The sequence below is a fragment of the Mesorhizobium sp. LNJC391B00 genome, assembly GCF_000502535.1.
Lineage (GTDB): Bacteria > Pseudomonadota > Alphaproteobacteria > Rhizobiales > Rhizobiaceae > Mesorhizobium.
Genome location: NZ_AYWI01000003.1, coordinates 286674 through 343660, shown reverse-complemented (window position 1 = coordinate 343660; position 56987 = coordinate 286674). Strand labels below are relative to the sequence as shown.

The following is a 56987-nucleotide window of genomic DNA, read 5'->3' as shown; positions in this document are numbered from 1 at the left end:
CGCTCAACATTTCCATGCCGGCCGAGGCGTCCAAGGCGCCGAAGGCTTACAAGCTCCTGATCGACGGCAAGCATGTCGATGCCCGTGACGGCCGCACGATTGCGCGCAACAGCCCCGGCCATGGCTTCACCGTTTCGCGCTATGCGCAGGCCGGCGAGGCCGAGGTGGAGGCGGCCATGCAGGCCGCGCACAAGGCATTCGAGACCGGCCCGTGGCCGCGCACGAAGGCGGCCGAGCGCGCAGCCATCCTGCTCAAGACGGCCGACCTGATCGAGGCCCAGCTCGAAGACATCGCCCGCCTCGATGCGCTGGAGTCCGGCAAGCCGATCGCCCAGGCGCGTGGCGAGATCGGCGGCGCCGTCGACATCTGGCGTTATGCCGCCTCGCTCGCCCGCACGCTGCACGGCGAGAGCTACGCCAATCTCGGCGACGCCATGCTGGGCGTCGTCCTGCGCGAGCCGATCGGCGTCGTCTCGATCATCACCCCGTGGAATTTCCCGTTCCTGATCGTCAGCCAGAAACTGCCCTTCGCGCTCGCCGCCGGCTGCACCGCGGTGGTCAAGCCGAGCGAAATGACCTCGGCCTCGACCTTCGTGCTCGGCGACATCCTGATGCAGGCCGGCCTGCCCGCGGGCGTCGTCAACATCCTGGCCGGCCTCGGCGCCGATGTCGGGGGGCCGATGGTCAGCCATCCGCTGGTCGAGATGGTGTCGTTCACCGGCTCTACCCGCGTCGGCAAGATGACCATGGCTTCCGCCGCGCAGTCGCTGAAGAAAGTCTCGATGGAGCTCGGCGGCAAGAACGGCCAGATCGTCTTCCCCGATGCCGATCTCGAGGCGGCCGCTGACGCAGCAGTGTTCGGCGGCTTCTTCAACGCCGGCGAATGCTGCAATGCCGGCAGTCGGCTGATCGTGCATGAAGCCATCGCCGACGATTTCCTCGCCACTGTCAAGGCCCTGACCGCCAAGGTAACGGTCGGCGACCCACTCGACGACCGAACCAAGGTTGGCGCGATGATTTCCGCCGACCATCTGACCAAGGTCGCAGATTACGTTGCGGCAGCAGCAAAAGACGGCAGCAATGTCTATAGCGGTGGCGGCCAATTGGCGTCCAATGCCGGCCAGTACCTCGATCCGACCATCATCCGCGGCGTTACCGAAGACATGGCTATTGCGCGCGAGGAAGTGTTCGGCCCGGTGCTCTCCGTGCTGACTTTTGGATCGATTGAAAAGGCGTTGCACATCGCCAACAACACGCCCTATGGTCTGTCTGCAGGGGTGTGGAGCGCCAGCATCGACACTTGTATGTCGGTGGCGCGTGGTGTGCGTTCGGGGACCGTTTGGGTGAACACATTCATGGAAGGCTTTCCCGAGTTGCCATTCGGGGGCTACAAGCAGTCCGGCATCGGACGCGAACTCGGCAAACGCGCTGTCGAGGATTATACCGAGGAAAAGACAATCCAGTTTCATCGCGGCCAGCGCACCGGTTGGTGGGTCGGCTGAGTTTGGAAGAACCCGGTGGGCTTCCACCGGTCGTGTAATGCAACAAGGGAGGTAGAACATGTTGCGCAAACTGCTTATCGGAACGGCTCTGGCGACGGCCTTTGCTTTCTCGGCCCATGCCGAGGACGTCAAGGAAGTGCAGATGCTGCATTGGTGGACGTCGGGCGGCGAAGCGGCTGCTCTCAATGTCCTCAAGGGCGACCTTGCCAAGGAAGGCTATGCCTGGAAGGACGTGCCGGTGGCCGGTGGTGGCGGCGACGCCGCCATGACTGCGCTGAAGGCGATGGTCGCGGCCGGCAATTACCCGACCGCGTCGCAGATGCTCGGCTACACCGTGCTCGACTATGCGGCGGCCGGCGTGATGGGCGACCTGACAGAGACGGCGAAGAAGGAAGGCTGGGACAAGTCGGTTCCGGCAGCCCTGCAGAAGTTCTCCGTCTATGACGGCAAGTGGGTCGCTGCTCCAGTCAACGTCCACTCCGTCAACTGGCTGTGGATCAACAAGGCGGTGATGGACAAGATCGGCGGCACCGAGCCAAAGACCTTCGACGACTTCGTCGCCCTGCTCGACAAAGCCAAGGCGGCTGGCGTCATCCCGCTCGCCCTTGGCGGCCAGAACTGGCAGGAAGCCACCATGTTCGACTCGGTTGTGCTGTCGACCGGCGGACCTGAGTTCTACAAGAAGGCCTTCAACGACCTCGACGACGAGTCCCTCAAGTCGGACACGATGAAGAAGTCGTTCGATAACCTCGCCAAGCTCGTCACCTATGTCGACCCGAACTTCTCGGGCCGCGACTGGAACCTTGCCACCGCCATGGTCATCAAGGGCGATGCCCTGGTGCAGGTGATGGGTGACTGGGCCAAGGGCGAGTTCAACGCCGCCAAGAAAACGCCGGGCACCGACTTCCTGTGCTATCGCTTCCCGGGCACGGAAGGCTCGGTGGTCTACAACTCCGACATGTTCGGCATGTTCAACGTTCCGGACGACCGCAAGGCCGCCCAGGTCGCGTTGGCCACCGCCACCCTGTCGAAGAGCTTCCAGTCGGCCTTCAACGTCGTCAAGGGTTCGGTTCCCGCCCGTACCGACGTTCCCGACACCGACTTCGACGCGTGCGGCAAGAAGGGCATCGCCGACCTGAAGGCTGCCAACGAAGGCGGCACACTGTTCGGCTCGCTTGCCCAGGGCTATGGCGCGCCTCCGGCGGTCGCCAATGCCTACAAGGACGTCGTTTCGAAGTTCGTCCATGGTCAGATCAAGACCTCGGACGAAGCCGTGACCGAACTGGTAAAGGTGATCGACGACGCCAAGTAAGCGCTAGCCAGAAACACACCTTCCCCGCTTCGGCGGGGAAGGTTTCACCTAAGGATTGGCCAGCTGGCGCAATTCCAGGAAAAGTGTGAGCGGTTTTCCGGCCGGAATTGCGTAAAAGAAAGAGTTAGAGAGGTTCGCCGTTTCCGTGAAACGGTGAAAACGCTCTTGAACACCATGCCGACCAGAGACCCGTATGCACGGGGTCGCCTTGCCGCCTGACGGCAGAGCACGGACAACCCGAAACGGGAGGAGCCTCATGAGCAGTGTAGCGACAACCCAGATCAAGCTGACGCCGGAGCGGTCGCGCCCCTCGGTGCGCGCGCGACTGCAGGACGCGCTGCCGAAGATCGTGCTGGCGCCGAGCTTCGCCATCACCATCGTCTTCGTCTATGGCTTCATCCTGTGGACGGTCTATCTGTCCTTCACCAATTCCAAGACTTTTCCGTCCTATGTCATCACCGGACCGCGCGCCTACCTACGGCTATGGGGCTGGACGTTCGACTCCGACCCGCCATCGAGCTGGTACACGTCGATCATCAATATGGGCATTTTCGGCTTTCTCTACATCGCCATGTGCCTGGCGCTCGGCCTGTTCCTGGCCATCCTGCTCGACCAGAAGATCCGCGGCGAAGGCGTGTTGCGGCCGATCTATCTCTACCCGATGGCGCTGTCCTTCATCGTTACCGGCGTCGCCTGGAAATGGTTTCTCGATCCCGGCCTCGGCCTTGAGCAGACCCTGCATCAATGGGGCTGGACGAGCTTCCATTTTGACTGGATCAAGAACAAGGATTTCGTCATCTACACGGTGGTCATCGCCGGCGTCTGGCAAGCCTCCGGCTTCATCATGGCGATGTTCCTGGCCGGCCTGCGCGGCATCGACGGCGAGATCATGAAAGCGGCGCAGATCGATGGCGCCACTACTTTCCAGCTCTACCGCCGCATCGTCATTCCGCTGCTGCGGCCGATCTTCCTGTCGGCCTTCATCGTGCTCGCCCACCTCGCCATCAAGTCGTACGATCTCGTGGTGGCGCTGACCAGCGGCGGCCCCGGTGGCTCGGCCTGGCTGCCGTCCAACTTCATGTATGAGTACACCTTCAAGCGCAACGAAATGGCCGTCGGCTCGGCCAGTGCCGTGATCATGCTGATGACCATCGTTGCCATCATCGTGCCTTATCTCTATTCGGAACTCAGGGAGAAGCCGCGATGAGCGCTGTCGCCACCCCTGCCCGCCCCGCTGCTTCCCAAAAGGCCTCCGGCGGCATGAGCACCAAGACCCTCAACCGCATCGTCATCTACGGGCTTCTGGCGCTGTTTGCGCTGTTTTATCTGATGCCGCTGTTCGTCATGCTGGTGACCTCGTTCAAGACCATGGACGAGATCCAGAACGGCAACATGCTGGCGTTGCCCACGGCGCCGACCTTCGACCCGTGGCTGAAGGCCTGGGGCGAGACCTGCGTCGGCCTCACCTGCGCCGGCATCAAGGGCTATTTCTGGAACTCGATCAAGATGGTGGTTCCAGCCGTACTGATCTCGACCATGCTCGGCGCGCTCAACGGCTACGTCTTGACCAAATGGCGTTTTCGCGGCGCCACGCTGGTGTTCGGGCTGATGCTGTTTGCCTGCTTCATTCCGTTCCAGTCGGTGCTGCTGCCGATGGCGACCATCCTCGGCAGCCTGGGACGTTTCGGCGTGAAGCTGCAGAATGCGACGGGTACGAGTTTCGGTCTCGGCAATCCGACGGTCAACCTGGTCTTCGTCCATGTCGTCTACGGCATCGGCTTCACTACACTGTTTTTCCGCAACTATTACGAGGCATTCCCGAACGAGCTGATCAAGGCCGCACAGGTCGACGGCGCCTCCTTCTTCCAGATCTTCCGCCGCATCATGCTGCCGAACTCGATGCCGATCTTCGTCGTCACCGTCATCTACCAGTTCACCAACATCTGGAACGACTTCCTGTTCGCTTCGGCTTACGCCGGCACAGGCGACTCCATGCCGATGACGGTGGCGCTCAACAACGTCGTCAACACCTCGACCGGCGTCGTCGAATACAACGTCAACATGGCGGCCGCGATGATCGCGGCTCTGCCCACCCTGATCGTCTATGTCGTCGCCGGCCGCTATTTCGTGCGCGGGCTGATGGCTGGCGCGGTCAAGGGCTGATCAATTCGGAAGGAACGACCATGGCTTTTCTGGAAATTGATGGGCTGAAGAAGCGCTTCGGGAATGTCGAGATCCTGAAGGGCATCGATGTCGAGCTCGAAAAGGGCGGCTTCCTGGTGCTGGTCGGCCCGTCCGGCTGCGGCAAGTCCACCTTGCTCAACACGATTGCCGGCCTAGAGCAGATCACCGAGGGCGAAATCCGCGTCGACGGCCGCGCCATCAACGATCTGCACCCATCCAAGCGCGACATCGCCATGGTGTTCCAGAGCTATGCGCTCTATCCGAACATGACGGTGGCCGGAAACATCTCCTTCGGCATGGAGATGCGCGGCGTGCCGGCCGACGAACGCCAAAAGGCGATCGACAAGGTGGCCAAGGTCCTGCAGATCGGCCACCTCCTGCAGCGCAAGCCGAGCCAGCTTTCCGGCGGCCAGCGCCAGCGCGTCGCCATGGGCCGGGCGCTGGTGCGCGACCCTAAGCTGTTCCTGTTCGACGAGCCTTTGTCCAACCTCGACGCCAAATTGCGCGTTGACATGCGCATCGAGATCAAGCGCCTGCATGCCACCACCGGCACAACCATCGTCTACGTCACCCACGACCAGATCGAGGCGATGACGCTGGCGACCAAGATCGCCGTCATGCGCGACGGCGAGGTGCAGCAGTTCGGCACCCCGGCCGAGATCTACAACAACCCGACCAATTTGTTCGTCGCCGACTTCATGGGTTCGCCGGCGATGAACCTGATCCCGGCGACCATTGCCACGTCGGGCAATGCGCTGTCCGTCGTGTTGGAGCGCGAGGCGCGCGAGCCCATTACGCTGCCGATGGCCAATGCGCCGGCGGGCCTGTCGGCGTTCCAGGGCAAGCCGATCATCTTCGGCGTGCGCCCGGAAGCGCTGACCGATCCGGAAGGTGCGGAACGCAACGCCTCCAACATTGCCACTGCCGACCTGCACATCGAAGTGGTCGAGCCGGCAGGGTCCGACACTTTCGCGGTGACCAACCTCGGCGGCAAGGGCGTGGTGGCGCGGTTGCGGGCCGACGCCAACATCCAGCCGGGCACCAGCACGCCGCTCGCCTTCAACCTGACCAAGGCCGTGTTCTTCGATCCGGCGACCGAACACCGCATCCGCTGATCGAGATGGTCAGCCCCGATATCGTCATCATCGGCTCCGGCATCGGCGGCGCTACGATCGCTTCCGGCCTGGCCGGCAGCGGCGCCTCGGTCCTGATGCTGGAGCGCGGCGAGCCCTTGCCGGCAACGCCGCATGCCCGCGACACGCGCTCGATCTTCGTCGATGGCCACTACCGTCCGAAGGAGATGTGGCGCGAGGCCGGCGGCGGCGCCTTCAACCCCGGCAATTACTACTATGTCGGCGGCAATTCGAAATTCTACGGCGCGGTGCTGATCCGCTACCGCAAAGAGGATTTCGCCGCCATGGAGCACTTCGGTGGCGTCTCGCCGGCATGGCCGTTTTCCTACGATGAATTCGAGCCCTGGTATTCGAAAGCCGAGCAGCTGTTTCGCGTCCGCGGCTCACTCGGCGAGGACCCGACCGAACCGTTCCACTCGATCCCCTATGCTTTCAAGCCGGTGCCCGACGAAGCGCCGATTGCGCGCGCCCGCGCCGAGCTGAAGGGACTGGGCCTGCACCCCGCCTCGCTGCCGCTCGGCGTCGACATCGACACCTGGCTGAAAGAGGGCAAGACCGGCTGGGACGCATTCCCCAACACCGCCCAGGGCAAGGTTGATGCGCAGACCGGACCGCTGACGGCCGCACTTAAGGACAGCAATATCCGACTCGAAACCGGCTGCCATGTCGAATATCTCGAAGCGTCGTCCGACGGCAAAAGCATCGCTGCCGTTCACTACCGTCAGAATGGCGAGCTGAAGAAAGTCGCGCCGAAGCTGGTCATCCTGTCCGCCGGCGCGGTCAATTCCGCCGTCATCCTGCTGCGCTCGCCTTCACCAGATGGCAAAGGCCTCGCCAACCGCTCCGACCAGGTCGGCCGCAATTTCATGAACCATAATTCGAGCGCCATGCTGGCGATCGATCCGCGCCGCAGGAACGACAGCGTCTACCAGAAGACGCTGATGCTGAATGACTACTATCTCTCCGACGGCAAAGGCGGCAAGCCGCTCGGCAACGTCCAGCTGCTCGGCAAGATCGACGGCAACATGTTGAAGGCCAACGTCAAACGCGTGCCGAAATTCGCGCTCGATTACATGGCCGGTCACGCCGTTGACTGGTATCTGATGTGCGAGGATCTACCCGATCCGGAAAGCCGCATCATGGTCGACGGCAAGGACATCGTCATGCAATGGCGGCGCTCCAACATGCAGTCGCTGGACGGGCTGACCAGGGTGATGCGTGAGAACTTCCGCGCCTGCGGTTATCCCATCGTGCTGTCGCGTCCCTTCGACAAGCGCACGCCCTCTCACCAGTGCGGCACGGTGAAAATGGGCGACCATCCGGCGACGTCGCCGCTCGACCCTTTCTGCCGCGCCTTCGACCACCCGAACCTGTTCGTTGTCGACGCCAGTTTTTTGCCGAACTCGGCCGCCGTGAATCCGGCGCTGTCGATTGCGGCACAGGCGCTGCGCGTGGCCGAGCATATTCGCCGAACGGACCTCGCGGCATGACCCGCCCCGCAGCAATCGTCACCGGCGGTGCGCGCGGCATTGGGCTCGCCTGCGCCGAGGCGCTGGCCGGGGACGGCTTCGACATTTTGATCGCCGACCTTGCCGAACAAGCGCCGGACGAACTGGCCGCCAACATCACCGCACGGGGTGCGGAGTTCGCCTATGTCCGTTGTGATATCGCCAACCTCGAGGATCACACGGCCCTCGTCGACGCCGCCATACGTGCCTTCAGCCGCATCGACTGCCTCGTCAACAATGCCGGCATCGGCGCCGTGGTGCGCGGCGATCTGCTGGAGCTGAAGCCCGAGAATTTCGACCGTGCGCTGGACGTCAATCTGCGCGGCACCGTATTCCTTAGCCAGGCCGTCGCCAAGGCGATGCTGGCGGCTCCCAGCAATCATCCGCGCTCGATCATCACCATCACCTCGGTCAGCGCCGATATGGCCTCGCCGGAACGCGCCGACTACTGCATCTCGAAAGCCGGCCTTTCGATGTGGGTGAAGAACCTGGCGCTACGGCTTGCGCCGGAAAACATCGGCGTGTTCGAACTGCGGCCCGGCATCATTCGCACCGACATGACCGCGTGCGTATCAGCCAAATACGACGCGCTTATCGACAGCGGCCTGGTGCCGGCAAAACGCTGGGGCGAAGCATCGGACATCGGCGCCGTGGTGGCGACGCTTGCCGCCGGCAAGCTCGGCTTTTCCACAGGCTCGATTATCAATGTCGACGGCGCGCTCTCCGTGCCTCGACTGTAGGTGGATAGAGTTATGACCGACTACATCATCGTAGGTGCCGGCCCGGCCGGCTGCGTTCTGGCCAACCGGCTGAGCGAGGATCCAGCGAATTCCGTGCTGCTGCTCGAGGCCGGCGGCAAGGACTGGCACCCCTACATCCACATGCCGGCGGGCTTTGCCAAGATGACCAAGGGCATCGCTTCCTGGGGCTGGTCGACTGTGCCGCAGAGGCACATGCAAGACCGCGTCTTCTGGTATACGCAGGCGAAGGTGGTCGGCGGCGGCTCGTCCATCAATGCCCAGATATACACGCGCGGCAACGCTCGCGACTACGACGCATGGGAGAAGGAAGAGGGCCTCGCGGGCTGGGGCTATCGCGACGTGCTGCCCTATTTCAAGCGCGCCGAGAACAACCAGCGCTTCGCCAACGATTTTCACGGCGACCAGGGGCCGCTCGGCGTGTCGAACCCGATTTCGCCGCTGCCGATTTGCGAGGCCTATTTCCGCGCCGGCCAAGAGATGGGCATCCCCTTCAACCCGGATTTCAACGGCGCTAGCCAGGAAGGCGTCGGCTACTACCAGCTGACCCAGAAGGACGCCCGGCGCTCATCCGCTTCGGTCGCCTATTTGAAGCCCATCCGCGCCCGCAAGAACCTGACAGTCCGAACCGATGTGCTGGTCACCCGCATCGTCGTCGAGAAAGGCCGCGCCATCGGCGTCGAGATCGCCGACAAACCCGGCGGCGAGAAGACCATCATGCGCGCCGAGCGCGAAGTGATCGTCTCGTCCGGCGCCATCGGTTCGCCGAAGCTGTTGATGCAGTCGGGCATCGGCCCGGCTGATCACCTGAAATCGGTCGGCGTGACGCCGGTGCATGATCTGCCCGGTGTCGGCTCCAACATGCAGGACCATCTCGATTTGTTCGTTATCGCCGAATGCACCGGCGACCACACCTATGACAACTACGCCAAGCTGCACCGCACCGCGTGGGCCGGCTTGCAGTATCTGCTGCTGAAGAAGGGGCCGGTCGCCTCCAGCCTGTTCGAGACCGGCGGCTTCTGGTACGCCGATCCGACCGCCGCCTCGCCCGACATCCAGTTCCATCTGGGACTCGGCTCCGGCATCGAGGCCGGCGTCGAGAGGTTGAAGAACCCCGGCGTGACCTTGAACTCGGCCTTCCTGCGCCCGCGCTCGCGCGGCACGGTGCGGCTGAGCAGCGCCGACCCGGCCGACCACCCGCTGATCGATCCCAACTATTGGTCGGACCCTTACGACCGCGCCATGTCGATCAAGGGCCTCAGGCTTGCGCGCCAGATCATGCGGCAGAAGGCGCTTGCACCTTACGTGTTGCGCGAGGTGCTGCCTGGACCATCGCGCGCCAGCGATGACGAGCTGATCGACTATGCCTGCCGCACCGCCAAGACCGACCATCACCCCGTGGGTACCTGCCGCATGGGCCATGACGATATGGCGGTGGTCACACCGGACCTGCGCCTGCGCGGCATCGAGGGCCTGCGCGTCTGCGATGCCTCGGTGATGCCGCGCGTGCCTTCCTCCAACACCAATGCGCCGACCATCATGGTCGGCGAAAAAGGCGCCGACATCATCCTCGGCCGCGAGCCGCTTCCGCCGGCGGTGTTCTCCGGCAATCGGGCCGCATAGCCACTTAGGAGAACGAACCAATGATCAGACACTGCGTCTTCGTACGCTTCCGCAGCGATGTGCCCGCCACCAAGCGCACGGCAATCCACGCCGATCTCGAAGCACTGCGCTCCGTTGTCGACGGCATGGACACGGTCCATTTCAGCACCAATGTCAGCCCGGAGCCGTTCGCGCGCGGCTTCAGCCATGCCTTCACCATCGACTTCCGCGATGCCGCCGCCCGCGACGCCTATCTCGTGCATGAAGCGCATCAGCGCGCCGGCGCCCGATTGGTCGCAGCGCTCGAAGGCGGCACCGACGGGCTGATGGTGTTCGATCTCGACATTACGAAAAAGTGACCGCGCTTCTTTCGAAAGCCGGCTGACGCCTGTTCTCTTTTGCGCCCCAAGGAACATATCGTTCCCCGGGGGGCGTTTAGGAGGAACGTCGTGGCTCTCACCGCGCAGCAGAAGAAAACCGTCCTTGCCTCCTTCCTCGGCTGGACGCTCGACGCTTTTGATTTCTTCCTTCTGACGTTCCTGCTCACCGATATCGCAACCGAATTCAACACTGACGTCCCGCAGTCTCCAAAGCGTTGTTCCTGACGCTGGCGACACGCTTCATCGGCGCCTTCTTCTTCGGCAGGCTGGCCGACAAAATATGGCCGCAAGCCCATTCTGATGCTCAACATCGTCAGCTATTCGGTGGTCGGCGCGCTGGCTGCCTTCTCGCCCAATCTCGTGGCTACGCGCTGGCGCTGTTTGCCGGCGTGGTCGCCGTCTGCATCATCGTCGTCATCCGCTTCAGTCCGGAACGGCGCGGACAGGTGATGACGGTGCTCGGCTGAAGTATCAGGCTCTCAGCCCAGTCTGAGGGCCACGACACCGGCGACGATGCTGAGCGCGGCGGCGCCGCGCCAGCCTGTCATTTTCTCGCCGAGCGCGAAAACCGAGATCATCATGGCAAACAGGATCGACGTCTCCCGCAACGACGCCACCGAGGCGATCGGCGCCTTGGTCATCGCCCACATGACGATCCAGTAGGCCGCGCCGCTGAGCACGCCGGTGAACAGGCCTGCTTTCCAGTCACGCGCCAGCACGGGCAGCGCCTTGGGCCCGCGAAAGATGAGGCACAGCACCAGCGCCCACGTGGCATCGCAGATGAACAGCCATGCGGCATAGCTCGTTGCCGTTGCGGCCAGCCGCGCGCCGCTGCCGTCGGAGAGCGTATAGCTGGATATGAAGATCGAAGTGCCGAGCGCAAAGCCGACCGCCCGCACATTGATCCGCTCCAGATGCGCGCCGCCGCGAAACGACATCACCAGCGTGCCGGCCGACAGCAGCAGGATGCCGAGGATGGCGAACGGCGCCGGCATCTCCTGCACCACGACAACGCCGCCGAGCGCGGTCAAAAGCGGCGCCGTGCCGCGCGCCAGCGGATAGGTCTGGGCGAAATCGCCGGCCTTGTAGGCGCCGATGAGGAAGGTCCGGTAGCCCATGTGAAAGAGCACCGAGGCGATTATAAAGGGCCATACCGCGGCCTTTGGAAACTCGACGAAGGGCAGCACGAACAGTGCGGCAAAACCCATGCCCAGCGTCATCAGCGTGATCGACAGGAAGCGATCGAGATGCACCTTGACCAGCGCGTTCCAGATCGCGTGCATGGCGGCGGCGGCAAGCACCGCGAAAAAGACGAAAAGCGTCATTGAGGGCTCACCGATCTCCTGAGCTCAAAGGCGTTTCGAGATCGATATCGATCCGGACCGGAAAATGGTCTGAAGCGATCTCGCCTATATCGGCACTGACCGAGCGCACACGGTCCGCGAACATACCGCCGACGAAGCAATGGTCGAGCCGGCGTTTTGCCACTTTCCCGTCGATCGTTTTCACATGGGTGTGGAAATCGGCAGCCGGCTCGCTAGCGACGGCAACGGCATCAACAAAGCCGTCGAGATAAGCTGCCCCGCGATGATAGGGCGTGCTGCCGACGATGCGGCTGTATTCGGCGCTGCCCGGCTCCATGTTGAAATCGCCCATCCAGATCGCAGCCGTCGGGTTCTCCGGCTCGGCCTCGCCACTGGTCCAGTTGCGCGAAGGCTCATCGTCCGCGCCGCTCCACGGGCCTCCCTCGAACGGCGCGCGGCGATGCTCGGCCAAGAGATAGTCGATCTGCTCCAGACGCTCCTCCGCCGCGATATGGGCGAGATGCAGCGACAGGACCCTTACCGGTCCGGCCGGCGTGCGGATCATGCATTCGAGCGCGGCGTTGCGCGTGTTGAGCGGCTTGAGCGTGCGGCGCATGGGCAGCGCGTGCAGCCGCGACCAGGCGATCGGCAGCTTCGACAGCAGCATGGTGCCGAACTGGCGGCGGCGGTTGACGACCCGGCCGTCGCGCTGCTCACTGGCGTCCATGTCGAAGGCCGGGCCATAGACCCAGTAATAGCTAGGCAGCAGCTTGGACAGGACCTCCGGCTGGTCGTCCTCATTGGTGCGCTGCCAATGCCGCTCGACCTCCTGCAGCGCGATGATATCGGCGCCGTCGACCAGCTTGGTGCAGCGCGAAAGATCGTACCGGCCATCGCCGCCGAACCCGTACTGGATGTTGTAGCTGACCAGCTTCATTGCTTATCCGGCTGAATTTCGCTTTGGCAGTAGCGGTTCGGCAGACGGGTTGCAATGTACCGGCACGACGGCGGAACTGGGCCAGCGTCTATGATGTGGTCAGCGGCTGGAACCGGCCCGCCGGCGATGCCGCCAGTTCGGCCCAGTCGATCTCTTCCTCCAGCCGGTGGTAGGCTTCGTCGCCGATCGTGCCGTTGCTGCGCAACTCCTCGAGCGTGTCGCGCTGGCGGTTGATGGCATAGAGGCGCAGCCGGTCGTATTCGGTCGCGGCCTGAGCGTCCTCCGGGTTTTCCGCAATCAGGCGCTGCGCTTCATACTGTTCGCGCACGACGGCGGCGGCCGCAGATGTCTTGCGGCTCAGCACGTCCAGTGCTGCTTGCATGATGGCGACGCGCGCCTGCGCCACCTCATTGTCGACGGTTCTATCGGGGTCGAAGTTGATCCAGCGCAGCAGCGGCTTCAGCGTCATGCCTTGCAGCACCAGCGTGCCCAGCACCACCGCGAAGGCGGCAAGCACGATCGGGTCGCGGCCGGGAAAATCGGCCGGCAGCGCAATGGCCACCACCAGCGTCACCAACCCACGCATGCCGCACCAGCCGACAATGACGGCGCCGCCGAACGTCGGCAATTCCCGCCTTGCCTCTTGGCTGCCGAAGCGGGCAAGCCACCGGATGATCGCGACGTAACTCGCCACCCAGACAAGGCGCGCGACGATAACGACGACCAGCACCGTTGCGGCGAAAAGGAATGCTTCGCCTTGCCCGTCGCCGGCCAGCCTGCCAACGATCGTGCGTGCCTGCAGGCCCATCAGCACGAAAGCCAGCACGTTGAGCACGAACACCGCCGACTCCCAGACCGAATAGGTGCTGACGCGGCGTCTCGCCGACGACTGGCGCGGCGCCCTGCGCGCAATGGTCATGGCATAGACGACGATGGTGATGATGGCGGAAAGGCCGAGCCTGTCGGCGATGATCCACACGGCGAAGGTTCCGGCAAACTGCACCACCGTGCTGCTCGCCGCATCCTCGATGCGGCCGAGCGCCAGCAGCGAGACGCGGCCAAACAGATAGCCCGCGATCACACTGCCGATCGTTGCCAGCAGGATCACCGGAACGGCGTTGCTGAGCATGATCGTGCCAAGCGCGGCCGAAACCGCCAGCCGGTAGATCAGCAGCGCCGTGGCATCGTTGAGCAGGCTCTCGCCCTGCAGGATGGCGGTGAGGCGGTGCGGTACCTTGAACTGGCTGAGCACGGCGGATGCGGCCACCGCATCCGGTGGCGCGACGATGGCGCCAAGCGCGATTGCCGCCGCGATCGGCAGGCCGGCCATCTTCCAGCCGACCAAGGCAACCACCACGGTGGTGAAGACCACGGCGCCCAGCGCGAGCAACGCGAGCGACAGCCGGTAGCGCTTGAGGTCGCGCAGCGACGTGTCATAGGCGGCGTCGAGAAGCACCGGCGCGATGAACAGGGCAAGCGCCAACTCCGGATCGATCTCGATCGTCGGCGCACCGGGTACGAAGGCAATCGCGACGCCGGCCAGAGCCAGCAGGGACGGATAGGGAATTTCCAGCCGCCGCGAGAGCGCCGTCAGCGCGACGGCAGCCAGAAGCAGGATGAGGGTAAGTTCGAATAGCGCCATGGCCCATCGTAGCGGCGAAGCGGCATCATGGGCAGTGGCTGGATGGCAAGATGCTGTTGATTATCCAGCACTCGGGGTCCGGCAATGATACGGCCGTTCATCGCGCCAGCTCGAATCGACCGCCTCGGTCGCGCCAAAATGCTGCTTGCTAGTGCAGCACCAGCATATCGCTTGATGAGAACGATATGTCGGCCTTCTCGCCGACCGCGGGCGGTGGCGTTGCCGGGCTGTTGAAGGTGTCGAGCGACACTGTGTTGCCGCCGATGCCGACGCGAACGCGAATGACTGAGCCGAGGAAGTGCACTTCGGAGATTTCGCCCGACAGGCTTGAATCGCGCCCGGGTTGGCGTCCGAGCGAAATCGCCTCCGGTCGCAGCGCCAGCGACAGCGTGTCACCGGACTTCGAGCCGTTGAGCTTGCCCATTAGCGAGACTTCCTGCGTGTTGACGCGCACCTTGCCGGACGCGGCATCGGTGACAGTGCCTTCGAGCACGTTCAGCGTGCCGACGAAATTGGCGACGAACTTGGTCGCCGGCCGGTTGTAGATCTCGAACGGGGTGCCGACCTGCTCGGCCTTGCCGCCATCCATCACCGCGATGCGGTCCGAGATCGACAGCGCCTCTTCCTGGTCATGTGTGACGAAGATGGTAGTGATGCCGAGCTTCTTCTGGATCGAGCGGATTTCCTCGCGCAGCGAGACGCGCACCTTGGCGTCGAGCGCCGACAGCGGCTCGTCGAGCAAAAGCAGCTTCGGCTTCGGCGCGATGGCGCGGGCCAGCGCGATGCGCTGTTGCTGGCCGCCGGAGAGCTGGTAGGGATAGCGGGCGGCCATCTGCGGCAGCTTGATGATGTCGAGCATCTCGGCGACCCGGGAATCGATCTCTGCCCTTGCCATGCCGGCGACCTTCAGGCCGAAGCCGATATTTTGCGCCACGGTCAGGTTCGGGAACAGCGCGTAAGCCTGGAACACCATACCGACATTGCGCTGGTTGGGCTTCAGCCTCGTGATGTCCTTGCCTGCGACGACGATCTTGCCCGCCGACGGCTCTTCGAAACCGGCGACCATGCGCAGCACGGTGGTCTTGCCGCAACCCGATGGCCCAAGGAAGGAAACGAACTCGCCCGGCTCGACATCAAGATTGAAATCTTCGACCACGGTGGTGGCGCCGAAGGATTTTCGCACATGCTGGATGGAGAGGAATGGTTCGGCCATGGCTTTTTCTTTCGATCAGTACTTTGTCGATCAGTTCGGGCGGTTCGCCGATCTCGGCGCGAAACGGGACAGGATCTGGATCAGCGACATACAGCCCCAGGTGATGGCGAAGGCGATGATGGCAAGCGCCGCCGGCTCATAGGCGCGGTTGGCGCCAACGTTTTGCAGATAGGGGCCGAAGGCGGGCCGGTTGAGCAAGCTGGCCATGGTGAATTCGCCAATGACGATGGCGAAGGTAAGGAAGGCGCCCGACAGCACGGCGATCAGCACATTGGGCAGGATCACACGACCAATGATCGTGCCCCAACCGGCGCCAAGGATCTGCGCCGCTTCGGTCAGCGTCCTGACGTCGATGGTGCGCAGTCCGGTATCGACCGCGCGATACATGTAGGGCAGCGCCAGCATTGCATAGCCGATGACCAGCAAGGCATTTGTGCCCATGTCGGTCGCCAGGAACGGCAGCGGCGAATTCGAACCGTACATCCTGATATAGCCGAAGACGATGACGATGGCGGGAATGACCAGCGGCAGCAGCGTGATGAACTCTACGATCGGCCGCAGTTGCGGCAGGCGCAGTCGAATCCAGTAGGCGGCGGGCACCACGATCAACACGCCCAGAATGATGGTGAAGATGGCGGCAAGCACTGAGTAGCCAAAGGTCGCCTGAAAACGAGGGTCGCCAAGCACGATCTGATAGGCGTCGAAGGAATAAGCGCCGCGCCGCATGCGCAAGGAAAATTCCACCGTCGCGATCAGCGGAATGAAGAAATAGGCCGCGCCCAGCCCGAAGACGACCCAGGCCCAGAATTTTCCGGACTTCATTTCAGCCACCTCTCCGAGCGCGTCCGGAACCAAATGTAGAAGACATTGGCCAGCCCGGTGATGACGATCATGCCGAAGGCGATCGCATAGCCGAGATGGGCATTGTGCAGCACGTCACCGCGTATCTGCGCATAGAGCAGGATCGGCACGATGTTGAGTGAAGAGCCGGTCAGCGCATAGGCGGTGGCGATGGCGCCGAAGGCATTGGCGAAGAGCAGGATGACCGTGCCGAGGAAACTCGGCCAGATCACCGGGATGACCACCATGCGCCAGTATTGCGTCTGGGTGGCGCCAAGCGTCGCCGCAGCCTCGCCCCACTCCTTCTTCAAGCCGTCGATCGCCGGCGTGATGATGACCACCATTAGGGGAATCTGGAAATAGACATAGGTCAGCGTCAGGCCCCAGAACGATAGGATGTTGAAGCCGTGCGCATAAATGTTGAGGCCGAACACGGTGTTGAGCAGCACCGTGGCGAGACCGAGGCGTCCGAGCGTGGCGATGAAGGCGAAGGCCAGCGGTACGCCGGCGAAATTGGAAGCCACGCCGGAGAATGTCAGCGTCGCCGAACGTATCCACTCCGGCAGGCCGCCGCGCACGATGGCGATGGCGATGCCGAGACCTGCGAAGGCGCCGATCAGCGACGAGGAAAGGCTGACCTTGAGCGAGATCCAGTAGGCGGCGACAATCGATGGCTGCGCCAGTGCTGCTATGTTTTCGAACGTGAATTCGCCGGCATCGTTCTGGAATGCACCCAGCATCAGATAGAGCGTGGGTAGGATCAGGAACATGATGGCGAAGATGAAGAATGGCGCAACGCCGAGCCATTGCGTCGGCAGTCGCATTGCACGCGCCTCGCTGGGGGGCGCGGTCTTCCCGGCAACTGCGTGATCGGAAAGCGAGATATCTGTCATGCGCCGGCTACCGTCTCCGAGGAACACCGGGCGGCCGCGAGGCCGCCCGGTTGGTTTCAAGCCTTACTTGACGTTGGCGCCGACGACGGCATCCCAGTTCTTGGTGACGGCTTCCTTTGCCTTGCCCTGCTCGTCCAGCGTCGGGAACACCGCGGCAGCGTAAGCCTCGGCCGGCGGCAGCTTGGCCATCACGTCCGCCGGGAGCTTGCCGTTCTTGGCAAGATCGTTGAAGCGGATCGGGTGGCAATAGCCCTTCAGCCAGCCGATCTGGCCTTCGTCGGAGTAGAGATACTCCAGCCAGAGCTTGGCAGCGTTCGGATGCGGTGCGAAAGCACTGATCGCCTGCACATAGACGCCGGCAACGACACCGGTCTTCGGCACGACGACGTCGACGGGCGGATTGCCCTTCAGCGTGTCGCGACCGGCAAGTGCATTGTAATCCCAGGTCACCAGGATCGGCGTTTGGCCTTGTGCCAGGGTCGCCGGTTTGCCGATGACCGGCACGAAATTGCCGGCGGCGTTAAGCTTCTTGAAGAAGTCGAGACCAGCAGTGCCAGCAGCTTCGCCGGCAGCCGCACCACCGGAAATGCCGGCCGCGTAGACGGCCTGGATGGCCTGGTTCGAGGCGCGCGGGTCGCCGGCAAGCGCCACGGTGTTGGCGAATTCCGGCTTCAGCAGGTCAGCCCAGTCAGCAGGCGCTTCCTTGACGAGGTCCTTGTTCACCAGAAAGGATAGCACGCCATAGTAGTCGCCGGTCCAGTAACCATCGGCATCCTTGGCGCTGTCGGGGATCGAGTCCCAGGTCGACACTTTGTAGGGCTGGATCAGGCCGTCAGCCTTGGCGGTCGGGCCGAAGGACAGGCCAACGTCGATGACGTCGGGCGCCTGCGGGCCCTTGTTGTCCTTGTTGGCCTTGATCGCCTCGACCTCGTCGCCGGAGCCGGCATCGGGGTTGAGTTCGTTGATGGTGATCTCAGGATACTTTGCCTTGAAGCCGTCGATGACGGCGCCGTAGCCGCACCAGTCATGCGGCAGCGCGATGGTCGTGAGCTGGCCTTCCTTCTTCGCAGCGGCAACCAGTTCATCCATGGACTGGGCCGACGAGATAGCAGAGGTCGCCATGAGGGCGACGGCCGAAAGGGAAAGCACTTTCCCTGTGAACTTGAACATGTGTTCTCTCCGTTGAACTGGCGTCCTGGACGCCTGCGATGCGGTATCGGTTTCATATGACAGCCAGATGAAAGCTTTTTGAAACTGGCCCCCGGCGGTACCAAAAGTTAACTCTTTTTAACCGGCTGTAGCAATTAGCCTCGACTTAATTTCCCGGCTAATGGTTTATTGCCTTGCTTTTTGCCCCCTTGCCCTTCCTTTCCCTTCGTTTTTAGATCACGTCCGGCGCAGAAACCGCCTCAGACAGTGCCGGCGATAGTGTTCTCGAGCAGCGTCAGCGCTGCTTTCTTGGTCAGCTTGACCGGGTTGCCGCCGGCTGTCGGATCGACCACCGCCATGTCGGCGATCAGCCCCTTGCGCTTCTTGTCCATGTCGAGCCCCTTGATCAGGCCGGGCAGCGCATGCGGCACCTTCAATTCCTTGCGCAGCTTGATGATCGCTTTGGCAAAGCCGTCGAAGCCACCCTTGATGCCGCAATAGGCAGCGAGCCGGGCAATCCGCTCCTCGATGGAGTCGCGATTGAAGGCCAAGACATAGGGCATGAACACCGCATTCGTCATGCCGTGATGGGTGTCGTAGAGCGCGCCGATCGGATGCGACAGCGAGTGGATGGCGCCAAGACCCTTCTGGAAGGCGGCAGCACCCATGGCGGCCGCACTCATCATGTGGGCGCGCGCGACAAGGTCCTGGCCGTTGGCGTAGGCCTTGGGCAGGTTCTCGAACACCAGGCGCACACCTTCGACGGCAATGCCGTCGGCCATCGGATGGTAGCCCGGCGCGCAATAGGCTTCGAGGCAATGTGCCAGCGCATCCATGCCGGTGCCGGCGGTGATGAAGCCGGGCATGCCGACCGACAGTTCCGGATCGGCAATAACGATTGCCGGCAAAAGCTTCGGATGGAAGATGACCTTCTTGGTGTGCGTCGCCTCATTGGTGATGACGCCGGCACGCCCGACTTCCGAGCCTGTGCCGGCAGTGGTCGGCACGGCGATGATCGGCGCGATGGCATCCGAATTGGCGCGCGTCCACCAGTCGCCGACATCCTCAAAGTCCCAGATCGGTCGCGTCTGGCCGGCCTGGAACGCGATCAGCTTGCCGAGATCGAGCGCTGAACCGCCGCCGAAGGCGATGACGCCGTCATGCTTGCCCTTCTTGAACACGGCGATGCCGGCGGTGAGGTTGGAATCGACCGGGTTCGGCTTCACCTCGGAGAACACGCCATAGGATACCTTGGCGTCGTCGAGGATTTTCAGCGTCGAAGCGACGACCGGCAGTTTCGCCAACCCCGGATCGGTGACGAATAGCGGCCGCTTAATGCCGGTGGCAGCGAGCACCTCAGGCAGTTCCTTGATGCGCCCCGCGCCGAAGCGGACGGTGGTCGGGTAGTTCCATTTGGAGATCAGCTTGGACATGTCTTGTCTTTCAAAAAATCAGATGGCTTCGCGCAGATGGAAGGATTTCGGCCGGGTCAGATTGTCGTAGCCGAGCGCCGAAAGGGCGACGCCTTTGCCGGTGTCCTTGACGCCGGTCCAGACCAGCGCCGGATCGAGGTAGTCGCAGCGGTTCATGAACACGGTGCCGGTCTCGACGCGGTCGCCGATCGCCACCGCATGCTCGATATCGTCGGTCCAGATCGAAGCGGTCAGCCCGTAGGGGCTGTCGTTCATCAGCGCGATCGCCTCCTCGTCGTTGCGCACCTTCATGATGCCGACGATCGGGCCAAAACTTTCCTCGCGCATGACGCTCATCTGGTGGTCGACGCCGGTCAGCACTTCCGGCGCCAGATAGGGCGAGCCGGCCTTGTCGTTAGCCACCTTCATATTGATGTGTGCGATTGCACCCTTGCGCAGCGCCTCGGCCTTCTGCTCGCGGATCAGGTCGGCAAAGCGCGCCTGCGCCATCGGCCCCATTGTCGTCGCCTGTTCCAGCGGATTGCCGACGACATAATTCTTCGTCTCGGCGATGAAACCTTCGACGAACTGGTCGTAGACCTTCTCATGCACATAGACGCGCTCGATGCCGCAGCAGCACTGGCCGGAATTGTAGAAGGCGCCGTCGACCAGATTGGCCACCGCATGGTCGAGCTTGGCGTCGGGCAGCACATAGGCCGGATCCTTGCCGCCGAGTTCGAGCCCGAGCGTCATGAAGGTGCCGGCCGCCGCCTTCTCGATGGCGCGGCCGCCGCCGACCGAACCGGTGAAATTGACATGGTCGATCTTGCCCGAGCCGAGCAGCTTCTCGGTCTGGGCATGGTTCAGCACGACATTCTGGAACACGCCCTTGGGCAGCCCAACCTTGTCGAACGCCTGCTGGAAACGTTCGCCGACCAGCAGCGTCTGCGCCGCATGTTTGAGGATAACGGTATTACCGGCCATCAGCGCCGGCACGATGGTGTTGACGGCTGTGAGATAGGGATAGTTCCACGGCGCGATCACCATGACCACGCCGAGCGGATCCTTCTTCACATAGCGGCGGAAGCCATCCTTCGGGTTGGAGGCCGGCACCGATTTCAGCGCCTGTTCAGCGATCTCGACCATGTAGTTGGTGCGTTCCCTGACGCCGCCGAACTCGCCGCCATAGCGCACCGGTCGCCCTATCTGCCAGGCGATCTCCGGCACGATCTCGTCGGTCATCGCGACCAGCGATTCGAGCATCGCCAGCATAAATTTGCCGCGCTCGACGATCGGCGTCAGCGCCCACTTCTCCCGCGCCGCCTTGGCGCGCTCGACCGCCGCATTGATCGCCTGGTCGGTCGCGATCGGCCGCTCGGCGTAAATCGAACCATCGATGGGCGATTTGAGTTTTACGGTTTCCAAAGGATACTCCAGTTTAGCAGGCTAGGGTGCGCAGATGGCCATTGCGGCCATAGCGAAGGATGGGCTCGTCACGCGTCACCAGAACCATGTCCAACGCTCTCGCACTTGCCATCAGTATCCGATCCATCGGATCACCATGAGGCGGACCGGGCAGGTTGGATGACGCAATCAGAATGGCTGGTGAGATAGCGCTGAGCTTTGCCGACATTCGCTCGATGAATCGCTCCACGAAGTCGAGTGGCGCCAATGGCAGATTGAGCCGGCCCTTGGCTACGCCAATTCCGATCTCCCATGTCGACATCGGCGAAAGATACAGACGGCCGTCATAGGCCGCTTCCGAAATCTCCCGGCTTGCGTGCGGATCGATCAGACTATCGTTGGCGACAAAGATCATCGCACATGTATCCAGAAGCAGGTTTGGCCCTTCGCTCATTTACGCACCGCAAGTTTGCCGTCACGCGCGTCAGCCTCACCGCCCAGATAGCCCCGGTCCCATGGCTCGTCATCGAAAGGTTTGGTGATATCAAATCCGGCTTCGATTGTTATCAGGCCCTTCATGAAACCAAAACCGGGGTGGCGATCCGCGCGCGCCTCCTTTGGCGCGGCAGGCACGCTACCACTGGGCGGCGCCGAAATGGGCACTTTGCGAACGCGGCGAAATACCAGTTTCCCACTCCCTATATTGACGGATTCGGTCTCGAACCCAGCCTCAAGCCACTCCCTTGTCATGGGATTGTTGCTCGGATTGTTGCTCCACCATGCAGGGTATTGCTTCGATGCGGGCAGCGGCAGATTGAGCACTCTCTCGATTTCGGCGAATGACATCGGAACGCGATCGACATTTTGGGCAATGAGAAAGTCCTTGAGCGGCGCATATTTGGACATTGCAAACTCCTCAATGTAGCGCACTGCAGTTTACAGGTACCATATGGTACTAACCTTCACTACATTGTCAACATTAAAGCTGTATAAAGTTTTAATACCGCTCGAACCCCCTGTGCAGTTCCCAATCCGTAATCCGGCGGTCGTATTCGAACTGCTCCCACTTTGCGGTGTGGACATAGTGTTCGAGCACGTCATCGCCGAGCGCCTGCTTCAGCATCTTCGACTTGGCCAGCGTCTCGGTGGCGTCGCGCAGCGTCTTCGGGATCTCCGGCAGGCGCGAGGCCTGGTAGGCATCGCCGACGAACGGCTTCTGCAGTTCGAGCTTCTCGTCGATGCCGGCAAGGCCGGCGGCGATCAGCGCCGCGAAAGCGAGATAGGGGTTCAGGTCGGCGCCGCCGATGCGGCATTCCATGCGGATGCCCTTGGTGCCCTCACCGCACAGGCGGAAGCCGGCGGTGCGGTTGTCCTCGCTCCACATGATCTTGGTCGGTGCGAAGGTGCCGGCCTGGAAGCGCTTGTAGGAGTTGATGTAGGGCGCCAGGAACCAGGTAAACTCCCTGGCATATTTCAGTTGCCCAGCCGCCCATTGCTGGCCAAGCGTGGACAAAGTCCAGTCCGCCTTCTTGTCGAAGAACAATGGCGTCTTGCCGTCGGCGCTCCACAGCGAATTGTGGATGTGGCTGGAATTACCGGCGAGCCCGTAATTGTATTTCGACATGAAGGAAACCGACTTGCCTTCGGACTCGGCAATCTCCTTGGCGCCGTTCTTCAGGATGACGTGGCGGTCGGCCATGTCGAGCGCTTCGGCATAGCGCACATTGATCTCTTCCTGGCCCGGGCCCCATTCGCCCTTGGAATTCTCGATCGGAATGCCGGCCGCTTCCATCTCGTTGCGAAGCCGGCGCATGACGCCTTCTTCCTTGGTGGTGATGCCGATCTGGTAGTCGCCAATATAGGGCGAAGCGGTATCGAGGCCCTGCCAGTGCTTCTTGCGGGCGGAATCATAGGTCTCGTTGAACAGATAGAATTCGAGCTCCGAGGCGAAGTAGCCGATATAGCCGCGTTCGGTGAGCCGCTTGACCTGCTTTTTCAGCATCGCGCGCGGCGAATGCGGCAGGTCGTCATGGGTGTGGTGGTCGAGCACGTCGCAGATCACCAGCGCCGTCTTTTCCAGCCACGGAATGCGCCGCAGCGTCGCCAGGTCCGGCTTCATGACGAAGTCGCCATAGCCTTTCGACCAGCTTGCCGCCTTGTAGCCCGGCACCGGCTCCATATCGATGTCGGCGGCGAGCAGATAGTTGCAGCCATGCGTCTCGTCATGAGCAGAATCCACAAAGTACTGCGCCAGGAAACGCTTTCCAGCCAGCCGCCCCTGCATGTCGACGATGCAGGCCAGCACCGTGTCGATCTCGCCATTGGAGACCGCTTTCTTCAACTGATCGAACGAGAAATTTCCGGCCATTTCCTTTGGCACTCCAGTGCTTGGTCGTTGAGGACGAAACCATAGCCGGCTGCACGCCGGCCATGGCCATGATGGTGACGTCAGTGGCCGGTTTCGCCGACCGCCTGTTCGGCGGCCTTGATCGCTGCCTGACGTGCCGCGATGATGTCCCCCAGCGGCGGGCCCTGGAAGCGATTGCGCTCGAAGGCGAACCAGATAATCGCCGTCAGGATGAAGAAGCCGACGGTGATGTACAGCGCCCAGTCGTTCGGCGGCTGGATGCCGATGATGAAGATCAGGATCATCGACACGATCGAGAGAACGCCGAACAGCATGAAGATGCCACGGCCCAGGTTCCACGGTCCCATCTTGTCCCACTTCGGCGTTCCCCAGGCCACCATGCCGAGCACGATCGGCACGGTGAAGGACAGGAACAGGAAGATGACGGTGCAGGACACGACGATGGTGTAGGCCGAGGTACCGGCGACCGAAACCAGCGTCGAACCCCAGACGAACAGCACCGACAGGACCGACGCCGTCCAGATCGCCGCCACCGGCGTGCGATAGGTCGGGCTGACCTTGGCCAGTGCCGACGAGCCCGGCAGGCCGCCGTCACGCGAGAAGGCAAAGATCATGCGCGAAGCCGAGGTGACGGTTGCGAGGCCGCACAACAGCTGGGCGATGAACACGACGAGGTAGACGAACTCCTTGAGGCCGGGACTGACGCGCTGGTCGAAGGCCCAGAAGAACACGTTCCAACCCTGCTTGGCGGCGTCGTCCATGTTGGGGATCATCAGTACGAAGGCGGCTAGGAACAAATAGCCGAAGACCGCCGACCAGATAACCGACATCACCATCGCACGCGGCACCGATGAGGCCGCCTTGATGGTTTCCTCGGAAGTGTGTGCCGAAGCATCGTAGCCGGTGATGGTGTAGATCGGCAGCAGAAGGCCGAGAGCGAACACCCAGGCGTTCGAGACGGACGGCCAGACGCTGGCGCCGGCCTCACCCGAGTAGTTGTGGAAGGTGAAGAGCCGGCTGAAATCCCAGGTCTCGGCGGAGAACAGGCAGACGACAGCAATCAGGATCGAGCCGAAGAAGATCAGGTAGCCCGAAAAGTCGGTCAACTTCGCAGTCAGCTTGATGCCGAGATGGTTGATCAGCGCCTGGGCGCCAGTGATGATGACCAGGAAGATCATCTGATTGGTCAGCGTACCCTCGATGCCGAGCGTCGGCCCGAAGGCGCCGATGAAGAAGGTCCAGGTGCCGACATTGATGGCGCCGAGCACGGTGATCAGGCCGAGCAGGTTGAGCCAGGCCGTCACCCAGCCGGTGCCGCGATTGCCGAGGATCGAACCCCAGTGATAGAGGCCGCCGGCCGTCGGATAGGCCGAGCTGATCTGCGACATGGCGACCGCGAAGGTGAGCGAAACGAAGCAGCCGACCAGCCAGCCGATGCCGATACCGATACCGCCGGCGCCCGACGTTGCCTGCGCCAGCGAATTGATGCCGCCCGACAGGATGCAGATGATGGAGAAGGAAACGGCGAAGTTGGAGAAGCGGCTTAGCCGCCGCTCAAGTTCCTGGGCGTAGCCCATGGAATGGAGGTGCTTTACGTCTTCCGCCTTGTCTGTGTCTGAATAACCCGGTGCTGCCATTGTAGTCCCCTTTGCATTCTTAGCTGGCCGGCCCTGCCCCGGTCGGCTTGCGCCGGCCGGAGCATCTAGTCTTTGCTGTTAGCCTGCCGTCTGGCCGACGGCTGCTTCCGCGGCCGCGATCTCCGAAGCGCGGCGAGCAATGTCGGCGCCGATCGGCGGGCCCTTGAAGCGGCGCGATTCGATGCCGAACCACAGCACCACGAGCAGAACGATCAGGCCGATGGCATAGTTGATCAGGATGTCGAAGGGCGGCTGGATGCCGGCATACATCAGCACCAGAACGCCAAGCACCGTGATGACGGCGAACGGCTTGGACCAGATGCCGAGGCGGAACGGGCCGAATTCGGTCCAGCTCTTGCCCTCGGCAAGCAGGCCGGCGGCCACGGGCATGGCGTAGGACACGTAGAGGAACAATGCACAGCCGGCCGCCAGTGCGGCAAAAGCCGGTGAGTACAATGTCGCTGCGACCGCGAGCACCGCTCCGAGCCAGATTGCCGCCACCGGCGTGCGCCATGTCGGGCTGACGGTTTTCCACACCGACGAACCGGGCAGGCCGCCGTCACGCGCGAAGGCAAAGATCATGCGCGAGGTCGACGTCAGTCCGGCGAGAGCGCAGATGAAGTTCGCCAGCACGATTGCGATGGCAATGATGCTCTTCAGCAGGAATGGTGCCGGCAGGTTGTTGAAGAGATTGAACCAGGCATTGGCGCCATCCTTGGCCGTCGCTGCCAGATCGGGGCTGGCCAGTACGAACGAAACGGCCATGACGAAGCCGAACACCAGCGACCACAGGACCGAATGGATCATGCCGCGCGGCACCGCCACGCGGGCATTGTGGGTCTCTTCGGACGTGTGGGCCGAAGCGTCGAAGCCGGTGATGGTGTAGAGTGGGTAGAGCAGGCCGATCAGGAAGGCGACGAGTGCCGTCCGTGCGGTCGGAACGTAGCCTGCGCCTGGATCACCGGTGTTGTTGACGAAGGTGGTGAGCCGCGAGAAATCCCAGCTTGCGCCCCAGATCAGGAACATCGCGGTCAACACGACGGCGACGACCAGAATGAGGTAGCCCGAGAAATCCGTCAGCATGGTGGTGAGCCTGATACCGAAATGGTTGATCAGCGCCTGTGCGACCGTGATGATCACAACGCCGATCACCTGCTCCTGATAGCCCCACGCGGAGACGTCGTTGCCGAACACGCCGGACCAGACAAGGTCCTTGAACAGCGCGTAGACGCCGACATTGACCGAGGCGACGACGAAGACCAGGCCGAGCAAGTTGATCCAGGCCGTGGCCCAGCCCCAGCCGCGCCCGCCGAGAATTGACGACCAGTGGTAGAGACCGCCGGCCGTTGGGTAGGCCGAGCCGATCTGGCCAAGGGACGCGGCAACGACAAGTGCAAAGACGCCGCCGATGACCCAGCCGACAGTCGCCTCGAAGCCGCTGCCGGTCGCCATGGCCAGCGGGAAGGACGTGATGCCGCCCGCCAGAATACAAATGATCGAAAAGGAAATTGCGAAATTCGAGAAGCCGCTCATGCGGCGAGCCAACTCCTGGGCATAGCCCATGCTATGGAGGGTTTTTACATCCTCCGATCTTTCAGCGTCTGATTTGTCCGGTCCTGCCATTTTCGTCCCCTGTTTTTCTAGCTGGCCGATTGAACTGACTTTCCCATTGCGTGTCGCCGGGAACCCTTGGCCTCCTCGGGTTCCAGGTCAGAAAAAATGCCCGTGAGCAGATCCGCCCATTTCCGCTGCCCGGTCTCGCCGGAGATCTCGTCGTTGCGGATTTCGATCATTGCGCAGGCAAGGCCGCGCGAGCGTGCATGGCGCTCCAAAGTGAAATAGACGCGGTCGGCCGGCGAATAGGGCTCGTTGATGCCGACAGTGACGCCGGAGAGCCGCTGCAGCGCCGCTATCAGCGGCGACGCCAGCCGGCGGTCGTCATCATGGATGATGCCGATATGCCAGGGCCGGTTCTTGCCCTTGTAGACCGGGGTGAAGGAATGCACCGACACCAGCCGGGTCTCCTGCCCACGCGCCTGCCGGTCGTCGATGATCGATGCGATCGTGTCGTGGAACGGCCGCCACGACAAAGCGATGCGCTCGGCGCGCTCACTGTCCGACAGGCCGGCATTGCCCGGAATGGCCGTCGTCTCGCTGACCGGCGGCACCAGGTCCGGTGCGTCGAGCGGACGGTTGCAGTCGATGATCAGGCGCGAGATGCGGGTTTCGATGAGCGTCGCATCGAGGGCGGTCGCGATGCGGCGGGCCACCGGCAGCGCGCCGGGGTCCCAGGCGATGTGGCGGGAGAGATCTTCGGCCGGCAGGCCAAGCGTGCCGAATTCGGATGGCAGGAAGTTGGAAGCGTGGTCGCAGGTCAGCACGAAAGGGCTGGACCCGCCGGGGTTCGTCACCCCTACGGTATCAGACGATGCAAGGCTGGCGGGCCGTGCTCTCTCCATAGTCTGCCGTCCCCTGGGGAGCGCTGTATCTTATGTTACGTATTTTGCGTCATTGCGTCCCTGTGGATGATTTCATACAGTTTGTCCGGCTTTGTCAAACGCGATTTCGGGGAAGCGGTCTGGAGGGGCTCAGGGGTGGGGAAAACGATGATTTCCAGCATTGCCGAACTGATTTCGGACCGCATCGGCACGATGCCGGCCGGCGAGCGCCGCGCCGCGCAAACGCTGATTGCCAATTATCCGCTGATCGGGCTGAAGACGGTCGCCGAGTTCTCGACCGCCGCCGGCGTATCGTCGCCGACCATCCTGCGCTTTGTCTCCAGGCTGGGGTTCCAGAACTATCCCGAATTCCAGTCGGCGCTGCAGGACGAACTGGCGGCGCAATTGCAGTCGCCGGCATCGCGCACGCTCAATCCGGCCTCACCGGGCAGCAGTGCCGTGTCGCCAATGCTGGAGGCGACGCTGGACAATATGCGCGAGACCTTCAGGCATCTGTCCGACAGGCAGCTTGCCGACATCGCCGAAAGGCTCGCCGAACGGCGCGGCAAGACATTCCTGATCGGCGGCCGCTTCACCGATCCGTTGGCGCGCTACATGGCCGCCCACCTCGCCATCATCCAGCCCGACGTTTATCACCTCGCCGGTCAGGAGAGCATCTGGCGCGACCGGCTGATCGACATGGGCAAGCGCGACGTGCTGGTGATCTTCGACATCAGGCGCTACCAGGACAGTCTGGTACGCTTTGCCGAGACCGCGCATCAGCGCGGCGTGCAGATCGTGCTGTTCACCGACCAGTGGCTATCACCGATCGCCCGCTTCGCCCGCCATGTCATTGCAGGACGCACCGCCGTGCCTTCGGCGTGGGACTCTTCCGCCGCTCTGTTCGTTGTCGCCGAGACGCTGATCGGCGCTGTCACCAGGCAGCTCGAGGCCGACAGCGCCAAGCGCATCCGCGACCTGGAAAGCCTGCGCTGACACGCTCAATCCCGGCCGCAGGTGCGCAAAATTACGCAGATTTAATGTGCATGGAAGCGGCAGAATTGCCATAAAGCCATGATATTGCGGCGGCTTCGCACATACCGGGTGCGTCGCTGCGCGTTTTTTTGCTTGGTGAAACCGGTAGACGTTTTGCCAACCGGAGTGTCGATGGTCGCCTGGAAACAGATCGTTTTTGCGCTTGTGATCCTGGTCGCGGCTGTCCTCGCCTGGGCGCGATTCTTCCCGGGCGCGCCGGAGGTTCTGGCACGCTGGGGCATCGACTGGACCTATGCTTCGGCGCCCGCCACAACCGGTGCGGTCGACACGACAAAACAGGCAGGCGGTCGCAACGCTGCCGGCCGCCCGGCAAATGTCGTCGCCTTGCCTGCGGCCACCGCCACCATCAACGATCGCCTGCAGGCGATCGGCACCGGCCGCGCCAACGCCTCGGTGACGGTCAACCCGTACAGCTCCGGCCGGCTGGTTGAATTCCTCGTTCAGTCCGGCACCCGCGTCGACAAGGGGCAGATCATCGCTGTTCTCGATTCCGAGACCGAGGTGATCTCGCAGGATCGTGCCAAGCTCGCCTTGCAGGATGCCCAGGACAAGCTCGAGCGGGTGAAATCATTGAGGGCCTCCAACGCCGCGACCCCGGTCGCCGTCGCCGATGCCCAAGTGGTGCTGGCCGGCGCCAAACTGGCGCTGCAGGATGCCGAACTCGCCTTGCANGGTCGCCGTCGCCGATGCCCAAGTGGTGCTGGCCGGCGCCAAACTGGCGCTGCAGGATGCCGAACTCGCCTTGCAGCGTCGTTCGATCGTCGCCCCTATCGCCGGCACGGTCGGCATCCTGCCGATATCGGCCGGCAATTACGTCACCAGCCAGTCGGCGATCGCCACGCTTGACGACCGCTCCTCCATCCTGGTCGATTTCCTGGTGCCCGAGCGCTTTGCCGCCGCCGTCAAGGTCGGCGCGCAACTGTCGGCGACGCCGATCGCCAATCCGAGCAAGGCCTATACCGGCACCGTGTCGGCCATCGACAACCACATCGACGAAAAGAGCCGCACTCTGCTGGTCAAGGCTGCAATCGCCAATCCGGCGGATTCGCTGCGCGCCGGCATGTCGTTCGGCATCACCATGCGCTTCCCCGGCGACACCTACCCGGCCATCAGCCCCCTGGCGATCCTGTGGGGTTCCGACGGCGCCTATGTCTGGCAGGTCGAGGACGGCAAGGCCAGGCGCGTTCCCGTGCGCATCATCCAGCGCAACACCGAGACGGTGCTGATCGACGCTGAGATCGAGGATGGCGACATGGTGGTGACCGAAGGCACCCAGAGCGTCAGCGAAGGCGGCGCGGTCCGCATCGCCGGCCAGGATCAGCGCGCCGCGGACGCGGCCGAAGGCTCATGACCGCGCCTGTCAGCACCGCCAGCGAAACCGGCTTCACCGCTCTCTTCATCCGCAGGCCGGTCATGGCCTTCGTGCTGAACACGCTGATCGCAGTGGCCGGCCTTGCCGCTTTCTACGGCGTCGAAATCCGCGAACTGCCCGATGTCGACCGCGCCGTGGTCACCGTGTCGACGGCTTTCGAGGGTGCCGCCGCCGAAACCGTCGACCGTGAACTGACCGACACCATCGAGGGTGCGGTCGCGCGCGTATCCGGCGTCAAGTCGATCTCGTCGACCTCGTCCTTCGGCCAGAGCCGCGTCACCATCGAGTTCAACGACGGCGTCGATTTGAACGTCGCCGCTTCCGACGTGCGCGACGCGGTCGGCCGTGTCGCCAACATGATACCGGAGACCTCCGATCCGCCGCGCATCGTCAAGGCCGATGCCAATTCCGATGCCGTGATGCGACTGGCCGTCACCTCCGACACCATGTCGGTGCAGGACATGACGGTGATTGTCCAGGACCAGATCGAGGACGAACTGGCTGCCGTGCCTGGCGTCGCCGACGTTCAGGTCTATGGCGACCGCGACAAGATCTTCCGCATCGATGTCGACCAGAACAAGCTCGCCAGCCTCGGCTTCACTGTCGCCGATCTGAGGGCAGCGCTTGCCTCGGTCGCTTTCGATTCACCAGCCGGTTCGATCACCACCACCAACCAGGATCTCATCGTCCGCACCACGGCCGATGTGACGACGCCGGAAGAATTCGAAAACATCATCATCGGCGGCACGACGCGCATCCGCGACGTCGCCACCGTCACGCTCGGTCCCGACATCGGCCAGACCTCGTTGCGCTCCGACGGCAAGACCGGCATTGGCCTTGGCATCATCCGTCAGGCGGAATCGAACACGCTGGATATTTCCACCGGAGTGAAAGCAGCCGTCGCCAAGCTGCAGGAAAACCTGCCCAAGGGCATGTCGATCAAGATCACCAGCGACGACGCAGTCTTCGTCAACGGCGCCGTGCACGAGGTCGAGATCGCGCTCGGCCTGTCGATCTCCATGGTGCTGATCGTCATCTACATCTTCCTGCTCGACTGGCGCGCGACGCTGATCCCTGGTCTGTCAATGCCGGTCGCCATGATTGGCACCATCGCCGCCATCTATCTCGCCGGCTTCTCCATCAACATCCTGACGCTTCTGGCGCTGGTGCTGGCAACCGGCCTTGTCGTCGACGACGCCATCGTCGTCCTGGAAAACATCGTGCGACGGCGCAACGAAGGCATGGGGCCTCGTGCCGCCGCCGTGCTCGGCGCCCAAGAAGTGTTCTTCGCAGTCATCGCCACGACGCTGACGCTCGTTGCCGTTTTCGTGCCGATCTCCTTCCTGCCGGGACAGACCGGCGGCCTGTTTCGCGAATTCGGCTTCGTCCTCGCCATGTCGGTGCTGCTCTCCTGCGTGGTGGCGCTGACGCTGTGCCCGATGCTGGCCTCGCGCATGTTGACCGGCGCATCGCTCCCCCATGAAGGCGGTCACGGCATTGGCGCGCGCGTCGGTGGCGCGCTGAACGCGGCCTACAAGCGCGCCCTGCATGCCTGCCTCGGCGCGCCGTGGATCGTGCTGCTGGTTGCGGTGCTGTTTGCGGGCGTCGCCTTCAGCCTGTTCGGCACCATCCGCCAGGAACTGACGCCGAGCGAGGACCGCGCCGTCGTGCTGTTGCGCATCAACGCGCCGCAAGGCGTCAGCCTCGATTACACCACGCAGCAGATGCAGAAGATCGAGCGGCTGATCCAGCCGCTGCGCGATTCCGGCGAGATCGTCTCGACCTTCGAAAACGCCGGCCAGAACGGCGCCTACAATTCCGGCTTCATGGTGATGACGCTGGCGCCGTGGGACGAGCGCACGCGCAGCCAGCAGGAGATCATGGCGCAGATAAGCCAGCTGACCCGGCAGGTGCCATCCGTGCGCATCTTCCCGGTGCAGGCCAATAGCCTCGGCATTCGCGGCGCCGGCAACGGCCTGCAATTCGCGCTGGTCGGCAACGACCGCAAGGCGCTCGGCGACGCGGCGGTGAAGATCATCGCCCGGATGCAGGCCGATCCGCGCTTCCAGACGCCGCGGCTTTCCATCGACCCGACGCAGCCGCAGCTGGCGGTGGCCATCGACCGCGAGCGCGCCTCCGATCTCGGCATCGACATATCGGGTCTCGCCAACACCTTGCAGGCGATGCTCGACGGCAACGATGTCGTCGATGTCTACATCACCGACCGCAGCTATGGCGTGAAGCTGGTCTCGACCACCAACCCGATCAATGATCCGACCGATCTGGAAAACATCTTCCTGAAGACCGCCGACGGCCGCTTCGTGCCGATGTCGACCATCGCCACGCTGACCGAGCGCGCCGTGCCGCCGTCGCTGACCCGCGAACAGCAGCAGCCTTCGGTGGCGATCACCTCGAACCTGAACGGCAATTTCGCACTGGGTGACGCGCTCGGCGTTGCCGAGCAGATCGCCGCCCCGCTGCTGCCGCCGGGCAGCCGCGTCCTGCCGCTGGCCGAAGCCGCGACGCTCGGCGAGACCAACAGCGCCATGATCACCATTTTCGGCTTCGCGCTGGTCATCATCCTCCTGGTGCTCGCCGCCCAGTTCGAAAGCTTCGTCAGCGCCGTCATCATCATGGCGACGGTCCCCCTCGGCCTTGCCTGCGCAATCTTTGCGCTGCTTTTGTCAGGCACCAGCCTCAATGCCTACAGCCAGATTGGCCTCGTGCTTCTGGTCGGCGTCATGGCCAAGAACGGCATCCTCATCGTCGAATTCGCCAACCAACTGCGCGACCGCGGCCTCGGCGTGCGCCAGGCGATCGAGCAGGCCTCGATCATCCGCCTGCGGCCGGTGATGATGACGATGATCTGCACCATCCTCGGCGGGGTCCCGCTGGTGCTGGCCGCCGGCGCCGGTGCCGAAGCGCGCATCGCGCTCGGCTGGGTCATCGTCGGCGGGCTGGGTCTCGCCACCGTCTCGACGCTGTTCCTGACCCCGGTCGCCTACCTCCTGCTCGGCCGCTTCGTCACGCCGAAGGCGCATGAGGAAGCGAGGCTGAAGCGGGAGCTTGAGGAAGCGGCGTACGCCAATGTCGAGCCGGCGGAATAGCTCCGCTTACCCTCCCCCTTGTGGGGAGGGTCGGACCGCAGGTCCGGGGTGGGGTGCAGCGCCAACTAACGTCGGTGCAGCGCTCCCGCGAATAACAGAGGTAGGAGCCAAGACCCCCACCCCGACGAAAGAGCAAAATTGCTCTTTCGTCGACCCTCCCCACAAGGGGGAGGGTAGAAAGTCACGGCCTAATAAACACCTTCCCGTTCGGCTTGGCCAGCTCCGCCGGGGCCTTCGCCATCGCCTCATCCAGCGGTAGCACCGCCGTCACGTCGGTTGACCAGCGCCCATCCGAAAAGCGCTTCTGTGCTTCCATGATCGCCGGGCCGCGCTTGTCGCGGAACTGGCGCATCCATTCGACCAGCCAGAAGCCTTCAATGTGCTTGTGTTGGAAGATCATCTGGCCGGGCTCACGGATGACAGTGGTGTCCGGATCGAGCCGTCCATAGATGATCCAGCGCGAGCGCTTCGGCATGGCGTCGAAGATCGCTGAGGCCAGCGGCCCGGTCACGGCATCGAGGAAGATGCGCGGCTGCTCGGCCTTGACCACATCGCGTAGTGCTGCCTTGAAATCCGGCGCCTTCTCGTTGAGCACATGGGCAGCCCCGATCTCCTTCAACAGCGGAATCTGCTCGTCGCGGCGCACGGTGACGATCGGCCGGAACCCAGCCTCCTTGGCGAGACCCGCGATCAGCTTGCAAAGCTGGCTGGCGCCGGCGGTCATGATGAAGGCTTTTTCGCCCGTCTCCTTGACGATGTCGAACATGGCGAGCGCCGTGAGCGGGTTGACGATCATCGCCGCGCCATCCTCGTCGCGGACCGTGTCGAGCAGCGGAATGCAGCCGGCAGCTTCGGCAACTGCATAGTCCGCCCACGCGCCCCAATTGGTGACGCCGGTGGTGAAGGCGATGCGCTTGCCGATCAGGCTTTTCGCATAGGGCTCGTCGCCGCTTGCAACGACCGTGCCGACACCCTCGAAGCCGGCCGGCTGGCCCTTGGCGCGCGGCTGACCGTACTGGCCCTTGATGAACATGACGTCGGACGGGTTGATCGAGGCGAGGCTGACCTTGATCAGCACCTGGCTCGGTCCGGGCGTCGGCACGCCAATGCTGCCCAGCGTGAGATACGGCTCCATCGCCTCCAGCACGCTGCCGGAGGGCGTCCTGGTGTAGCCGTCGCCGATCAGCAGCAGTGCTTTCATGTCTGAGGGGATCGCCATGGCGGGGCTCCTTACAGGTTGAGGATGAGCTTGCCGGATGCGCCACGGCCAAGCACGCGCGTCACCACGGCGGCGGCATCGGCCAGCGGATAAGTGCCTTCGATGGCCGGCCGAACCTTGCCGGCCAGATGCCAGCCGACCAGTTCCTTCAGATTGTCGGCATGGACGAGCTGGCCGAGCGGCGCGAAATCGCGGGCGATAATGGCCTTCATCCGCTCAGACCTTTTCCTGCGTGTATTTCCTGAGCTCCGTACGCGCCACCTGCCGGCGGTGCACGGCGTCCGGCCCGTCGGCAAGGCGCAGGGTTCGCAAATGCGTCCACGAGCGCGCCAGCGGCGTGTCCTGGCTGATGCCTTGCGCCCCGAACATCTGCACCGCCTCGTCGGTGACCTTGAGCGCGACGCGCGGTGCGATGACCTTGATCTGGCTGATCCAGGGCGCGGCTGCGCGCGCATCGCCCTGGTCGATCATCCACGCCGCCTTGAGGCAGAGCAGCCGCGCCATCTCGATCTCCATGCGGCACTCGGCGATGATGTCGAAATTGGCGCCGAGCTTGGCCAATGGCTGGCCGAAGGCCTCGCGGCGCACCGAGCGCTGGCACAGCAGCTCCAGGGCCATTTCGGCTTGGCCGATGGCGCGCATGCAATGGTGGATGCGGCCGGGGCCGAGCCGCCCCTGCGCGATCTCGAACCCCCTGCCCTCGCCGAGGATCAGGTTTCCCGCCGGCACCCTGACATTGTCGAAGCGAAGATGCATGTGGCCGTGTGGCGCGTCGTCATCGCCATAGACCTGCATCGGTCGCAGCTTGGTCACGCCCTTGGTACCGGACGGCACCAGGATCATCGAATGGCGGCGGTGCTGCGTCTCGGCTTCGCCGGTGCGAACCATGACAATGTAGATGGCGCAGCGCGGGTCCCCGGCCCCCGACGCCCACCATTTCTCGCCGTTGAGTACATAGTCGCCGCCTTGCTTTTCGCAGCGCATGGCGATGTTGGTGGCGTCGGAGGAGGCGACATCCGGCTCCGTCATCAGATAGGCCGAGCGGATTTTCCCCTCGAGCAGCGGCGCCAGCCATGCCCGCTTGTGGTCCTCCGAGCCATAGCGCTCCAGCACCTCCATATTGCCGGTGTCGGGCGCCGAGCAATTGAAGGTCTCCGCGCCGAGATGCGCCTTGCCCATCTCCTCGGCCAGATAGGCATATTCGACGGTTGACAGCCCATAGCCGCGCTCGGAGCCGGTCAGCCAGAAATTCCACAGGCCGCGATCCTTGGCCGTTTTCTTCAACCCTTCGAGGATCTCGGTCTGCCGCGCGGTGTAGACCCAGCGGTCGCCGCCCTTGCCGACCTCGCTCAAAAACTCATGATCGAGCGGCATGATCTCGTCGCACACCATGGCGGCGACACGGGCGTGGATCGGCTTCAGCCGCTCGGTCATGCCGAGATTCATGTCCGCCATCGGTCTCCAACCCTTTCACGCATCCAGGCACTTTACCCGTGGCAAGGATGACCGTACTTCGGTTAGCCTTGTCAACGCGAGCCCTTTCGCCCCGGACCGTGAGCAGAAAGGCGCGGAGGAATTGCGATGAGCTATCTGGAAGAACTGTTCTCAGTCGCGGGTAAGACCGCGCTGGTAACGGGAGCCGCGACCGGCATCGGCCGCATGGTTGCGACCGCTTTGGTCCAGGCCGGCGCTACCGTGATGATCGCCTCGCGCAAGGGCGAGGATTGCATCAAGGTCGCCGCTGAGTTGAACGGGCTCGGCGGCTCCGGCAGTGCCGAAGGTTTCGCCGGTGACGTCTCGAGCGAAGCCGGCATTGCCGCGCTGGTCAGCGAGGTCAAGGCGCGCACCGAGAAGCTGCATATTCTGGTCAACAATGCCGGCATATCCTGGGGTGCCTCGCTGGAAGATTTTCCCTATAGCGGCTGGGCCAAGGTGTTCGCCGTCAACGTCACCGCCGTCTTCCACCTGACCCGCGAATTGCTGCCGCTGCTGGAAGCCGCCGCCAGCGATGCCGATCCGGCCCGCGTCCTCAATCTGGGCTCGGTGATGGGCACGCAGCCGCTGGCCGACGACGCCTATTCCTATACCGCGTCCAAGGGCGCCGTTCACCACCTGACGCGCACGCTGGCGATCGAGCTCGCGGCGCGGCGCATCACCGTCAACGCCTTCGCCCCCGGCCCCTTCCAGAGCCGGATGACCGCCTTTGCCACCGGCACCGAAGAAAAGGCCAGACATGTCGGCAGCCATGTCCCCATCGGCCGTATCGGCGTGGCGGATGACATCGGCGGCGCAACGCTCTATTTGTGCAGCCGTGCCGGTTCCTATGTCACCGGCGCCATCCTGCCGATCGACGGCGGGCAGTCGGTGCAGCATGGGCTGACATTGTTCAAGGAATGAGCCGCGGTCGGCGGCAAGGGGAGGACACCGCAGTGGAACCGATCAGTCTCGATGTGCTTCTGGCCAGCGTCGGCAAGGAAGTCGGCGTCTCGCCATGGCGCGAGGTCACACAGACCATGATCGACCAGTTCGCCGACGCCACCGACGACCACCAGTTCATCCATTGCGACCCCGAGCGGGCCAAAAACGAGACGCCGTTCGGCGGCACCATCGCGCATGGCTTCCTGTCGTTGTCGCTGCTCTCGGCGATGACCTTCGAGACCATGCCGCCGCTGGAAAAGGGCAAGATGGGCGTCAACCACGGTTTCGATTCGCTGCGCTTCCTGGCGCCGGTGAAGACCGGCGCGCGCATCCGCACCCGCTTCGTGCTGGCCGACGTCAAGGTCAGGCCGTCGGGCTGGGTGCAGACGGCGCATGACGTGACCATCGAGATCGAAGGCTCGAAGAAGCCGGCGCTGACGGCGCGCTGGCTGACGCTGACGCTGATCGAGCGTGAGCCGGAGACCGCATGAGCGGCGACGCCAACGCGCTGGACCGGACGGCACTAGCGCCCTATCTCGAGGCGCACATCCCGGGTTTTGCCGGGCTTCATTCCATCGAAAAATTCAAATCCGGCCAGTCGAACCCGACCTATCTGCTGACCGCGGCCAGCGGCCGCTATGTCCTGCGCGCCAAGCCGCCGGGCCAGTTGCTGAAATCGGCGCATCAGGTCGACCGCGAATTCACGGTCATGAAGGCGCTGGCCGGCACCGCCGTGCCGGTGCCGGCGATGCTGCATCTGTCGGCGGAGGCGACGCCGATCGGCCGCATGTTCTACGTCATGGATTTTCTCGACGGCCGCATCTTCTGGGATCCGGCAGTGCCGGAGGCCACTGGCAACGATGAGCGCGCCGCCCTCTACGATGCTATGAACGCCACGCTGGCGGCCCTGCACGATGTCGATGTCGAGGCGGTCGGGCTCGGCGATTTCGGCAAACCCGGCAATTACTTCGAACGCCAGCTGGCACGCTGGACCAGCCAGTACCGCGCCTCGGAGACCGGCACGGTCGCCGACATGGACCGGCTGATCGCCTGGCTGGAGACGCATACGCCGGCCGATGACGGCCGGATATCCCTCGTGCATGGCGACTACCGGCTGGACAACATGATCTTCGCAGCCAGTGAGCCGAAAGTGCTGGCGGTGCTCGACTGGGAACTGTCGACACTCGGCGATCCCTTCGCCGACATCGCCTATCAATGCATGCAATGGCGCCTGCCGCACGCCTCGGGCTTTCGCGGTCTTGGCGGCGTCGACCGCGCCGCCCTCGGCCTGCCCTTGGAGGAAGCCTATGTCGCGGCGTATTGCCGTCGGCGCGGGCTGGCCGGCATCGACAATTGGAGCTTCTTCCTCGCCTTCTCCTTCTTCCGTTTGGCTGCCATCTGCCAGGGCGTCTACAAGCGGGCGCTGGACGGCAACGCCTCCAACCCCGAAAAGGCCAAGACCTATGGTCAAGCGGTGAAGCTGCTGTCGCACCTTGCCGCCAAGCTGATCGACCGAACCTGAGTAGACAATGAGATAGTGTGGTCGGCGCGATTTGATGACAGATCGGATCAGTTCCGTTCCCCGACCGGGGAGCAAGCCCACACGGAGGCGGTGGCAACCGGCCTGGAAACAGGACGCAAACCGATCACCGTCTGTAGAAAGAGCATGATGCCGAAAGTGTGAAGCGGTTTTCGGACGACATCATGCTCTATCAATTTGATTAGACCCGGATTCAGATTTCAGGTCAATTCGACCTGAAATCATCCTGCTCTAGCGCGCATCGCTGGAAATGAACTTCATGTGCCGGCTGACTTGCAGGGCGATGTAGACGACCAGCGAGCATCCGATCGGAAACACGATCTCAATGAGGCCGGTGGCGACAGCCTGCGGCAATGCCAGCGCAATGTCCTTGGCTGCGGCAGTCTCGATCGTTAGCGCCGTGATCCCGCCGCCGAACACCGCGCCGGCCAAGGCACCCGCCAGCATGAAATGCAGCGAGCGAGGTTCTTCCTTGGATGCGAGCGAAGCCAGCATCCAGCCCAGCAAACCATACTCGATCGCCCGCAACATACCGAGCGTGGTGAGCGACAGGATCACGGGCTTTGCCGATACATCAAGCGCGCTCACCATCACCTTTTGCGTACCTTTGGCGATGCCCATGGCCAGCGGCCCCGAGATCATGGCGATCAGGCCGCCAAGCGAGGCTCGCACCTTGGTGATCGCCGTGCCGAGGCTGACGCCGGCGCAGACGAAGAATGACCAGGTCACGCCTTGCGCCAAGTCGATCAGAACCTGGGTCGGGGCCGGGTGCGAACCTGCCGCAAATCCGGCAGTCAGAATAAGCGCTTCCATGGCGAAGCCGATTGCGATCGCCAGCCATGCGACTATCACGACTCGCCTGAGCGCCAGCCTGGCGCCATGAGAAAGTGGATGTGCGCCCGGCAGCCCGGACGAAAGCTCTATCGCAGCCATAGAGGCCCCCCAAAACCGAAATTTCTTGCAGAGCCGCCAGATAGGCTTTGTTTGTAACGGTCCGATGTTGCCTGCGAGCGCCCATGTTACACATGCTGTGACATAGATGCTGGCGAAATAGACCAGAACGGACACGACTATTCGAGAGAAAGCTTGAGGTCGCTTATTGATGTCCCTGACAGCGCCCTTGCCCGTTTCCGTACAGCGTATATATTTAGTCATGCACAACCAACCAAAGGCACCGGATCTTGCCACTGAGCGTCCAGAAACGCCGCGAGAAACAAAAGGCCGAACTGCGTTCCGAACTGCTCGACGCAGCCCACAAGCTCGTCAAGGAAGAGGGCTATGAAGGCCTGACCATCCGCAAGTTGGCCAAGCGGGTCGGCTATGCTCCGATGTCGGTCTATTCCTACTTCGCCGACAAGCAAGACATCCTGTTTGCGCTGGCCGAGGATGCCTTCGAAACACTTGCCCGCCGCATCGAGGAGCATCCTTCCGACGATCCGATCGAGGCCTTGCGTGCGGTGATGACCGAATATGCTGCCTTCGGGCTCGGCAATCCCAACGAATACCGCACCGTGTTCATGACCGAAAAGACCAAGCTGCCGGAAGGCAGAAGCTATGAGGACATGGAAGAGGCCAACCCGGCGATGAAAGCGCTGATATCCAGGGTCGAGGCCTGCGTTGCTGCAGGCAAGCTGCAGGGCGATCCGCGCGCCATCGCCACCATGCTTTGGGCAGTCGGCCACGGCACCATCTCGCTTTTGATCACGTTCCCGTTCTACCCCTTCGGCGATCCACAGGCTTTCGTGACGCGGATGTGCGATTTCACACTCGCCACGCTCAGCACCCAGAATGTGCCGCCGCTGACCGAGACCCCGGTCGACTGCTGAGCATCCCCGCCCCTCCAATTCAACGCCGGCCTGACAGCTTCGGCTGTGTCAGTGCGCCGCAATTTTCGGCATTCAAAAAAATTTGTCGTACGCGTACGTTTTTCGACTTGAAAACCCATCTCGGTGGACGTATGTGTACGTTGTATCGTACATGTACGAAAAAAGTTTAACCGATGGAGACTGACATGAACAAGACCCTTCTCGCCCTCGCCACCGTGCTGGCTCTCTCCGGCTCGGCTTTCGCCGCCAACAACACACACTCGACCAAGCAGGCCCCCGCCGCCACCTGCGTCGACACCACGACCAATGCCAAGCTCGATTGCGCCGTGACCGGCTCGGTCGAAAAGTCCGACGTCAAGGCCAAGAGCCCGCGTCTCGGCATCGAGATCAACCCATGGATCGTGCCGAGCACGTTCTAATTTGATCGGGCTCGACCACAGCACAACGACTAATTTAAGGGCGGCAGGATAATCCCGGCCGCCCGTTTTTTCCTCAGCGCAAGCCGGCTTTTCCTGAGTTCAAACCTGGCGTAGCCGAACGGGTTATTTCTTGCGCGGTTTGCGACCCGGCACCGTCTTGGCCTTGCCGGGTCTTGCCGGCGCGCCTGGGATGGCGGTCGAGGTGATCGACACCGGATCGCTGGCCGGAAACGTGTCCTCGAGGCCTTCCTCGAGTTCCTCTTCGGCAGTCACCTCGTGATGCTGCTCATGTTCGAGTGAGCGCACGGCGGACGTCTTGCCAGCTGACTTCGGCGGCGCTTTCGACGGCATCGTATGTTCTCCCTGATGGGGGAAGCAGAACGGCTTGACCCGTCAAACGTTCCTACGCCGCCGCGTCGCTGGCTGCTTCCGACAGGAAAGTAAAGACATAGTCCGAGAAGGAACGCCAGCACTCGACCCGGAAAGCGTCGGCTGCCGTGCGCAACAGCAGGATTTCGCACTTGCCGAGAATGGTGCGCGACGCCGCGCCCACCGGAAAAGCCTCGAGCGACAAATCCTGCGGGCAGCCTGCATTGATCGCGGCGGCAGCCGCCGGGCCGGTGACGGCGAAGGCGACGTTGCGGTGCGAGATGCCGACCGCCGAATGCAATGCGGCAACCCCAGCACGATCGGCCAGCGGATCCTTGCCAGCCTCGTCGATGACCAGCCACTCGTCAGGGCCGAGCCACAGCGCCGTGCGCCCTGTCTTCGACGCCGAAGTTTTCGGCTGCTTCGGCAAGGTCAGGCCGAGCGCCTTCGACAGCGCCGCGACGGAAGCCTCCGGCGCGCGCAGCGACATGCGCTCCGCCGGCGGCAGCACCTCGACCTTGACATCCGTTGCGGAAACGACGCGTCCAGCCAGGGCCGGGCGGCGCTCGACCGACGCCGCTGCAGCTGGGGCCGTCTTCTTTGCAGCAGCCTTAGCCATTGAGGCGCCCTCCCGTCTCGTCGAAGAACACCATGCCGGTAACCTCCACTTCGATCACCCCGTTCGGCATCGGCACATAGAGCGTGTCGCCCATCCGGTCGCGGCCGCCGGCAACCAGCGCCAGCGCGATCGAGCGACCGCAATTTTCCGACCAGTAGCTGGATGTGACGTGACCGATCATCTTCATCGGGATCGCCTGCTTCGGGTCGGCGACGATCTGCGCGCCTTCCTCAAGCACCACTTTCGGGTCCTTGGTCTTCAAGCCGACCAGCTGCTTGCGGCCCTTGGCGACCAGATCGGGCCGCGTCAGGCCGCGGATGCCGACGAAGTCGGTCTTCTTCTTGCCGACCGCCCAGTCGAGCCCGGCATCGTTCGGCGTCACCGTGCCGTCCGTGTCCTGGCCGACGATGATGTAGCCCTTTTCGGCGCGCAGCACGTGCATCGCCTCGGTGCCGTAAGCGGCGGCGCCATGCTTTTGGCCTTCGGCCCACAGCGCTTCCCAGACCGCCTGGCCGTGATCAGCCGGCACGTTGACTTCAAAACCGCGCTCGCCGGTGAACGACATGCGAAACAGCCTGGTCGGCACGCCGCAGATCTTGCCTTCGCGCACCGACATATGCGGCAGCGCCTCGTCCGACATGTCGATGCCTTCGACCAGCGGTGCAATGATGTCTCGCGACTTCGGCCCCTGCACGGCGATGACCGCCCATTGCTCGGTGATTGACGTCAGCCAGACATTCAGATGCGGGAACTCGGTCTGGAGATAGTCCTCCATATGGTTCATGACGCGCGGCGCGCCGCCGGTTGTCGTCGTCACATGAAAACGGTCCGGCGCCAGCCTGCCGACGACGCCGTCATCATAGATGAAGCCGTCCTCGCGCAGCATGATGCCATAGCGGCAGCGGCCGGGCTCAAGCTTCTCCCATGGATTGGTATAGAGCAGTTCCATGAACCTGGCCGCATCCGGCCCGACCACTTCGATCTTGCCCAGCGTCGAGGCGTCGAACAGACCGGCATTGCTGCGGACCGCGACGCATTCGCGGTCGACCGCCTTGTGCATGTCTTCGCCCGCCTGGGGGAAATACCAGGCGCGCTTCCACTGGCCGACATCTTCGAACACGGCGCCTTGCGCTTCCGCCCAGGGATGGATCGCGGTCTTGCGTGTCGGGTCGAACAGCGGACCGCGCGAATGGCTGACGATCGCGCCGAAAGTAACAGGCGTATAGGGTGCGCGGAACGTGGTCAGCCCGACCTCGGGGATCGGCTTGCCAAGCGTCTCGGCGGCAATCGCCAGGCCGTGCATGTTGGAGGTCTTGCCCTGGTCGGTCGCCATGCCGTTGGTGGTGAAGCGCTTGACGTGCTCGATCGAGCGCATGCCTTCATGCACCGCCTGGCGGATGTCCTTGGCGGTGACGTCATTCTGGAAATCGACGAAGGCCTTGACCGTCTTGTCCGGCCCGGCGCCGGGCGCCGCGCCCAGCATGCCGCGCGACCAGCTTTCCGACGCGTCGACCTTCGGCTTTACGCCCTTGGCCACTTTGCCGCCCGCATCCTTCGCCGCCTTTGCGCCGGCCGCATAGGCCTCATCGATCGACGCCGAGAGCCCATCCGTACCGTTGCAGGCGCCGACCGAAACGCAGTCCTGCGCATAGATGCCCGGCACGAAGCGCTTGGTCTCGTCATTGAAGGCGACCTTGCCGCGCGACTGTGAGAACAGATGCACCGACGGCGTCCAGCCGGCCGACATCAGGATGGCGTCGACCGGAATGGTGCGCTCGCCGCCCCCATTCTTCGGCTGCACCGTCATCGAGGTCACGCGCAACTTGCCGCCGGCGCGGATCACCGCGCGGCCGAAATTGACCTCGATCCCGAGCGCCCTCGCCTCGTCGATCACGGGTCCGGTCGGATGGTCGCGCAGGTCGACGATCGCCGCCACGTTGACGCCGGCCTTCTTCAGGTCGATCGCGGCGGAGTAGGCCGAGTCATTTGCGGTGTAGACGCCGACATTTTTGCCGACCGCGACACCGTACTGGTTGAGATAAGTCCGCGCCGCCGAGGCCAGCATGATGCCGGGCCGGTCATTGTCGGCAAACACCATATGGCGTTCGATGGCGCCGGTCGCCAGCACCACGCGCTTGGCGCGTACCTGCCATAGGCGCTCGCGCGGCAAATCGTGGCCGGGGTTTTGCAGATGGTCGCTGACCCGCTCGACCAGGCCGACGAAGTTCTGCGCGTAGTAGCCGAACGCCGTCGTCCGCGACAAAACGCGGACATTGTCCAGGGCGGTGAGCTTGGCCACCGCGCCTTGCGCCCAGGCATAACCGTCCTGGCCGTCGATCTTCGCCCCGCTCTCGAAGCGCAGGCTGCCGCCGAAGCTGGCCTGTTCATCGGCGAGGATGACACGCGCGCCGGTTTCGGCAGCGGCAAGCGCTGCCGCAATGCCGGCCGCACCGCCGCCTAGCACCAGTACGTCGCAATGCGCATAGCGCGACGAATAATGGTCGGGATCTGGCTTGTCAGGCGAAACGCCGAGGCCGGCCGCGGCGCGGATCTTCGGCTCGTAGAGGCTCTTCCAGGCTGCCTTCGGCCACATGAAGGTCTTGTAGTAAAAGCCGGCCGAAAACAGCGGCGATGCAATGTCGTTGACCGCGCCGACATCGAAGGCCAGCGAAGGCCAGCGGTTCTGCGACTGCGCGACCAGCCCGTCATAGAGCTCCTGCACCGTGGCGCGGATGTTGGGCGCCTTGCGTGCCGCGTCGCGCTTGACCTCGACTAGCGCGTTGGGCTCTTCCGCTCCGGCCGACAGGAAGCCGCGCGGACGGTGATACTTGAACGAACGTCCCACCAGATGCACGCCATTGGCAAGCAGCGCCGAGGCCAGCGTGTCGCCTTCGATGCCGGTGTAAGACTGGCCGTCGAAAGAGAACCGCGCGGTCTTGGCCTGGCTGAGACGGCCGGCGCTTTGAATGCGGAACGCGCCGCTCATTTGGATGCCACTTCGTTGGAGTTTTTGGGCAGCTTGGACGGCTTCGGCTCGCCGGCTTTGTAAGTCATGACGAACTTGTCGGTGACGGTGTCGCGCACCGCGTTGAAGAAGCGTGCGCAGCCATGGATGTGGCGCCAGCGCTCATAGATGATGCCCTTGGGGTTCGAGCGGATGAAGAAGAACTTTTCAAAATCGTCGTCGCTCTCGCCCGCCATGTTGGCCGAGCGCGCAATATGCGCCTCGCCGGCGTTACGGAACTCGAGCTCCGGGCGCTCTTCCTCGCAATAGGGGCAGCGGATGAGAAGCATTATCGTTTGTTCCTACAATTCGCCGTGGCCGACATGCGCGCCGGCCGGTTGGTTGCAAAGCCTCTGGCCCATCGCCGCAAAAGGCGCGACGAGCCGAATGCGCTCCTCCACGCTTGCGGCGGGGCGAAACAGCTCGCGATACGCCATGTTGCCGATCGTGAGCTGAAACGGATCGGTCGTCACGATGACGCTGCGCGGCTCGAATGTGTCGTCCTCGCCGAGATCGGAGGGCCTGTTCTCCATGAAGATGACCACCTTCTGGCCACCGCTCCACACGCATGCCAGAATGCCGGCGTCGATCGAAAACGGCCAATTGGCTTCGTTGCCGGCGCGGCTGATCGGCTGCGTCCGCACCTCGTCCGGTGACGGAAAATGGAACAGGTCCTGCTCCCCCGCCAGCACCAGCGGCACCGCTACAGCCAACTCCACCATCATCAGTGCGCCACCGCCGCCGCCGCTGCCTCGTCGATGAGGCGGCCGGTACGGAAGCGCTCGATGGTGAAGGGCGCGTTGATAGGATGCGGATCGTCCTTGGCAATCGTGTGGGCAAAGACATGGCCTGAGCCGGGCGTTGCCTTGAAGCCGCCCGTGCCCCAGCCGCAATTGACGTAGAGGCCGGGCACCGGCGTCTTGGCCAGGATCGGCGAACGGTCGGGCGTCACGTCGACGATGCCGCCCCACGAGCGCAGCATCTTCATGCGGGTGAAGATCGGGAACATCTCGCAGATGGCGTCGAGCGTGTGCTGCAGGATATGCAGGCCGCCGGTCTGCGAATAGGAGACATACTGGTCGGTGCCGGCGCCGATCACCAGCTCGCCCTTGTCGGACTGCGAGATATAAGCGTGCACCGTGTTCGACATAACCACGCACGGCACCACCGGCTTGACCGGCTCCGACACCAGCGCCTGCAGCGGATAGCTTTCCAGCGGCATGCGCACGCCGGCCATGTTCATGATCACCGAGGAGTGGCCTGCAGCCACCACGCCGACCTTCTTGGCGCCGATGAAGCCGCGCGTCGTGTCGACGCCCATGACCGCGCCATTGGCCGCCCGCTTGACGCCGGTGACCTCGCAATTCTGGATGATGTGCACGCCGCGCGCCGAAGCGCCGCGCGCATAGCCCCAGGCCACCGCATCGTGACGCGCCGTGCCGCCTCGCCGCTGCAAGGCGGCGCCGACGACGGGATAGCGCGCCTGCCTGGAAATGTTGAGCGGCGGGCAGAATTCCTTCGCCTGCTCAGGCGTCAGCCATTCATTGTCGATGCCGTTGAGACGGTTGGCATGGACATGGCGCTTCAGCACCTGGATGTCGTGCACATTGTGCGCCAGCATCATGACGCCGCGCGCCGAATACATGACGTTGTAGTTGAGTTCCTGGGAGAGCCCATCCCACAGCTTCAGCGCATGGTCGTAAATGCCGGCGCTCTCGTCGTAAAGGTAGTTGGAGCGGATGATGGTGGTGTTGCGCCCGGTGTTGCCGCCGCCCAGCCAGCCCTTTTCCAGCACCGCGACATTGGTGATGCCGTGAACGGTGGCGAGATAGTAGGCGGTGGCCAGGCCATGACCGCCGGCGCCGACGATGATGACGTCATATTCCTTCTTCGGTTCCGGCGAGGACCATTGTTCCTCCCAGCCCTTGTGGCCGCGCATGGCCTCGCGGGCGATGGCGAATACCGAATATTTTTTCAACGTTCCAGCCTCGCAAATGGCGGTGGGGTATTTTACGCAGCCCCGGCGCGCGAGGTGTATCACTAGCGAAACGGCGCTTCCACCCTTGCGCTGTTTGCGACGGCGCTTGCCGTTTTGCGCCGCGGTGGAAAAGACCTGCCCGGGCTGGCAGGCATGGCTGCGTTCGGACACACTGGCGATCGCGAGACTCTGGAGGACGAATATGGGCAACGCCTGGTGGAATCTGACGTTGCGTTTCCTGCTGGAACTTGCCGCCTTGCTTAGCCTCGGCTTTGCCGGCTGGAGCCTCTCCGGCGGATGGTGGCGCTGGCTCTTCGCCTTGGCCTTGCCGTTCATTGCAGCTGCGCTGTGGGGAACCTTCGCGGTGCGCGGCGATCCGAGCCGGTCCGGACGCGCGCCGGTTCCTGTACCAGGCGCAGTCAGGCTGGTGCTTGAACTGGCCATCCTGTTTGGCGGTGCAGCCGGATTCTATGCCGCCGGTCACACGACCACGGGCGTTGTCATCACGCTGCTCATCGCCATCAGCTACGCATTTTCGCTCGACCGCCTCGGCTGGCTGCTGAAGCAATAGTCCGGCGCGCGGCGCTTGTGCCGCTGCGAAGCCATTCAGCAAGTCGAGCACGTATCGGGTGGCTAGCACCGTCCCGAACTGCGATCAACATCCCGGTTGCCGGCACAGCCGGCGCGATGAAAGGATGTAAAAAATGTTCGCACTCACCAATAAAATAGCGATCGTCACCGGCGCCAGTTCCGGCATCGGCCGCGCCACCGCAAAACTCTTCGCCGAAGAAGGCGCCAGGGTCGTCATCGCCGCCCGCCGCCAGGCCGAACTCGATGCGCTGGTCGTCGAAATCGAGGACGCCGACGGCACGGCAGTCGCGCTTGCCGGCGATGTCCGCGACGAAGCCTATGCAAAAGCCCTCGTCGATCTCGCCGTCGAAAAATTCGGCGGGCTCGATATCGCCTTCAACAATGTCGGCTCCGTCGGAACGATGGGTCCGATTTCGGAACTGTCGCTGGACGGATGGCGCGAGACGCTCGACGCCAATCTGACCAGCGCCTTTCTCGGCGCGAAATACCAGGTGCCGGCGATGGTCGAACGCGGCGGCGGATCGCTGATCTTCACCTCGACCTTCGTCGGTCACACAGTCGGCATGCCGGGCATGACCAGCTATGCCGCGAGCAAGGCCGGACTGATCGGCCTGACGCAGGTGCTGGCCGCCGAATACGGCCCCAGGGGCGTGCGGGTCAACGCGCTGATGCCGGGTGGCACCGACACGCCGTCGGCAACATTCAAGACGCCGGAATCACGCGCTTTCGTGGAAAACCTGCATGCCTTGAAACGTGTCGCTGTGCCTGAAGAGATCGCCCGCGCTGCGCTCTTCCTGGCATCGGATGCGTCGAGCTTCACCACAGGATCGGCGCTGTTTGCCGATGGCGGCGTCTCGATCACCCGGACGTGAAGCATTTCGCGGGTCATCGCCCGCGCCGATCAGCCATAGAACCCGAAACCGGACTTGCTTTTTCCACGCGATTTGGCGATTCGCTTTCGGGTGAGGAGGACGGACATGCTGCTGATCAGGACCTATGTCGCCCAGAGCGCAATCGAAGGCGTCGGCGTGTTCGCCGCCGAGCCGATCAGGAAGGGCGCCTCGATCTGGCGGCTCGATCCGGATTTCGACCGGCTGATCCCGATGGACAAATACGAGGCGGCGCCGCCGCACCTCAAGGAATTGCTCGACCGCTATGCCTATCCGAGCCCCGACCGTCCCGGCTTCATGGTCTATGAAGTCGATAATGGCCGCTTCATGAACCACGCCGAGCGGCCGAACACGGATTTTTCGCAATATGGCGGCGCCACCGCCACTCGAGATATATCAGCCGGCGAGGAAATTACCTGCGATTACGGCGAATTCTTCGAGGATTTCGCACGGCTCCATCTGGCCAGCGCCTAGTTGGCGCCCTATCTCGGGGCTGCCGTGGCAAATTGGCGGTTGTCCTTCATTTCCAGTGTGGACAGCGCGGCCTGATTCTGCTATCAGCCGCCACAATTCGTGGTGTAAAGCGCCGCGGAGGCATGTGGCTATGGTCACTTGCCTGTTGATATCAAACCCGAAAGACAGGATTGCCCGTGCAGGTACTCGTCCGCGACAATAACGTTGATCAGGCGCTTCGCGCTCTCAAGAAGAAGATGCAGCGCGAAGGCATTTTCCGCGAAATGAAGATGCGCGGCCATTACGAGAAGCCTTCCGAGAAGCGCGCCCGTGAAAAGGCCGAAGCCGTTCGCCGCGCCCGCAAGCTGGCCCGCAAGCGCGCCCAGCGCGAAGGCCTGCTGCCGATGACGCCGCGCCCGGTTGCTGCCGGCGCCGCCGGTGGTCCTGGTGGTGCTCCGCGTCCGCCGCGGTTCTGACGCCAATTTTTCGTCCTTTTCGAAGGATACTCTGAGGTGGCGCGATGCGGAATCGCCGCCACCTTTTTGTTTGGAGCGCCGCCATTCTGTTGGAGGCCGTTCCCTTGAACGCGCAAACGGCGTTCTAGATTTTGTTACGAGAATCTGTGACCCGGCCCGGAGGGGGACCTGGACGGCGAGGCTGAAGTGAGGACAGGGCAGACATGAACGCAATCGGCGTAGAGCGCAGAACCACAATGCGCGGTTTGGCCCTGGCGGCAGCCCTGATGTCCGGCCTGGTGCTTGCCAGTTGCCAGAGCGTTCCGACCGGCGAATTCAACAACATTGACAAGGCGCAAGGCTCGAGCGAGAACATCTCCTCGCTGTCGGCGGTGATCCAGCGCAATCCGCAGGATCCGGAAGGCTACAATGTGCGCGGCTCGGCCTATGGCCGTGGCGGCCAGTATCAGGCGGCGCTGAAGGATTTCGACACCGCCATCCAGCTCAACCCGAATTTCTACCAGGCCTATTCGAACCGGGCGCTGATCCAGCGCTTCCTCGGCAACCAGGCGGCCGCCCTTGCCGACTACAACCGCTCAATCCAGATCAATGCAAATTATGACGCCGCCTATATCGGCCGCGGCAACCTTTATCGCAAGGCAGGCCAGACCCAGCAGGCCTTCAACGATTTCCAGAAGGCGATCCAGCTTGATACGACGGATGCGCGCGCGTACCACAATCGCGGCCTGATCTATCAGAGCCAGGGCCAGCACAAGTTTGCCATCGAGGATTTCTCGACCGCCATCTCGCTGGCGCCGGACGCCGCCGAACCCTACAACGGCCGCGGCCTCTCCTATCTCGCCATGAATGACGAGGACAACGCCTTCTCCGACTTCAACATGGCCATCAAACTCGACGGCAAGAACGCCGAAGCCTGGTCCAACCAGGCGCTGATCTACGAGCGCCGCGGCGACAAGGTCAAGGCCTCGAAAGCCTACCGCGAAGCCGTCCATCTCGACCCGGCCTACCAGCCGGCCAAGGACGGCCTGTCGCGCACATCGGGCGCCACCGCCGGCTGAGATGCGGCCGGCGCGCCGCCATCGGCGGCCTTTTATAACAACGTTCCATTCCTGATGCAGTGCGCCGCGTGAGCGGTTTCTCCCCGGGAAAGCGCAGAGCCCGTCCCCTAGGGATTGCGTATCCAGAAAACCCCACTATCACCCAATCTTAACCACCGGGGGCAAAGCGTTAACCCCTGCCTTGATCGCGCCAAGTTTTCAGCGGAACGCTCCGGGCCATTCAACCGTTGTTGAAGGCATTTTTCGAAAGGACTGACCCATGATCAAGAAAATCATCTGTGCCGCGGCACTTGCCACGACGCTGCTTGCCGTTCCCGCCAGCGCCGGCAAGCTTCAGCTCGGCACGCTCGATTGCACCATCGACGGCGGCGTCGGTTACGTCATCACGTCGAACAAGGGCGTCGACTGCACGTTCCGTCCTTATCACCATGGGCCGTCCGAGAAATACACGGGGATGATCTCCAAGCTCGGCGTCGATCTCGGCCAGACGCATCAGGGCCAGCTGGTGTGGGCGGTTCTGGCCGCCACCCGCGGCCATGACGAGGGCGACCTTGCCGGCCATTATTACGGCGTCAACGCCGAGGCGAGCGTGGTAACCGGCGGCGGCGCCAATCTGCTGGTCGGCGGGCTCGACGGCGCCTTTGTGCTGGAGCCGCTCAGCGTCCAGGCGCAGACCGGCGTCAATGTAGCGGTCGCCGTGACCTCCCTGGAGCTGATCCACTCGTTCAAGTAAGCATCGGCAAATAAGGATCGACTGATCCCTCTACGCGCGGCGCGGAACAGGTTACTGTTTCGCGCCGTATGCTTTTTGGGGGATCCGCCGTGCTGAAACCAGCCATCGCCGCCGCTATCACCATCATCTGTACCGCCCAGGCCCAAGCGCAAGACCAGGGCATCGAACTCGGCGTGCTCGATTGCGCCATCGGCGGCGGCACCGGCTTCATCTTCGGCTCCAGCAAGGATCTGAGCTGCACCTTCACGCCGGCCGACAAGAGCTTTTCGCCGGAAGCCTATTTCGGCGCCGTCAACAAATACGGGCTCGACATCGGCACCACCAAGCAGACCGTCATGCAATGGCTGGTGCTGACGCCGCTGAGGAACATCTATGCGCCCGGCGCGTTGGCCGGCGACTATATCGGGGCCAGCGCCGAAGTGACGGCGGCGGTCGGCGCCGGCGCCAATCTCCTGGTCGGCGGCTCCTCGCAGGCCTTCACCCTGCAGCCGCTCAGCCTGCAGACGCAGACCGGTATCAACATTGCCATCGGCGTCAGCCAGTTTCAGCTGCGCAGCATTGAGAACTGACCGGCGCATCAAGCGGAGAGGTTTCCGGCCAATCTTGACCGTCTGCACTTCGATAAAAAGCCACTTGAGCTCAACTGCGCTTGAGGTTTTACAACTCGCCTGACTGAAACAGCGCGCATGGCCCCGCCGGAAAGCCCGACTGGCTTCTGGCGCCCTGCGCCGGCATCGAGATATGCAAAGGCAGGGTAAAAGAATGACTGAAATCACCAGCAACAAGGTCGACTGGCGGGCATTGTGGGCAAGCGGCGACCTCGCGCGCTTCTGCTTCATCAGCCTCGGCATCCTGCTGCACGCCACCAACGAGACGATGGTGGCGACGGTCATGCCGGCCATGGTCGGGGACCTCGCCGGTGTGCAGTTCGTCGGCTGGTCGCTGGCCGTCTACGAGCTCGGCGCCATTGTCGCCGGCGCTGCGGCCGGGCGGCTGGTCAGCTATGTCGCTCTACGCTCCAACGTCACGGTCGCCGCCCTGCTCTATGCCGTAGGCGCCCTGATCTGCGCCACCGCGCCGTCCATGCCGGTGTTTCTTGGCGGCCGTCTGGTCGAGGGGCTCGGCGGCGGTGCGCTGGTGTCGCTGGCCTTCGTCTCGGTCGAGCGGCTGTTTAACCGCAACATCTGGCCACAGCTGTTCGGCATAATGTCGGCGATCTGGGGCGTCGCCGCCTTCAGCGGCCCGATGCTCGGCGCGATCATGGTCGAGCTCCTGTCCTGGCGCTGGGCCTTCGGCGTCTTCGTGCTGGGTGGCATTGCCATGGCATCGGCAAGCTTCATCGTCCTGAACACGCCGGAAGCGGCGAAGCCGCAGGCCGCCGCCGGCACATCGCCGCCCTTCCCCTATGCAGCACTTGGCTGCCTCGCCATCGCCGTCGTGCTGATCGCCACCGCAGGCGTCGACGTCGCCTTGCTTCGATCGTCGCTGCTGCTGGTCCTCGGCCTCGCCGGCCTGGCGCTGTTCGTTTTCGTCGACGCCATGAAGCCGCAATCGCGACTGTTCCCGTCGGGCCTGTTCTCATGGCGCTCGCCGGTCGGCAGCGGCATGAGCATGGTTGCCGCCTTCTCGGTGGCGACAGTCTCTTTTTCCATCTACGGGCCGCTTCTGCTTACCACGCTGCACGGCATCCCGATCCTGACCACAGGCTACATCATCGCCGCCGAATCGATCGCTTGGTCGATCCTGTCGATCGCCGTCGCCAATGCGTCGCTGCAGCGCGAACGGCAGATCCTCGTCATCGGCGCGCTGATGATTGCAGCCGGCCTCGCCGGTTTCGCCTATGCCATCCCCGCCGGCTCGATCCCGCTGATCCTGCTCTGCGCTTTGTTGCAAGGCGGTGGCTTCGGCGTGTCATGGCCCTTCCTGACCCGCATCATCGTCGCCTCGGCCCGCGACGGCGAGCAGACGATCGCCTCGGCCGCCGTGCCGACCATGCAGCGCATAGGCTACGCCGTGGGCGCCGCCATGGCCGGCATCATCGCCAATGCCAGCGGCTTTTCGGACGGGCTGAACCGCGAGGCAGCAGCGCACGTCGCCGGCTGGCTGTACCTGGCCTTCGTGCCACTCGGCATTGTCGGTTGCCTGGCGGCGTTGAAGATGGCTTTGGAGGCACGCCGGCCGCAATTGGCGACAGGCTGAGGGCACGGCGGATGGAGAATTTGGCGACAGCATTCCGCCGGCGCTGTCGGCGTCAAATGCCCTCGACCACAAGGCTGCTTGCAAGACCATGGCCCGTGCCTGATTGCGGAACCGGCGGCCGCTCAGGCTTGCAAACGCTCGGCGATGAGCGCGGCGAGCCGCGCCGCCACCTCGTCCTTGCCCATCTCAGGCCATTCCTCGACACCGTCCTTCGAGACGATGCGCACCTTGTTGCGGTCGCCGCCCATGACGCCGGTGGGGCCGACGCCGCTTTCATGCGAGACATCGTTGGCGACAATGAAATCGGCGCCCTTCTTCTTCAGCTTGGCCTCGGCGTTGGCAATCAGGTCCTGCGTCTCGGCGGCGAAGCCGACAACCAGCCCCGGCCGTTGCCCGTGATGACCAACACTGGCGAGAATGTCGGGGTTTTCGACCATTTGCAGCGCCGGTGGGCCCTGGCCCGCCACCTTCTTGATCTTCTCGCCGGCCGTGCCAGCGGTGCGCCAGTCGGCGACGGCAGCTACGAAGACCGCGGCGTCCGCCGGCAACAACTGTTCGACGGCCGCTTTCATCTCGGCCGCGGTCTCCACATGCGTCGTCACAACGCCGGCCGGATCGGCAATGCCGACCGGACCGGAGACCAGGCGTACATCCGCGCCCAGTCTCGCCAGCTCTGCCGCAATCGCATGGCCCTGCTTGCCCGAAGAGCGGTTGGCGATGTAGCGCACCGGGTCGATCGGCTCATGCGTCGGCCCCGAGGTGACGATGATCCTGCGGCCGGCCAGCGGCTCCGGCCTGCTGTCGAGCAGTGCCTCGATCACTGCCACGATCTCCAGCGGCTCGGCCATGCGGCCCTCGCCCGCCTCGTTGCTTTCCGCCATCTCGCCCCTGGCCGGGCCGACGAAGGCGATGCCATCCTTGGCGAGCGTCGCCCGGTTGCGGCTCGTCGCGGCATGCGACCACATTTTCGGGTTCATCGCCGGCGCCATCAGCACCTTCTTGTCGGCGGCGAGCAGCACGGTCGAGGCCAGATCGTTGGCCTGGCCGTTGGCGAGCTTGGCCATCAGATCGGCAGTGGCCGGCGCCACCACCAGAAGGTCGGCCTCGCGCGACAGCCTGATATGGCCGACATCGTGCTCGTCACTGCGGTCGAACAGTTCGGTGAAGACATGGTCGGCCGAAAGCGCGCCGACCGAAAGCGTGGTGACGAACTCCTGCGCCGCCGATGTCATCACGACGCGCACCGCCGCACCGCGCTCGCGCAGCCGGCGGATCAGGTCCAGCGCCTTGTAGGCGGCGATGCCGCCGCCGATGATCAGCAGGATGCGCTTGCCGTCGAGGGTGCTGTGCGTTTTTGTGGATTGACCTCGCTGGGACAGATCGTTGTCAAAACCTCCATGAGGCTCAACCAGGCGGCGGATTGTTGCATGGAGGGTTTCGCTCTCGGGCATGCCGGCTTCCGCCGACAGCACGCTTTTGGCAAGCGCATCACGCGCCTCTTCCTCCATCGACACCCCGCGCGCCGCAGCGCGCTCACGCAATTTCTGCTTCACGTCGTCAGCTAGATTGCGGACAGTAATGGTGCCCATGACTTGCTCCGCGACATCAATAGCGCGACTGCAACGCTAGCACCACAGTTGCTAGCGTTGCAAGCGATCAGAGCAGCTTCCACGCGATATACACCAGCGTCAGCGCGATGACCCACAGCGCCATGCGGCCGGAGCGGGTGTAGCGCGCTTCGGCCTTACCGATGGCGCGCGATGTCGCTTCGTCGAAGCGCAGGCCGTGTTCGGCCATAAAATCGATCTCGCGCGACAGCCGTTCGGTGCGGGCGGCAAGATCGGGCGCTTGGCGGGCCAGCGCCAGCAGCGCCTTGGCGCCGTCGCGCGCGTCCATCAGCAGGCCGCTCGGGCCGAGATTGCCGGCGATCCACTGGCCGACCACCGGCTCGGCCGTCTTCCACATGTTGAAGGCCGGGTCGAGCGTGCGCGCGACGCCTTCGACCACCACCATGGTCTTCTGCAACAGGATCAGTTCCGACCGCGTGGCCATATCGAACAGTTCGGTGACCTCGAAGAGCAGCGTCAGAAGCTTCGCCATCGAGATGGTTTCAGCCGGCTGGCCATGGATCGGCTCGCCGATCGCGCGAATGGCCTGCGCGAAAGCCGCGACATTGTGCTGACGCGGCACGTAGCCGGCCTCGAAATGCACCTCGGCGACGCGCAGATAGTCGCGCGTGATGAAGCCGTAGAGGATTTCGGCGAGGAACCGGCGCTCCTTCTTGCCGAGCCGTCCGGCAATGCCGAGATCGACGGCGACGATATTGCCATTGGCCTCGACGAACAGATTGCCTGGATGCATGTCGGCATGGAAGAAGCCGTCGCGCAGCGTGTGACGCAGGAACGACTGGATCAGGTTGGTGGCGATCGCCTTCAGATCGTGCCCCGCCGCCGCGAGGCCGGCGATGTCGTTCATCTTGACGCCGTCGACCCATTCCATGGTCAGCACATCGCGCCCGGTGCGCTCCCAGTCGACCGACGGCACGCGGAAGCCCGGATCGTCCTTGGTGTTTTCGCCCAGTTCCGAAAGTGCGGCCGCCTCGAGGCGAAGATCCATCTCGATCTTGGTGGTCTGCGCCAGCGTCTCGGTCACCTCGACCGGCCGCAGCCGGCGCGACGACGGGATGTATTTCTCCTGCAGCCGAGCGGCGAGGAAATAGCTTTCGAGATCCTGGAAGAAGCGGCGGCGCACGCCAGGCCGGATCACCTTCACCGCCACCTTGGTATCGACACCGTCATGCATGGCTTGCGCGGGATGAACCTGGGCGATGGAGGCCGCCGCGACCGGCCCGCCGAACTGCGTATAGAGTTCGCCGATCTTGCGCCCGAGCGAGCCCTCGATCGCCGCCACCGCTTCCGCCTGCGAAAAAGTGTGCATCTTGTCCTGCAGCATGGCGAGGTCGAGCGCCATGTCGTTGCCGACGACATCAGGCCGCGTCGCCAGGAACTGGCCGAGCTTGACGTAGGAGGGTCCGAGCCGGACCACCGCCTTGGCCAGCCGGTCGCTGCGCTCATAAGCGAGCGCGCGGCGGCGGGTGAAGAGCCGGGCCATGCGCCAGCCGAATTTCGGCAGGCCGCCGAGTTCGTCGCCAGGCAATGCTGCGATCACGCCTTCGCGAACCAGCACCCAGCCGGCCCGTGCGAGCCGAAAGGCGGCGCCGACGCTGCTCATCGCCTACCCTGCTGCTGCAAACTGTGGTGCCTCAAAGCTTCCAGCCCGAATGCAGGGCGGCAATGCCGCCGGAATAGTTGCGGAACGACACGCGCTCGAAGCCCGCGCGGGTGATCATGGCAGCAAAGTTCTGCTGATTGGGAAATTTGCGGATCGATTCGACCAGGTAGGAATAGGGTTCGCCCTCGCCCGTCACCATCTTGCCGATCTGCGGAATGGCGTTGAACGACCAGGCTTCGTAGACCTTGTCCAGCAGCGGCATCTCGACCTCGGAAAACTCCAGGCACAGGAACCGTCCGCCGGGCTTCAGCACGCGAAAGGCTTCCGTCAGCGCGACATCGATGCGCGGCACGTTGCGGATGCCGAATGCGATGGTGTAGGCGTCAAAGGTGCTATCGGTGAAAGGCAGTTCCTCGGCATTGGCCTCGACGAAATCGGTGTTGCCGGACAGGCGCTTTTTCTCCGCGCGGTCACGGCCGACGCTGAGCATCGAGCCGTTGATGTCGAGCACCGTGGCATGCGTGTTGCCATGGCTGGCGTCTACAATGCGGAAGGCGATGTCGCCGGTGCCGCCCGCCACGTCAAGCACTTTCCAGCCCGGACGTTTCGGCGGATTGAGCCATGTCACCATGGCATCCTTCCACAGCCGGTGCAGCCCGGCCGACATCAGGTCGTTCATCAGGTCGTAGCGGTTCGCCACCTTGTGGAAAACATCGTTGACCAGAGGCTGCTTGTCGCCTGGCCCTACCTTCTTGAAACCATAGGAGGTTTCCATGCCGCCCGCGGCCGTGGTTCTCTCAACTGACATTATTT

54 protein-coding genes and 1 pseudogene (1 of these 55 only partly in view) are annotated in these 56987 nt (G+C 63.4%); 27 read left to right on the top strand and 28 right to left on the bottom strand.

Annotated features, from left to right (window positions below; translation table 11 throughout):
• The 11 genes from X750_RS155355 to X750_RS1000000166785 all read left to right on the top strand — a co-directional run.
• Positions 1 to 1502, top strand: the 3' portion of a protein-coding gene (locus X750_RS155355) for an aldehyde dehydrogenase family protein (RefSeq protein WP_023671184.1). It extends 10 nt beyond the left edge of the window; 1502 of the gene's 1512 nt are visible here — the last part of the coding sequence; its start codon lies off the left edge, out of view; it ends in the stop codon at positions 1500 to 1502.
• A 58-nt stretch (positions 1503 to 1560) separates the two neighbouring features.
• A complete protein-coding gene (locus tag X750_RS155360; RefSeq protein WP_031242743.1) occupies positions 1561 to 2814 on the top strand; it encodes an ABC transporter substrate-binding protein in 1254 nt (417 codons plus the stop codon).
• Between the two features lie 256 nt (positions 2815 to 3070).
• Positions 3071 to 4021, top strand: a complete 951-nt coding sequence (locus X750_RS155365; protein ID WP_023747124.1) for a sugar ABC transporter permease — start codon at positions 3071 to 3073, stop codon at positions 4019 to 4021.
• Positions 4018 to 4977, top strand: a complete 960-nt coding sequence (locus tag X750_RS155370) for a carbohydrate ABC transporter permease (protein WP_023671181.1) — start codon at positions 4018 to 4020, stop codon at positions 4975 to 4977. The genes X750_RS155365 and X750_RS155370 overlap by 4 nt, the downstream gene beginning before the upstream one ends.
• A gap of 20 nt (positions 4978 to 4997) precedes the next feature.
• Positions 4998 to 6113 carry an ABC transporter ATP-binding protein gene (locus X750_RS155375; protein WP_023671180.1) on the top strand — a complete coding sequence of 372 codons (1116 nt, stop codon included), beginning with the start codon at positions 4998 to 5000 and terminating at the stop codon, positions 6111 to 6113.
• A gap of 5 nt (positions 6114 to 6118) precedes the next feature.
• The gene (locus tag X750_RS155380) at positions 6119 to 7621 is read left to right on the top strand and encodes a GMC family oxidoreductase (protein ID WP_023747123.1); all 1503 of its coding nucleotides are present in this window, start codon (positions 6119 to 6121) and stop codon (positions 7619 to 7621) included.
• A complete protein-coding gene (locus tag X750_RS155385) occupies positions 7618 to 8379 on the top strand; it encodes a 3-ketoacyl-ACP reductase (protein ID WP_023747122.1) in 762 nt (253 codons plus the stop codon). Before X750_RS155380 ends, X750_RS155385 begins: the two co-directional genes overlap by 4 nt.
• A gap of 12 nt (positions 8380 to 8391) precedes the next feature.
• Positions 8392 to 10020, top strand: a complete 1629-nt coding sequence (locus X750_RS155390) for a choline dehydrogenase (RefSeq protein WP_023747121.1) — start codon at positions 8392 to 8394, stop codon at positions 10018 to 10020.
• Positions 10021 to 10040: 20 nt separating this feature from the next.
• A complete protein-coding gene (locus tag X750_RS155395) occupies positions 10041 to 10358 on the top strand; it encodes a Dabb family protein (RefSeq protein ID WP_023747120.1) in 318 nt (105 codons plus the stop codon).
• Positions 10359 to 10448: 90 nt separating this feature from the next.
• Positions 10449 to 10604 (top strand): hypothetical protein, encoded by a 156-nt coding sequence (locus tag X750_RS1000000166790; RefSeq protein ID WP_245271824.1) that lies wholly within the window; start codon positions 10449 to 10451, stop codon positions 10602 to 10604.
• Positions 10595 to 10846 carry a hypothetical protein gene (locus X750_RS1000000166785; protein WP_023747118.1) on the top strand — a complete coding sequence of 84 codons (252 nt, stop codon included), beginning with the start codon at positions 10595 to 10597 and terminating at the stop codon, positions 10844 to 10846. Before X750_RS1000000166790 ends, X750_RS1000000166785 begins: the two co-directional genes overlap by 10 nt.
• A 12-nt stretch (positions 10847 to 10858) precedes the next feature.
• Here X750_RS1000000166785 and X750_RS155405 read toward each other — a convergent pair whose 3' ends face one another.
• The 15 genes from X750_RS155405 to X750_RS155475 all read right to left on the bottom strand — a co-directional run bounded on the left by X750_RS155405 (position 10859) and on the right by X750_RS155475 (position 27637).
• The gene (locus X750_RS155405) at positions 10859 to 11704 is read right to left on the bottom strand and encodes an EamA family transporter (RefSeq protein WP_023683217.1); all 846 of its coding nucleotides are present in this window, start codon (positions 11702 to 11704) and stop codon (positions 10859 to 10861) included.
• A 7-nt stretch (positions 11705 to 11711) separates the two neighbouring features.
• Positions 11712 to 12620: an endonuclease/exonuclease/phosphatase family protein gene (locus tag X750_RS155410; RefSeq protein ID WP_023747117.1), complete on the bottom strand. Its 909-nt coding sequence runs from the start codon at positions 12618 to 12620 to the stop codon at positions 11712 to 11714.
• An 88-nt stretch (positions 12621 to 12708) separates the two neighbouring features.
• Positions 12709 to 14262, bottom strand: a complete 1554-nt coding sequence (locus tag X750_RS155415; protein WP_023747116.1) for a sodium:proton antiporter — start codon at positions 14260 to 14262, stop codon at positions 12709 to 12711.
• A gap of 148 nt (positions 14263 to 14410) precedes the next feature.
• Positions 14411 to 15475: an ABC transporter ATP-binding protein gene (locus X750_RS155420; protein WP_023747115.1), complete on the bottom strand. Its 1065-nt coding sequence runs from the start codon at positions 15473 to 15475 to the stop codon at positions 14411 to 14413.
• 30 nt (positions 15476 to 15505) lie between these two features.
• Positions 15506 to 16297, bottom strand: a complete 792-nt coding sequence (locus X750_RS155425; protein ID WP_023671171.1) for an ABC transporter permease — start codon at positions 16295 to 16297, stop codon at positions 15506 to 15508.
• The gene (locus X750_RS155430) at positions 16294 to 17208 is read right to left on the bottom strand and encodes an ABC transporter permease subunit (RefSeq protein ID WP_023671170.1); all 915 of its coding nucleotides are present in this window, start codon (positions 17206 to 17208) and stop codon (positions 16294 to 16296) included. Before X750_RS155430 ends, X750_RS155425 begins: the two co-directional genes overlap by 4 nt.
• 63 nt (positions 17209 to 17271) lie before the next feature.
• Entirely contained in the window at positions 17272 to 18378 is a 1107-nt protein-coding gene (locus X750_RS155435; protein WP_023671169.1) for an ABC transporter substrate-binding protein, read from the bottom strand.
• A 239-nt stretch (positions 18379 to 18617) separates the two neighbouring features.
• The gene (locus X750_RS155440) at positions 18618 to 19790 is read right to left on the bottom strand and encodes an iron-containing alcohol dehydrogenase (protein ID WP_023671168.1); all 1173 of its coding nucleotides are present in this window, start codon (positions 19788 to 19790) and stop codon (positions 18618 to 18620) included.
• Positions 19791 to 19808: 18 nt separating this feature from the next.
• Complete coding sequence (locus X750_RS155445) at positions 19809 to 21194, bottom strand: aldehyde dehydrogenase family protein (RefSeq protein ID WP_023747114.1); 1386 nt, start codon at positions 21192 to 21194, stop codon at positions 19809 to 19811.
• Positions 21195 to 21207: 13 nt separating this feature from the next.
• On the bottom strand, positions 21208 to 21627 hold the full coding sequence (locus tag X750_RS155450) for a type II toxin-antitoxin system VapC family toxin (RefSeq protein ID WP_031242742.1): 420 nt from the start codon (positions 21625 to 21627) through the stop codon (positions 21208 to 21210).
• Entirely contained in the window at positions 21624 to 22079 is a 456-nt protein-coding gene (locus tag X750_RS155455) for a hypothetical protein (RefSeq protein WP_023695631.1), read from the bottom strand. Before X750_RS155455 ends, X750_RS155450 begins: the two co-directional genes overlap by 4 nt.
• Positions 22080 to 22170: 91 nt before the next feature.
• The gene (locus X750_RS155460) at positions 22171 to 23541 is read right to left on the bottom strand and encodes a glutamine synthetase family protein (RefSeq protein ID WP_023747112.1); all 1371 of its coding nucleotides are present in this window, start codon (positions 23539 to 23541) and stop codon (positions 22171 to 22173) included.
• Between the two features lie 80 nt (positions 23542 to 23621).
• Entirely contained in the window at positions 23622 to 25178 is a 1557-nt protein-coding gene (locus X750_RS155465; protein ID WP_023747111.1) for an amino acid permease, read from the bottom strand.
• Positions 25179 to 25256: 78 nt separating this feature from the next.
• Positions 25257 to 26801: an amino acid permease gene (locus X750_RS155470; RefSeq protein ID WP_023691842.1), complete on the bottom strand. Its 1545-nt coding sequence runs from the start codon at positions 26799 to 26801 to the stop codon at positions 25257 to 25259.
• 17 nt (positions 26802 to 26818) lie between these two features.
• The gene (locus X750_RS155475; protein WP_023747110.1) at positions 26819 to 27637 is read right to left on the bottom strand and encodes an N-formylglutamate amidohydrolase; all 819 of its coding nucleotides are present in this window, start codon (positions 27635 to 27637) and stop codon (positions 26819 to 26821) included.
• A gap of 147 nt (positions 27638 to 27784) precedes the next feature.
• Between X750_RS155475 and X750_RS155480 the strand changes: the two genes are divergently transcribed.
• The 3 genes and pseudogenes from X750_RS155480 to X750_RS155485 all read left to right on the top strand — a co-directional run bounded on the left by X750_RS155480 (position 27785) and on the right by X750_RS155485 (position 33151).
• Positions 27785 to 28612 carry a MurR/RpiR family transcriptional regulator gene (locus X750_RS155480; RefSeq protein ID WP_023686446.1) on the top strand — a complete coding sequence of 276 codons (828 nt, stop codon included), beginning with the start codon at positions 27785 to 27787 and terminating at the stop codon, positions 28610 to 28612.
• Between the two features lie 171 nt (positions 28613 to 28783).
• Positions 28784 to 30023: pseudogene (locus X750_RS01000000162770) on the top strand (efflux RND transporter periplasmic adaptor subunit).
• Positions 30020 to 33151 carry an efflux RND transporter permease subunit gene (locus tag X750_RS155485; protein WP_023747109.1) on the top strand — a complete coding sequence of 1044 codons (3132 nt, stop codon included), beginning with the start codon at positions 30020 to 30022 and terminating at the stop codon, positions 33149 to 33151. Before X750_RS01000000162770 ends, X750_RS155485 begins: the two are co-directional and overlap by 4 nt.
• 181 nt (positions 33152 to 33332) lie before the next feature.
• On the opposite strand, the gene X750_RS155490 is transcribed toward X750_RS155485, so the two are convergent.
• The 3 genes from X750_RS155490 to X750_RS155500 are packed head-to-tail and all read right to left on the bottom strand — an operon-like array spanning position 33333 to position 35825.
• Positions 33333 to 34370, bottom strand: a complete 1038-nt coding sequence (locus X750_RS155490; RefSeq protein WP_023714052.1) for a zinc-binding dehydrogenase — start codon at positions 34368 to 34370, stop codon at positions 33333 to 33335.
• 11 nt (positions 34371 to 34381) lie between these two features.
• On the bottom strand, positions 34382 to 34666 hold the full coding sequence (locus X750_RS1000000166340) for a zinc-binding dehydrogenase (protein ID WP_198020968.1): 285 nt from the start codon (positions 34664 to 34666) through the stop codon (positions 34382 to 34384).
• On the bottom strand, positions 34587 to 35825 hold the full coding sequence (locus tag X750_RS155500) for an acyl-CoA dehydrogenase family protein (RefSeq protein WP_023714054.1): 1239 nt from the start codon (positions 35823 to 35825) through the stop codon (positions 34587 to 34589). Before X750_RS155500 ends, X750_RS1000000166340 begins: the two co-directional genes overlap by 80 nt.
• A gap of 126 nt (positions 35826 to 35951) precedes the next feature.
• Between X750_RS155500 and X750_RS155505 the strand changes: the two genes are divergently transcribed.
• From X750_RS155505 to X750_RS155515, 3 genes are read left to right on the top strand one after another with little or no spacing between them, the layout of a single operon-like run.
• A complete protein-coding gene (locus X750_RS155505) occupies positions 35952 to 36767 on the top strand; it encodes an SDR family oxidoreductase (protein ID WP_023714055.1) in 816 nt (271 codons plus the stop codon).
• The gene (locus tag X750_RS155510) at positions 36764 to 37279 is read left to right on the top strand and encodes a MaoC family dehydratase (RefSeq protein WP_280790513.1); all 516 of its coding nucleotides are present in this window, start codon (positions 36764 to 36766) and stop codon (positions 37277 to 37279) included. Before X750_RS155505 ends, X750_RS155510 begins: the two co-directional genes overlap by 4 nt.
• Positions 37276 to 38310, top strand: coding sequence for a phosphotransferase (locus tag X750_RS155515; RefSeq protein WP_023714056.1), 1035 nt, complete (start codon positions 37276 to 37278; stop codon positions 38308 to 38310). The genes X750_RS155510 and X750_RS155515 overlap by 4 nt, the downstream gene beginning before the upstream one ends.
• A 249-nt stretch (positions 38311 to 38559) precedes the next feature.
• On the opposite strand, the gene X750_RS155520 is transcribed toward X750_RS155515, so the two are convergent.
• A complete protein-coding gene (locus X750_RS155520) occupies positions 38560 to 39516 on the bottom strand; it encodes a hypothetical protein (RefSeq protein ID WP_156932374.1) in 957 nt (318 codons plus the stop codon).
• On the opposite strand from X750_RS155520, the gene X750_RS155525 reads away from it, so the two are divergent.
• On the top strand, positions 39510 to 40154 hold the full coding sequence (locus tag X750_RS155525; RefSeq protein WP_023671149.1) for a TetR/AcrR family transcriptional regulator: 645 nt from the start codon (positions 39510 to 39512) through the stop codon (positions 40152 to 40154). The genes X750_RS155520 and X750_RS155525 overlap by 7 nt on opposite strands.
• Positions 40155 to 40339: 185 nt before the next feature.
• Positions 40340 to 40573 (top strand): DUF680 domain-containing protein, encoded by a 234-nt coding sequence (locus tag X750_RS155530; RefSeq protein ID WP_023671148.1) that lies wholly within the window; start codon positions 40340 to 40342, stop codon positions 40571 to 40573.
• 123 nt (positions 40574 to 40696) lie between these two features.
• Here the strand turns inward: X750_RS155530 and X750_RS155535 are convergent, their stop codons facing one another.
• Genes X750_RS155535 through X750_RS155560 form a run of 6 tightly spaced genes read right to left on the bottom strand, consistent with a single transcriptional unit; the run spans position 40697 to position 46543 of the window.
• Positions 40697 to 40924 carry a hypothetical protein gene (locus X750_RS155535; RefSeq protein ID WP_023671147.1) on the bottom strand — a complete coding sequence of 76 codons (228 nt, stop codon included), beginning with the start codon at positions 40922 to 40924 and terminating at the stop codon, positions 40697 to 40699.
• Positions 40925 to 40976: 52 nt separating this feature from the next.
• A complete protein-coding gene (locus X750_RS155540; protein WP_023671146.1) occupies positions 40977 to 41561 on the bottom strand; it encodes a sarcosine oxidase subunit gamma in 585 nt (194 codons plus the stop codon).
• A complete protein-coding gene (locus X750_RS155545; protein WP_023747108.1) occupies positions 41554 to 44547 on the bottom strand; it encodes a sarcosine oxidase subunit alpha in 2994 nt (997 codons plus the stop codon). The genes X750_RS155540 and X750_RS155545 overlap by 8 nt, the downstream gene beginning before the upstream one ends.
• Entirely contained in the window at positions 44544 to 44855 is a 312-nt protein-coding gene (locus X750_RS155550; RefSeq protein WP_023725215.1) for a sarcosine oxidase subunit delta, read from the bottom strand. Before X750_RS155550 ends, X750_RS155545 begins: the two co-directional genes overlap by 4 nt.
• Before the next feature lie 12 nt (positions 44856 to 44867).
• Positions 44868 to 45290 carry a hypothetical protein gene (locus X750_RS155555; protein ID WP_023710913.1) on the bottom strand — a complete coding sequence of 141 codons (423 nt, stop codon included), beginning with the start codon at positions 45288 to 45290 and terminating at the stop codon, positions 44868 to 44870.
• Complete coding sequence (locus X750_RS155560) at positions 45290 to 46543, bottom strand: sarcosine oxidase subunit beta (RefSeq protein WP_023683196.1); 1254 nt, start codon at positions 46541 to 46543, stop codon at positions 45290 to 45292. Before X750_RS155560 ends, X750_RS155555 begins: the two co-directional genes overlap by 1 nt.
• 202 nt (positions 46544 to 46745) lie before the next feature.
• On the opposite strand from X750_RS155560, the gene X750_RS155565 reads away from it, so the two are divergent.
• The 8 genes from X750_RS155565 (at position 46746) to X750_RS155600 (ending at position 52943) form a co-directional block, all read left to right on the top strand.
• Positions 46746 to 47114, top strand: a complete 369-nt coding sequence (locus X750_RS155565) for a YrdB family protein (RefSeq protein ID WP_023747107.1) — start codon at positions 46746 to 46748, stop codon at positions 47112 to 47114.
• Positions 47115 to 47247: 133 nt separating this feature from the next.
• Positions 47248 to 48006, top strand: a complete 759-nt coding sequence (locus tag X750_RS155570; RefSeq protein WP_023671140.1) for an SDR family oxidoreductase — start codon at positions 47248 to 47250, stop codon at positions 48004 to 48006.
• 105 nt (positions 48007 to 48111) lie between these two features.
• Positions 48112 to 48498, top strand: coding sequence for an SET domain-containing protein-lysine N-methyltransferase (locus X750_RS155575; RefSeq protein WP_023671139.1), 387 nt, complete (start codon positions 48112 to 48114; stop codon positions 48496 to 48498).
• A gap of 176 nt (positions 48499 to 48674) precedes the next feature.
• Complete coding sequence (gene rpsU / locus X750_RS155580; protein WP_023671138.1) at positions 48675 to 48953, top strand: 30S ribosomal protein S21; 279 nt, start codon at positions 48675 to 48677, stop codon at positions 48951 to 48953.
• Positions 48954 to 49156: 203 nt separating this feature from the next.
• Positions 49157 to 50011 carry a tetratricopeptide repeat protein gene (locus tag X750_RS155585; protein WP_023704049.1) on the top strand — a complete coding sequence of 285 codons (855 nt, stop codon included), beginning with the start codon at positions 49157 to 49159 and terminating at the stop codon, positions 50009 to 50011.
• A gap of 259 nt (positions 50012 to 50270) precedes the next feature.
• A complete protein-coding gene (locus X750_RS155590) occupies positions 50271 to 50744 on the top strand; it encodes a DUF992 domain-containing protein (RefSeq protein WP_023671136.1) in 474 nt (157 codons plus the stop codon).
• A gap of 89 nt (positions 50745 to 50833) precedes the next feature.
• Positions 50834 to 51313 (top strand): DUF992 domain-containing protein, encoded by a 480-nt coding sequence (locus X750_RS155595; RefSeq protein WP_023683192.1) that lies wholly within the window; start codon positions 50834 to 50836, stop codon positions 51311 to 51313.
• A gap of 193 nt (positions 51314 to 51506) precedes the next feature.
• Positions 51507 to 52943, top strand: coding sequence for an MFS transporter (locus tag X750_RS155600; protein WP_023747106.1), 1437 nt, complete (start codon positions 51507 to 51509; stop codon positions 52941 to 52943).
• 122 nt (positions 52944 to 53065) lie between these two features.
• Here the strand turns inward: X750_RS155600 and coaBC are convergent, their stop codons facing one another.
• From coaBC to ubiE, 3 genes are all read right to left on the bottom strand, one after another.
• The gene (gene coaBC, locus X750_RS155605; protein ID WP_023747105.1) at positions 53066 to 54532 is read right to left on the bottom strand and encodes a bifunctional phosphopantothenoylcysteine decarboxylase/phosphopantothenate--cysteine ligase CoaBC; all 1467 of its coding nucleotides are present in this window, start codon (positions 54530 to 54532) and stop codon (positions 53066 to 53068) included.
• Between the two features lie 67 nt (positions 54533 to 54599).
• Positions 54600 to 56174 (bottom strand): 2-polyprenylphenol 6-hydroxylase, encoded by a 1575-nt coding sequence (ubiB, locus tag X750_RS155610; protein WP_023683189.1) that lies wholly within the window; start codon positions 56172 to 56174, stop codon positions 54600 to 54602.
• Between the two features lie 31 nt (positions 56175 to 56205).
• Positions 56206 to 56982, bottom strand: coding sequence for a bifunctional demethylmenaquinone methyltransferase/2-methoxy-6-polyprenyl-1,4-benzoquinol methylase UbiE (gene ubiE / locus X750_RS155615; protein WP_023747104.1), 777 nt, complete (start codon positions 56980 to 56982; stop codon positions 56206 to 56208).
• Positions 56983 to 56987 lie beyond the last annotated feature (5 nt).

What these genes read in the sequence shown, in the direction of transcription:
- X750_RS155480 (WP_023686446.1), top strand. Translation starts at nt 27,785, where the DNA reads ATGATTTCCAGCATTGCCGAACTGATTTCGGACCGCATCGGCACGATG.
- X750_RS155395 (WP_023747120.1), top strand. Translation starts at nt 10,041, where the DNA reads ATGATCAGACACTGCGTCTTCGTACGCTTCCGCAGCGATGTGCCCGCC.
- X750_RS155485 (WP_023747109.1), top strand. Translation starts at nt 30,020, where the DNA reads ATGACCGCGCCTGTCAGCACCGCCAGCGAAACCGGCTTCACCGCTCTC.
- X750_RS155585 (WP_023704049.1), top strand. Translation starts at nt 49,157, where the DNA reads ATGAACGCAATCGGCGTAGAGCGCAGAACCACAATGCGCGGTTTGGCC.
- X750_RS155515 (WP_023714056.1), top strand. Translation starts at nt 37,276, where the DNA reads ATGAGCGGCGACGCCAACGCGCTGGACCGGACGGCACTAGCGCCCTAT.
- X750_RS155500 (WP_023714054.1), bottom strand. Translation starts at nt 35,825, where the DNA reads ATGGCGGACATGAATCTCGGCATGACCGAGCGGCTGAAGCCGATCCAC.
- X750_RS155370 (WP_023671181.1), top strand. Translation starts at nt 4,018, where the DNA reads ATGAGCGCTGTCGCCACCCCTGCCCGCCCCGCTGCTTCCCAAAAGGCC.
- X750_RS155405 (WP_023683217.1), bottom strand. Translation starts at nt 11,704, where the DNA reads ATGACGCTTTTCGTCTTTTTCGCGGTGCTTGCCGCCGCCGCCATGCAC.
- X750_RS155430 (WP_023671170.1), bottom strand. Translation starts at nt 17,208, where the DNA reads ATGACAGATATCTCGCTTTCCGATCACGCAGTTGCCGGGAAGACCGCG.
- coaBC (WP_023747105.1), bottom strand. Translation starts at nt 54,532, where the DNA reads ATGGGCACCATTACTGTCCGCAATCTAGCTGACGACGTGAAGCAGAAA.
- X750_RS155565 (WP_023747107.1), top strand. Translation starts at nt 46,746, where the DNA reads ATGGGCAACGCCTGGTGGAATCTGACGTTGCGTTTCCTGCTGGAACTT.
- X750_RS155545 (WP_023747108.1), bottom strand. Translation starts at nt 44,547, where the DNA reads ATGAGCGGCGCGTTCCGCATTCAAAGCGCCGGCCGTCTCAGCCAGGCC.
- X750_RS155420 (WP_023747115.1), bottom strand. Translation starts at nt 15,475, where the DNA reads ATGGCCGAACCATTCCTCTCCATCCAGCATGTGCGAAAATCCTTCGGC.
- X750_RS155410 (WP_023747117.1), bottom strand. Translation starts at nt 12,620, where the DNA reads ATGAAGCTGGTCAGCTACAACATCCAGTACGGGTTCGGCGGCGATGGC.
- X750_RS155465 (WP_023747111.1), bottom strand. Translation starts at nt 25,178, where the DNA reads ATGGCAGCACCGGGTTATTCAGACACAGACAAGGCGGAAGACGTAAAG.
- X750_RS155570 (WP_023671140.1), top strand. Translation starts at nt 47,248, where the DNA reads ATGTTCGCACTCACCAATAAAATAGCGATCGTCACCGGCGCCAGTTCC.
- X750_RS155460 (WP_023747112.1), bottom strand. Translation starts at nt 23,541, where the DNA reads ATGGCCGGAAATTTCTCGTTCGATCAGTTGAAGAAAGCGGTCTCCAAT.
- X750_RS155470 (WP_023691842.1), bottom strand. Translation starts at nt 26,801, where the DNA reads ATGGCAGGACCGGACAAATCAGACGCTGAAAGATCGGAGGATGTAAAA.
- X750_RS155450 (WP_031242742.1), bottom strand. Translation starts at nt 21,627, where the DNA reads ATGAGCGAAGGGCCAAACCTGCTTCTGGATACATGTGCGATGATCTTT.
- X750_RS155380 (WP_023747123.1), top strand. Translation starts at nt 6,119, where the DNA reads ATGGTCAGCCCCGATATCGTCATCATCGGCTCCGGCATCGGCGGCGCT.
- X750_RS155365 (WP_023747124.1), top strand. Translation starts at nt 3,071, where the DNA reads ATGAGCAGTGTAGCGACAACCCAGATCAAGCTGACGCCGGAGCGGTCG.
- X750_RS155590 (WP_023671136.1), top strand. Translation starts at nt 50,271, where the DNA reads ATGATCAAGAAAATCATCTGTGCCGCGGCACTTGCCACGACGCTGCTT.
- X750_RS155385 (WP_023747122.1), top strand. Translation starts at nt 7,618, where the DNA reads ATGACCCGCCCCGCAGCAATCGTCACCGGCGGTGCGCGCGGCATTGGG.
- X750_RS155575 (WP_023671139.1), top strand. Translation starts at nt 48,112, where the DNA reads ATGCTGCTGATCAGGACCTATGTCGCCCAGAGCGCAATCGAAGGCGTC.
- X750_RS155510 (WP_280790513.1), top strand. Translation starts at nt 36,764, where the DNA reads ATGAGCCGCGGTCGGCGGCAAGGGGAGGACACCGCAGTGGAACCGATC.
- X750_RS155555 (WP_023710913.1), bottom strand. Translation starts at nt 45,290, where the DNA reads ATGATGGTGGAGTTGGCTGTAGCGGTGCCGCTGGTGCTGGCGGGGGAG.
- X750_RS155540 (WP_023671146.1), bottom strand. Translation starts at nt 41,561, where the DNA reads ATGGCTAAGGCTGCTGCAAAGAAGACGGCCCCAGCTGCAGCGGCGTCG.
- X750_RS155490 (WP_023714052.1), bottom strand. Translation starts at nt 34,370, where the DNA reads ATGGCGATCCCCTCAGACATGAAAGCACTGCTGCTGATCGGCGACGGC.
- X750_RS155475 (WP_023747110.1), bottom strand. Translation starts at nt 27,637, where the DNA reads ATGGAGAGAGCACGGCCCGCCAGCCTTGCATCGTCTGATACCGTAGGG.
- X750_RS155425 (WP_023671171.1), bottom strand. Translation starts at nt 16,297, where the DNA reads ATGAAGTCCGGAAAATTCTGGGCCTGGGTCGTCTTCGGGCTGGGCGCG.
- X750_RS155505 (WP_023714055.1), top strand. Translation starts at nt 35,952, where the DNA reads ATGAGCTATCTGGAAGAACTGTTCTCAGTCGCGGGTAAGACCGCGCTG.
- ubiE (WP_023747104.1), bottom strand. Translation starts at nt 56,982, where the DNA reads ATGTCAGTTGAGAGAACCACGGCCGCGGGCGGCATGGAAACCTCCTAT.
- ubiB (WP_023683189.1), bottom strand. Translation starts at nt 56,174, where the DNA reads ATGAGCAGCGTCGGCGCCGCCTTTCGGCTCGCACGGGCCGGCTGGGTG.
- X750_RS155530 (WP_023671148.1), top strand. Translation starts at nt 40,340, where the DNA reads ATGAACAAGACCCTTCTCGCCCTCGCCACCGTGCTGGCTCTCTCCGGC.
- X750_RS155415 (WP_023747116.1), bottom strand. Translation starts at nt 14,262, where the DNA reads ATGGCGCTATTCGAACTTACCCTCATCCTGCTTCTGGCTGCCGTCGCG.
- X750_RS155360 (WP_031242743.1), top strand. Translation starts at nt 1,561, where the DNA reads ATGTTGCGCAAACTGCTTATCGGAACGGCTCTGGCGACGGCCTTTGCT.
- X750_RS155390 (WP_023747121.1), top strand. Translation starts at nt 8,392, where the DNA reads ATGACCGACTACATCATCGTAGGTGCCGGCCCGGCCGGCTGCGTTCTG.
- X750_RS155440 (WP_023671168.1), bottom strand. Translation starts at nt 19,790, where the DNA reads ATGTCCAAGCTGATCTCCAAATGGAACTACCCGACCACCGTCCGCTTC.
- X750_RS155600 (WP_023747106.1), top strand. Translation starts at nt 51,507, where the DNA reads ATGACTGAAATCACCAGCAACAAGGTCGACTGGCGGGCATTGTGGGCA.
- X750_RS155535 (WP_023671147.1), bottom strand. Translation starts at nt 40,924, where the DNA reads ATGCCGTCGAAAGCGCCGCCGAAGTCAGCTGGCAAGACGTCCGCCGTG.
- X750_RS155435 (WP_023671169.1), bottom strand. Translation starts at nt 18,378, where the DNA reads ATGTTCAAGTTCACAGGGAAAGTGCTTTCCCTTTCGGCCGTCGCCCTC.
- X750_RS155455 (WP_023695631.1), bottom strand. Translation starts at nt 22,079, where the DNA reads ATGTCCAAATATGCGCCGCTCAAGGACTTTCTCATTGCCCAAAATGTC.
- X750_RS155550 (WP_023725215.1), bottom strand. Translation starts at nt 44,855, where the DNA reads ATGCTTCTCATCCGCTGCCCCTATTGCGAGGAAGAGCGCCCGGAGCTC.
- X750_RS155375 (WP_023671180.1), top strand. Translation starts at nt 4,998, where the DNA reads ATGGCTTTTCTGGAAATTGATGGGCTGAAGAAGCGCTTCGGGAATGTC.